The following is a 56973-nucleotide window of genomic DNA, read 5'->3' on the forward strand; positions in this document are numbered from 1 at the left end:
GCACCGTCCGCCCACAGCGAGCGAACGTGGCCCAGGTGGCGGCTGATGCACTCCTGCGCGCCCTCGGAGTCGCGGGCGAGCATGAGGTCGAGCAGTTCGATGTGCTCCTGGGCGGACGCCACCAGTCGACCGGTCTCGTCGAGCCAGTTCAGCCCGTACAGCCGAGAACGTTTCCGTAGGTCGCTCACGACCTCCACCAGATGGCCGTTGCCGGCCAGGGCGAGCAGTCCTAGATGGAAGCGGCGGTCGGCCTCCAGATAACCGATCAGGTCGTGTCCCCGGGCCGTCTCCACGATCTCCAGGGCGAGCGGTCGCAGCGCTTCCAGTTGCTCGGGTGTGGCCACCGCGGTGGCCCGCCCGATGGTGGGGACCTCGATCAGCGCGCGGATCTCGGTGTACTCGTCGAGATCGCGTTCGGTGATCTCGGTGATACGGAAGCCCTTGTTCCGCACCGCCTCGACGAGTCCTTCCTTGGCGAGGTCGAGCATCGCCTCGCGGACCGGGGTGGCCGAGACGCCCAACTCGGCGGCCAGAATGGGCGCGGAATACACCGCACCGGGCCGCAGTTCGCCCGCGATGAGAGCGGCACGCAGAGCGTTGGCCACCTGGTCGCGCAAGTGCTCCCGTACGGGAATGACGCCGCGCGACGACAAATGAGCCATGACCGATCCTCCAGACACACGAACTCCCACCATACAATGTGACGTTGCCCCACAGGGAGGGACCGGGTTCCGGGTCCGGAGTCCCGCCGGGCCGTGAGCCCGGCGGGGACGGGCGTCGCGGCAGCGGTCAGCCGCCGACGGTCCGCCAGAAGCCGCACTGGTGTTCCCGGGCGAGGTCGACGGGCTCCGTCTTCCCCGGTTGCAGGGACTGGACGTGCCGGCCGGTGCCGAAGCGGGGCCAGGGCGCCGTGCCGGGGCCGTTCGGATCGCCCGTGTGGGCGAACTGGGCCCAGTAGCGGATCATCGTGTCGGCGAGTCGGCGCTGGGCGGGGGTGGCCGGACCGGGGAGCTGCTCGTCGGCGAAGAGATACTGCAACTCGCTGCCGTGGAACGCTCCGGTGGGGAAGTCGGGCTTTTTGAGGGTGCTGAACCAGGGTGCCTCGTCGTCGGCGAACTCGTAGGCGTAGGTCGGCACGTGCTGGTCCAGGGCCCGGTCCCGGTCGAGGACGGTGCACCCCCAGGCCCAGTCGGTGACGACGGCGGACAGCGCCTCGCCGGGGGACGTGAAGCGGTCGGCGGGGTAGCGGGCCAGGACGCGGGCCGCGTCGGCCGGGGTGAACAGTGTCCGGATCTGCCGCCGGTAGTCGGCGTCGGTCGTCGTCCGGCCGGTCACGGCCTCGATGGCCGCGGTGAACAGCCGGTGTTCGTCCCGGGTCGTTCCCTGGATGACGGGGACCCGGTTGAAGTGGCCGGTGGCGAACGCCTGTTCCGGGCTCACGGGCAGAACGCCGCCGCCGACCGTCGGCCCTGAACCGACTCCGTCGTCGGACCACTTGAGGAGTTCCTTCACGGGTGCGGCGCGCAGACAGGCCGCCGCTGTCCGGAGGTCGGAGCAGCCGACCTTTGCCGCGACGTCGAGTCCGTGCCCCTCGCGCTCCGCGCGCGGCAGCGGGAACCAGGTGGGCGGGCCCGGTGACCAGTGGCGTCCCGTGCACTCGGCGCTTTGCAGGATCGCCCTCTGGAACAGGCCCGTTGACCCCGGAGCGACGAGATGCGCGCAGACGCTGGTGCCACCGGCCGACTCGCCGAAGAGCGTGACGTTCGCCGGGTCGCCGCCGAATGCCGCCGCGTTGCGCTTCACCCAGCGCAACGCCGCCTGCTGGTCCTCCAGTCCGAAGTTGCCCGACAGGTGCGCGGCCGGGCCGTGGTCGAGGGCGGGATGGTCGAGGAATCCGAAGACACCGAGCCGGTAGTTGACGCTGACCACGACCACCTTGCCCAGACTGGCCAGGCGCTGTGCGTCGTAGAGGCTTCCGGCGCCGTTGATGAAGCCGTTGCCGTGGATCCACACCATCACCGGCAGCTCGCGGGCGCCGCCGCTCGCGGGCGCGGTGACGTTCAGGTAGAGGCAGTCCTCGCTGCTGCTCTGCTCGTCGATGAGCCCCGCCGACTGTGCGCATCGGTTGCCGGGCTCGGTCGCGGTCCGTATGCCGGGCCAGGACGCGGCCGGTTGGGGCGACGCCCAGCGCAACCGCCCGACCGGCGGGGCGGCGTAAGGAATCCCCTGGAACATCCGGGTGTCCGTGCCGAGGCGGCCTTCGACCAGGCCGGTGTCCGTCCTGACCACGGTGGCGGGACCGCCTCGGCCGCCCTCCGCGCGCTGGGCCGGCCGCGCGTGTCCGGCGGCGCAGCCGGTCATGACGCCGCCGATCATGACGGCGCCGACCAGAGCGGTCAGCAGGGCCCGTAGGCGCGGTCGCGCCCTGACCTGTGGCCTGCGACGTCCTGGGGCGCGGTTCTGACCTGGGGGATTCATCGGCGTTCACATCCTCAAACAATTCGTGTGGGGTCCACACTAATATAAAGTGTGAGGCGCCCACAAAGTCAATTCCCCCCGGGGACGAGACATGGAGATGAGCCCGATGACGACCGGTGACGACGAGGCGCTGCCGCCCGGCCTCGCCCAGGCGTGGGGACTGGCCCCCAAGACGGGACGGCTGGGCCGGAAGCCCTCGCAGAGCGTGGAGGGAATCGTCGAAGCGACGGTCGCGCTGGCCGACGCGGAAGGCTTCGCGGCCCTGTCCATGCCGAACATCGCCAGGCGGGTGGGACTCACCGCCAACGCGGTCTACCGGTACGTCAGCTCGCGGGACGAGCTGCTGGTCCTGGTCGCGGAGACCGCGTGGGGCCCGGCGCCGGAACTGGAAACCGGCGCGGACCGGTGGCGAGCGGCTGCCGCCCGTTGGACCAGGGCGATGATCGGCCGTTGCGACACGCACCCGTGGCTGCCCGACCTGCCCATCCGCGGGGCGCCCGCGACCCCGAACCTGCTGCGCTGGACGGAAGTGCTGCTCGAAGCGCTCACCGGGGCCGGGCTGAGCACCGCCGAATCGCTAGGGTGCGCGCTGCTGCTCGACGGCTACGCGCGGCGCATCGCCGCCGCCCGCCGCGACGTGCGCGACAGCACCGCGGCGCCGGTGCAGTCGGCCGCCGTGGCGCGCTTCCTTCAGCCGCTCCTTCACGAGCACGGATATCCCATCCTCGCGGCCATGATGGAGCGCGAGGAATACGACGACGACGTCGCCGACGACGACGTGGACTTCGGCCTGACCCGGATCCTGGACGGAATCGAGGTCCTGATCACCCGGCGGACGACGGCCCGCTGAGAGTCAGCGCGGCTGCGCGCCGGGGGCGCGGGGCGCGAGGGCGGGGCGGGGCGCCGCGGACGGGGCAGCGGCAGCGGCAGCGGCCTCGCGGTCGGCCTGTTCGGGGTGACGGCTGCGCCAGTACGGGTTGTCGTGCGGGAGGCGGCTGCTGACGCGGCCGTACATCCCGAACGTGATGATGAGCAGGCCCATCACGAAGCTGAAGATGACATTGGGCATCCGGAAGTTCAGCACGTTCGCCGACCGGTCCAGGACGGCGAGATTGACGAAGCCGCTCAGGAGGAACAGGGCGCCGACGGTCATGTTCAAGGTGGAGGCGAAGTTACCGCCGACGATGCCGCCGAGGATCAGGGCGGCGCCCACCACCAGGGAGATCACGCTCAGCGCGCCATTGGTGCTCAGACCGGCGACTTTGGACCCGTGGGTGTCGAAGAAGCCCAGCGCGTCAGCGAACCCGAGTGCTCCGAAGACGATCAGCACCAGGCCGCAGAAGGCGGCGCCGAAGCGGTAGACGGTGGCCAGGTGGTGATCGCGCGGGAGTTCGTCCTGCAGCTTCATCGCCGTCTCCTCTGTGGGGCGGGCAGATCCGTATGTCGCGGATGTACTGCTTTCGCACTCCCCAAGGTGGCCCTTTTGTCCGGATCTCTCATCTCGCAGCGTTTTTGCAGCGTGTCGCGTCATGGGCGCTACGGCCTCCGGGCCGCCCCGCATCAGCCGAGCGCGGCGTCCGCCTGGAGGAGCGCCCGCAGTCTGCGCAGCCCGCGGCGCGAATGGCTCTTGACCGTGCCGAGCGGCAGACCGGTGCGCTCGGAGATCTCGGCGTGGGTGAGGTCCCAGTAGAAGGCCATGCACAGCACCTGCTTCTGGGCGGCGGGCAGCTTGGCCAGCTCACGGGTCACGAAGACCCGGTGGAGCGCGGCGTCGGGCTGAGCGTCGGCGTCCGGCTCGGGCGGCAGGGCGGAACCGGCGTTGGCCACGAGTACGGAGCGGCGGGTGCGGGCGGAGAGCGCGTCGGCGATCTTCCGGTGCGCGATGCCGATCAGCCATCCAGCCAGGGACCCGCGGTCCGGCCGGTAGCCGTGCCGGCCGCGCCACGCGGCGAGGAAGACCTGCTGGGTGACGTCCTCGGCCTCGCGTGCGTCGCCGAGCGACCGGCGGGCGAGCGCGTGGATCAGCCCGCCCCAGCGGTGGTAGGCGGCGGCCACGCAGTCCTCGTTGCCCCGCACCAGACCGGCCGCCAGCTCCGAGTCGGCCAGGCCCAGCTCGGCCGGTTCCCACAGCGGCGCGTCGGACCCGCCCCGGCCGTCGGCGGAGCGGGCGGGCGCCGGTACGGCGGGGGGAGCGGGTGCGGCGGCAGCGGACGCGGGCTCGTGCGCGGGTTCCGCGACGGTGCGTACGGTCATGGAGCTGCCCTTCTTCGGTCGGGTTCCTGCCGGGCGGGTCGCGAGCCGCCGGGAAGCCCGGCGCGCGGGGCCGCTTGCCGCCGATGCGGCGGGGTCGGCTCGTCCTAGCGTGCGAATCACCGGCCAGGTGGAGCAACTCGCACCGTTTCTGCGTCGTATAGTGAAGAGATGAGCGAGGAGACGGGTGGGACGCAGGGGGCGTCGGGAGCGCGGGAGCCTGTCGAGGCCGGGATCGCCACGGGTGCGCTGGCGCGGCGGCTCGGGGTGTCCGCCACGACGGTGCGGTCGTGGGACCGGCGGTACGGGATCGGCCCGGCGGTCCGTTCGGACGGTCGGCACCGGCGCTGGGCCCCGCGGGACGTGGCCGTTCTGGAGGAGATGTGCCGGCTCACCGCCTCGGGCGTGCCGCCCGCGGAGGCGGCCCGCGCCGCTCAGGCCGCCGCCGGCACCGCGCCCGCGCCCACGAGCCCGGCGTCGGCCGGGCCGCCCCGGCGCGCCACTCGGCAACCGGCCGCCGGGAGCGGCCTGCCGCTCGGGGATGTCCGGCAGGAGTGCCGCGGGCTCGCGCGGGCCGCGGTGCGGCTGGACGGCCCGGCGGTGGACGCCCTGCTGACCGACCTGGTCGAGCGGCACGGGCTGGTCGTCGCCTGGGAGGAGGTGATGGCGCCGACCCTGCGCGCTGTCGGCCGCAAGTGGCAGACCTCCGGGGAGCGGTACGTGGAGGTCGAGCACCTGCTGTCCTGGCACGTCTCGTCGGCGCTGCGCCGGGTCCGTGCGGCGCCGACCGTCACCGGGGCGGCGCCCGTACTGCTCGCGTGCGTGCCCGGCGACCACCACACGCTTCCGCTGGAGGCGCTCACCGCGGGGCTCGGAGAGCTCGGCCTGTCGACCCGGATGTTCGGCGGGGCGGTGCCGGTCGACGCCCTGGACGAGGCCGTACGCCGGATCGGCCCGGCGGCCGTCGTGCTGTGGTCCCAGTCCCGCTCCACCGCCGACCGCCCGCTCGCCCGGCATGTCGCGGCCACCAGCTGGGGCGTCAAGGGCGCCCGTACCCATCCGATGGTCTTCCTCGCCGGTCCCGGCTGGGCCGGCCCCCTGATGCCCGGCATGCTCAGACCCCAGGGCCTGCGCGACGCCCTGTCCGCCCTGAGCCGCATCGGCTCCCCCACCCCACCACCCACCGCCGCCCCCTGACCCCCTCCGGGGGTACGCCCGGAACAGTCCTCAGCCGACACCGGGCGAAGGCCGGTGTGCCGCTCACCGACAGCCCGGAGGTACGACCTCGCGTCACGTCAGCCCTCAGCCGACACCGCCGCAGGCCGGTGGGCGGCTCGCCGCCAGGCCGAGGAGATACGTCAGCCGCGCGTCGCGGCTCGGGCGTCAGCCGGGGGTTCCGGGCGGGGCGGTGGCCAGGTATTCCTCGACCAAGGCGGCAGCCGTAGAGGTGAGGGTGTAGCCGGAGGTGACCGTGGCGCGGCCCCGCGCGGCGAGGGCGCGGGCGGCGGAGGGCGGCATGTCCAGCATCCGTTCGAGGCCGAGGCCCAGGGCGGGTGCGCTGGAGGTGTCCAGCAGTACGCCGTTGTCGCCGTCGCGCAGATAGTGGCGCACTCCCCCGCGTTCGGGGGCGGCGGTCGGCAGGCCCGCGTCCATGGCTTCGAGCACCGCGATCCCGAACTCCTCCTTGGCGCTCGGGCAGACGTACCAGGCCCGCGCCCCCGACGCCGGGTCGGCCAGCGCCCGCTCCAGGCGGCGTACGCGGGTGTTGGACAGGGCCGTGAGCAGGACGAGCCGGTGGGCCGCGCCGGGGTGCCGGGCGAGCAGGCGGCCGATCCTGGCGCGCATCGCGGTCTCGGCGGCCGACGGACGGTCGGCGGCGCCGCCGATCAGCACGAGGGAGGACCGCCGGTACAGGCCCCGCTCCAGCCAGGCCCGTACCAGCATGTCCTGCTGCTTGACGGGGTGCAGCCGTCCCACGGAGAGCAGCAGCGGCTCCCGCAGGGCGTCCGGGCCGAGCGGCGCCCGCCGCGCGCCGCCGCTACCGCCCCCGCCGAGGACCATGCCCAGCAGATCCGCCCGGTCGGACGCCTCGGACGCGGCCGGTACGTACGGCTGGATGCCCTCCGGTGGTGCGGCCGGGCCCGCGCCGTCCCGTGCGGCGGCCAGTTGGGGGAAGTGGCGGACGAGTTCGGAGGCGTCGCCCTGCTGTCCGGGTATGGCGACCACGCGTGCGGCCCGTTCGACCAGCCGGTCGGCGACGAACACCCGGTGCAGGTCGTCGCGCAGGTCGTCTGAGGCCGCCTGGGCCCGGCCGTGGCGTGCGGTCATCTGCCGGTGCGGATCGGGCGTCGCGGTGAACACCAGCCGGGCTCCGAGGCGTTCCGCGGCCTGGGCCATGGCGAGCGAGCCGTCGTCGGCGTACCGCGCGTGCAGGACGTCCAGCCGTGCGCCGAGGCCGCCGAGCAGCCGTACGGCCCACCAGGCGAGCGCCTCGCGGTGGGCGCCCATCTCGTGCTGGCCGAGGGGGTGTTCCGCGTCCACGGGGAGCCGCAGCACCCAGTGCCCGGCGCCGCGGGCGTGCAACAGGCTGTCGTCGCGCGCCAGTTCGCTGCGGCTGGCGGTGACCACCGTCACGACGGCGGCGACCGCGCCGGTGTCGGCCAGCGCGTCCCCGAGGCCGCTGAGCAGCACGCTCAGGCCGCCGCTCAGCCCCTCCCCCGGGGTGTCGAGGCCGCCCAGCAGCATCGGCTGGGCGACGAGCAGACCCGGCCTGCGCGCCGCCGCGGGCAGCAGCGGGTCCTGGCCGGGGAGCAGCATCAGCCGCTCGTACGGGTCTTCCGCCTCGGCGGAGACCGGCAGCAGGGACGCGCCGCCCGGCACACCGGCGAGGTAGCGCCAGGCCGCGTGGCGGGTCGCGCGGTCACCGGCCGCCGCGAGTTCGGCCGCCTCCTCCGGCTCCAGCGGCCGCAGGCCCCGGGCCGTGGCGACGTCCAGCAGGGCCGCCGTCGCGGCCCCGGCCGGGCGGTGGCGCAGCGCCTCGCGCAGCGCGTCGCGCGCGCTGTCCGCGCCGTGCACCCGCAGCGCGTCCGGCCACGCCTCGGCCGCGGCGGCCCGCAGCCGGTCCGAGCCACCGGCGTGGCCGGTCAGCGTCTCGGGGCTGTGGGCCAGGCCCATCCGGCAGGCGCGGCGGAGTCGCGCCAGTGACAGGTCCTCCGCCTCCCAGGCGATGCCCTCGGGGAACGGCCAGCCGTACTCCGCCTGCGTGAGGTTCAGCAGCGCCCCGGCGCCCGCGCCCGCGGCGGCGGGCCGGATCCGGCCGGTCCAGAAGGTCGAACGGAGGTCGACGAAGACGTCGTCGTCCGGCGCGGGCCCCGTGCGAGCGCCCGGACCGGCGAAGACGTTCCCGGTAACCGTCCCGTCGCCGGCCGCTCCCGTGGCGGAGCCCGCCGCGGGGGCGGTCGGCAGTGCGATGTCTTCCATGGCGGCCTCTCCCGTGCGAATGGGGCTGCGGATCGTGCACAGTCATCGCTTCCGTACGGCCGAGCGGATTGGATGCACTTCGGGCGCCGGTTCTGCCTCACAGCGCGCACGCCCCTGACCTGGCAGGATCTGCCGTCGCAGCCGCGCCGCACGCCGTCGTGGAGTTCCGCGGGGGCCGCGTCGGCGTACGCGGACACCGCTCGACCGAAGGAGTCCCATGGCCCGGATCGTGGTGGTCAGCCCGCCCTTCCAGTCGCACGCCCGGCCGCTGTCGGTCCTGGCGGGAGCCTTGCGGCGGGCGGGCGACGAGGTGCACTTCGCGTGCGCGCCCGCCTTCGAGGAGCTGGCGCGGGAGGCGGACATCGGTTTCGTGCCGCTCACGGTGACGCGGAACGCCAATACGGGGATCGCGGAGACGACCGAGCAGGACACGGCGGAGGCGGCGCGTCTCACCGAGTTCCTGGACGCCACCAGGGCGGGCGCGGTGCCCGCGCTGCTCGCCCAGGCCCGGCACCGAGGCGCCGACATGCTCGCCGACCCGGAGCGGATCCTGGCGGACCTGCGGATTCTGCACGACCGGCTGCGGCCGGACTGGTACCTGGTGGACCAGCTCAATTACCCGGTGACGCTCGCCCTGTACTGCCTCGGTCTGTCGTACGCCTCCTACTGTCCCGGACATCCCGGCTACCTGCCAGCGGGCCCCGACGCCTTCTTCGGCGAACCCTGTGCCTGGCCCGCCGGGATCCGGCCGCGCCCCGCCGAGCGGGCGGCGCTGCGCACCGCGGTACGGGCGAACGACGCGGCCTTCACCTCGCTGTTCGCGGACTTCGCCGCACTCCACGCCCCGCACCGGCCGCCGCCCGGCCGGGCGTTCGCGCTGACCTCACCGCACGCCGTCGTCTACTGCTACCCGCCGCTTCCCGGCCTGCCCGTACCGCCCGAGGGGCGCGAAGCCCTCTACGCCGGTCACTGCACCGCGCAGGACGCGCCGGTTCTCGACCCGTACTGGCGCGGTGCGGCCGACCGGCTGCGCGCGGCGGCGGGGAAGGTCGTCCTGGTCGCCTTCGGCACCTTCCTGTCGGCCAGGGACGACGTGCTGCGGACCGTGGCGCGCGGCGTGCTGGAGCGCTGTCCGGACGCGGCGGTCGTCCTGGCGGCCGGGGACCGTACGGCGGCGCTCGCGGATCTGGCGGGCCCGCGGGTGTGCGTCGCGGCCTCCGTGCCGCAGCGCGCGCTGCTGGCGGAGGTGGACGCGATGGTGCACCACGGCGGCAACAACTCCTTCACCGAGTGCGTCGCCGCGGGCGTCCCGGCGCTCGTCCTGCCGTTCTCCAGCGACCAGTTCGCCGTCGCCCACGACGCCGAGCGGGCCGGGGCGGCCGTCGTCCTGGACCCGGCCGCGGCGACCGGGCGGGAGATCGGGGACGCCGTGGCCTCACTGCTCACCGCGCCGCCGCCCGGACTCGGGCGGCTGTCCGCCCGGGTCCGCGAGCGGGGCCCTGACTGGGCGGCCGTCCGGCTGCGGGCCGTGATGGCCGCCCGCCAGGAGCGGCCGGTCGCACCGTAGCGGTCAGTGGGTGGTGACCGGCCGCGGGCTCGGGGCGGACCTGCCCTGTTCCGCCGCCTTGGCGATGTTGCGTGCCATGCCGCCGAAGACGAACGCGTGGAAGGGCGAGATGCTCCACCAGTACGCGTGGCCGAGGAGCCCGCGCGGGTGGAACAGCGCCCGCTGCCAGTACAGGGTGCGGCCCTGGTCGTCCCGGTCGGCGTGCAGCTCCAGCCAGGCCAGGCCCGGCAGTCGCATCTCGGCGCGCAGCCGGAGCATCCTGCCGCGGTCGATCTCCTCGACCCGCCAGAAGTCCAGGGAGTCCCCGTTCCGCAGATGAACGGCGTCACGGCGTCCGCGGCGCAGCCCGACACCGCCCGCGAGGCGGTCGAGCCAGCCGCGCACCGCCCAGGCCAGGCCGAAGGAGTACCAGCCGTTCGTGCCGCCGATGCCCTCGATCACGCGCCACAGCGCCTCGGGTGAGGCGTCGACCACCTGCTCGCGGCGGTCGGTGTAGAGGCTGCCGCCGGACCAGTCGGGGTCGGTGGGCAGCGGGTCGCTGGGCGCGCCGGGCAGCGAGGCGGAGGACCAGCGGGTCGTGACCTGTGCGTCCTGGACCCGCCGCAGGGCCAGGGCCAGGGCGCGGCGCAGCGGGAAGGGCTGCCCCTCGCCGTCCGGCACGTAGCGGGCGATGTCGTGCTCGGAGCAGACCACCTCGTGCCGCAAGGACTCCGCGAGCGGGCGGGCGATCGACCGGGGCACCGGGGTGACCAGTCCGATCCAGTGGCTGGACAGCCGTGGGGTGAGGACGGGGACCGGGACGATCAGGCGTTTGGGCAGACCGGCGATCGCCGCGTAGCCCTGCATCATCTCCCGGTAGGTGACGACGTCCGGGCCGCCGATGTCGAAGGGGCGGCTGACCTCCGGCGGCATGGCGGCGCTCCCGACGAGGTAGCGGAGCACGTCGCGGACGGCGATGGGCTGGATCCGGGTACGGACCCAGCTCGGGGTGACCATCACCGGCAGCCGTTCCGTGAGGTAGCGCAGCATCTCGAACGACGCGGAGCCCGATCCGATGATCACCGCGGCGCGCAGCGCGGTGGTGGGCACCCCCGAGTCCAGCAGGATGCGGCCGACCTCGGCGCGCGAGCGCAGGTGCGGCGAGAGTTCGGCCTCCGGTACTCCGCCGGGGGTCAGGCCGCCGAGGTAGACGATGCGTCCCACCCCTGCGGCGCGGGCCTGCTCGCCGAAGACCCGGGCCGCCTCCCGGTCGGTCTTCTCGAAGCCGGAGCCGGTGCCCAGCGCGTGCACGAGGTAGTACGCCACGTCCACGTCGCGCATCGCCGCCGCCACCGAGTCGGGATCGGTGACATCGCCCTGGACCACCTCGGTGTCGTGCACCCATGGGTGATCGCGGAGCTTTCCGGGTGAGCGGGCCAGGCACCGGACCCGGTACCCGGCGGCCAGCAGTTCGGGCACCAGGCGTCCGCCGATGTAGCCCGAGGCCCCGGTGACCAGGCACAGCGGCCCGGGTTCGGTGGCATCGCTGATCATGAGCAGCTCCGTTCCGCGCGTTGTGTTCCCCCCACCGTCCCCCTTCACGGTCTCTTCCGCGCGGCCCGGTCGGCCGGATGCGGGCCGGACCACCCGCATGCGGAGATTCGTCGACAGTGACCCGATGTGGCGGCGTGATCACGATGGGTCACTCGTGGTGAGGTGTTTTCGCCCCTCCCGGCAGCAGTGGACGTCCGCTGCATCCGCGGGGGCGTCCCGGACGGAATGACCGAAGACGAAGCCGAACGACGCGAGGAGAGGAAGTCGATGAGGCGCATCGCGGCGGACGAGCACCCCTCCCCCGGTGAGCAGGCGGCCCGGGGCGCCCCGTACGACGCTTCCGCACGCGTCCTTGTCCCCCGCCCGCCGGACCCCGCGGCCGTGGACGCGGACGTCGCGGACCACGTCGGGCGGGTGCTGGCCCATGAGCTCGGCGAGCGGGTGGCGGCAGCGGCGGCGATCGACGCGGTCTTCGCGCGGGACCTCGCCGAGCGGGTCGCCGGGTTCACCCTGGGCGGCGGCAAGCGCACCCGGTCGCAGTTCCTGTGGTGGGGGCTGCGGGCCGCGGGCGGCGGCGGGTCCGCCGAACAGGTGCACGCGGCGCTGCGGATCGCCGCCGCGGTGGAGCTCGTCCAGACCTGCGCGCTGGTGCACGACGACGTGATGGACGGCTCCGCGCTGCGGCGCGGACAGCCCGCGGTCCATCTCGACCTCGACGCGCAGTACCCCTGCGCGCGCCGCTCCGGCCCCGCCGAGCCCTTCGGCCGGGCGGCAGCCGTCCTGGTCGGCGACCTCGCGCTGGCCTGGGCCGACGACACCGTCGCGGCCACCGCGCTGCCCGGCGACACCTCCCGCAGGGTGCGTGTGCTGTGGCAGGCCATGCGCACCGAGATGGTGGCCGGGCAGTACCTGGATCTGCACGGGCAGACCACCGGTGCGCGGTCGGCCGCGCGGGCGCTGCGCACCGCCCGGCTGAAGAGCGCGCTGTACTCCGTCGAGCGCCCGCTGGCGCTCGGGGCCGCTCTGGCCCGCGCGGACGAGGAGACCACCCGGGCGCTGTGCGCGGCGGGCCGACAGGCGGGCATCGCCTTCCAGTTGCGCGACGACCTGCACGGGGTGTTCGGCGACTCCGCGTACACGGGCAAGCCGACGGGCGAGGACATCCGCGACGGGAAGCCCAACTACCTGATCGCGGTGGCCCGCGACCACGCCGAGGCCGCGGACGACCGGCAGGCCCTCGCCCTGCTGGACACGGCCGTCGGCGACCCGCGGTTGTCCGACGGCGATCTGGACCGGGTACGGGACCTGCTCGTCTCGACCGGCGCGCGGGCCGCCGTCGAGCACCGGATCGAGAAACTGGCCGCCGACAGCGCCCGGTTCCTGGCGGGCGCGACGCGCGTCGGACCGGTTGCCAGGGCCCGGCTCCTCGACCTCTTCCAACGCGCCGCGGGCGTATGCCCGGACGGGCGGTCCGTACACCACGCCCCGCACCCGCAGGACCGACCGGCAGCCGCCGGACCGGGCCCGCGGGAAGCCGCTGCCGCAGGAGACCACCGATGAGAACAGTGACGGGACGCACCGACCATGTCGTGGTGGTCGGGGCCGGGCTGTCCGGGCTGTCCGCCGCGCTGCACCTGCTGGGCGCGGGACGCCGGGTGACGGTTGTGGAGCGCGCCGCGCTGCCCGGCGGCCGGGCGGGCAGGATCGAGCGGGGCGGCTACCGGATCGACACGGGTCCGACCGTGCTCACCATGCCCGACCTGGTCGCGGAGGCGTTCGCGGCCGTCGGCGAGACGATGACCGACCGGCTGGACCTGATCGCGCTGCACCCGGCCTACCGGGCCTTGTTCGCCGACGGCAGCCGCCTCGACGTGCACACCGGCGCCGAGGCCATGGAGGCGGAGATCGAACGCTTCGCCGGTCCGGCGGACGCGGCGGGCTACCGGCGGCTGCGCCGCTGGCTGACCGACCTCTACGCGGTCCAGATGCGGCGGTTCATCGACGCCAACTTCGACTCGCCGCTCCAGCTCGTCCACCCGGACCTGGCCCGGCTCGCGGCGCTCGGCGGCTTCGGCCGACTCGACGCCCGCATCGGCGACTTCGTCTCCGACGAGCGGCTGCGCCGGGTCTTCACCTTCCAGGCGCTGTACGCGGGCGTACCGCCGGCCCGCGCGCTCGCCGCCTACGCGGTGATCGCCTACATGGACACCGTCGCGGGCGTCTACTTCCCGCGCGGCGGCATGCACGCGCTGCCGCGGGCGATGGCGGACGCGGCGGCCGACGCGGGGGCCGACTTCCGGTACGGGCAGGACGTCACCCGACTGGAGCGGTCCGGCGACCGGATCACCGCCGTCGTCACGGACCAGGACAGGATCGCCTGCGACGCGGTGGTGCTCACCCCCGATCTGCCGGTCGCCTACCGGCTGCTCGGCCGGACCCCGCGCCGGGCGGTCCCGCTGCGGCACTCGCCCTCCGCGGTGATCCTGCACGCGGGCATCGACCGCACCTGGCCGGAGCTGGCGCACCACACGATCTCCTTCGGCGCCGCGTGGAAGGACACCTTCCACGAACTGACCCGCGCCGGGACCCTGATGTCCGACCCGTCGCTGCTGATCACCCGGCCGACGGCGACCGACCCGCGACTGGCCCCGCCCGGCAAGCATCTGCACTACGTCCTGGCGCCGTGCCCCAACACCGCCATCGGTCCGGACGCGCGCGCGTGGGGAGAGCTCTCGCCGCGCTACCGCGACAGCCTCCTCGCCGAGCTGGAGCGGCGCGGCCTGACCGGGATCGGCGCCGCCATCGAGGAGGAGTCCCTGGTGACGCCCGCAGACTGGACGGCGGACGGGCACGCGGCCGGTACGCCGTTCTCCGCGGCCCACACCTTCGCGCAGACCGGCCCGTTCCGTCCCCGGAACCTGGTGCGAGGCACCGAGAACGCGGTGCTGGCCGGCTGCGGCACCACGCCGGGCGTCGGCGTGCCGACCGTGCTCATCTCCGGCAAGCTCGCCGCGGCCCGCGTCACCGGGCCGCGCCCGCGGCGGCCGTCCCCGCCCGCCCGGACCCGGCTCGCGACGGAAGGCACCCCGGCGTGACCGCGCGCGAGCTCGACGCGGCCGGGATCGACGCGCCCGCGCTGCGCGCCGCGTACGCGCGCTGCCGACAGCTCAACGCCCGGCACGGCAAGACGTACTTCCTCGCCACCCGGCTGCTCCCGGTCGAGCGGCGACCGGCCGTGCACGCGCTGTACGGCTTCGCCCGCTGGGCCGACGACATCGTCGACAGCCTCGACCGGACGCGGACCCTCCAGGAGCGGGCCGCCGCACTGGACGCGCTCCAGGAGGAGCTGGCGGCCGGGCTGCGGCACGGGAACAGCAGGGAGCCGGTGGTGCGGGCACTCGCGCACACGGCCGCCGTGTACGACATCGACCACCGGCACTTCACCGACTTCATGGCGGCGATGCGCAGCGACCTCGAAGTGCGCGACTATCCGACGTACGCCGACCTGCGCGGCTACATGCACGGGTCGGCTGCGGTGATCGGCCTCCAGATGCTGCCGGTGCTGGGCACGGTCGTCCCCCGCGCTGAGGCCGCCCCGCACGCCGCGGCACTCGGTGTCGCCTTCCAGCTCAGCAACTTCCTGCGGGACGTCGGCGAGGACCTGGACCGCGGCCGGGTCTATCTGCCCGCGGACCTGCTCGCCGCGCACGGCGTGGACCGCGGCCTGCTGCTGTGGAGCCGGACGACCGGCGCCCGCGACGCACGGATCACCGAGGCGCTGCGGGCCGCCGCAGAACTGACCCGGGGCGTCTACCGGGAGGCGGCGCCCGGCCTGCCGATGCTCGACCCGGTGGCCAGGCCGTGCATCCGGACCGCTCTCGTGCTCTACGGCGGGATCCTGGACGCGATCGAGGACGACGGGTACGCGGTCCTGCACCGCCGTGCGGTGGTACCGCGCGAGCGGCGCGCGGCGGTGGCGCTCGACGGGCTGGTCCGGCTGGGCGCGGCGCGGCTGCGCGCCCGGGGCGGCGCGACGGCACCGGAGCCGAAGGACCGAGGGCAGGCTTCACGGACGCAGGGGCGGCCACGTCAACCACCGCGTGAACGGCCGTCGTCGGTGGGCCCGTCGTGGTCCCGCTGGGAGAAGGAGAACATGTCGTGACCGACCACCGGCCCGGCCGCTTTCCGCTGCGGCTGCGCCGCGACCCGGCCGACTGGGCGCAGCAGCGGCCGACCTGGCGCGACGCGGCGCCCCGGCTGATCGGCGACGCCCTGAAGCGGGCCCTGGCGCGGCCGTCCGGCAACTGGTTCGTCGTCGGCGGCTCCCGCGCCGTCAAGGACGGCCGCCCGTACGGCAGGACCGTCGGCGGCACCGAGGTGGTGCTGTGGCGGGACGCGGCGGGCACACTGCGCGGCGGCCCCGGCGCCTGCCCGCACCTGGGCGCGCCGCTCAAGGACAGCTCGGTGCGCTGCGGGACGCTGATCTGCCACTGGCACGGCCTCTCCCTCAAGGGCGCGCCGTTCGCGGGCTGGGAGCCGTACCCCGTGCACGACGACGGGCTGCTGGTCTGGGTGCGGCTGGACGGGGTGGGCGGCGAGGAGCCGACGGCCGCCCCGCTGGTTCCGGTCCGGCCGGAGCCCGCGGGCGCCCTGGCGGCGGTCTATACGGGTTTCGGGGTGTGCGAACCGGAGGACGTGGTCGCCAACCGGCTCGACCCGTGGCACGGCGGATGGCTGCACCCGTACTCGTTCGTGGACCTCACGGTGGTCGGCACACCCACTGGCGATGCCGACGCGGCGCACGACGCCTTCGCGGTGGACGTGTCCTTCAAGGTCGCCGGGCGGGCGGTGGTGCCGGTGCGCGCGGTGTTCACGGCGCCGGAGCCCAGGACCGTGGTCATGCACATCACCGAGGGCGAGGGGCGGGGTTCCGTGGTCGAGACGCACGCCACGCCGCTCGGCCCCGACCGGTCGGGGCGTCCGCGGACCGCGGTGGTGGAGGCGGTGGTCGCCGCGTCGGACCGCCGCGGGTTCGCGGTCGCGCGGGCCGTTGCCCCGGTGCTGCGCCCGCTGATGCGCGGGGCCGCCGGGCGGCTGTGGCGCGACGACCTGGCGTACGCGGAGCGGCGGTGGGCGCTGCGCGCCGCCGGCCGCTTCCCGGGCTGACGGCGCGCGGCCCGTCACGTGTCCCCGAGTGCCGCCAGCGCCCGCAGTACGGCTGAGCGACCCCGCTCCGGGACCGTCCAGAGCGTCTGGCCGCGCACGCCCCACCGCTCCAACAGGGCGTTGGCGGCCAGGAAGCCGGTGGTCGCCGCGCGTTCCATGAGGGCGACCGGGAGGTCGGTGCGGACCGCGTCGCCCGCCACCGTGACGGTCGGGTGCGGGGTGCGGACGGTGGGCCGGTCGTGGAAGCCGCCCACCGGGAACAACGGGCAGTCCGCGCGCCATTCGTGCCGCTGGTCGACGATCGAGGCGTGCGCCGTCTCGGGATACACCCGGTGCATCTGCCGCACCAGCCGGTCCTGGGCGGCGGGCAGGTCGTCGGAAGCGTAGGCGTACGCGTGCAGTTCGACCACCGAGCCGCCGGTCCTGGCCGCCCAGCGCGCCGCCTCGCCCTCCCAGCGCTCCAGCACGCTGATGTTGTCGAGCGGGCCGAAGCCGCTGGTGCCGAGGAAACCCGGCCGGTCGGCGGCGACCGGGCGGTCCAGCCAGAGCCGGGAGACGAGGAACGGCGGCGCGGTGCGCAGCCGTTCGGCCCGCTCCCGCCACGGCGCGTCGCACAGGCCGGGCGAGGCGGCGGCCAGGCGGCGCAGGCCGCCGCTGTCCAGGGCGAGGACGAGGGCGTCGAAGCGCCGCGTCCTGCCGTCGGCGGTGACCGTCGGTCCGTCGGGCCCCGACGACCCGGCCGCGCTCACTTCGGTGCCGGTGCGCACGTCCGCGCCGTGGCCTTCCAGGTAGCGGCCGAGCGGCTCCCAGAGCGCCCGGGGGTACGGCTCGTCGGGGACGTCGAAGAGCAGGCCCTCGCTGGAGCCGAGGAAGTAGATGTGGAACATCAGGACCAGCTCCGCGGCCGAGAGTTCACGCGGGTCGGCGAAGAAGCTGCGGGAGAACACCTCGAAGGCGAGGTGCTGCGCGGCGTCGGGGAAGCGGATACGGGCCAGGAAGTCGGCGGCGCTGACCGTGTCGAGGCGTGCGTAGACCTGCGGCACGCGCACGTCCAGCAGGGGCAGGGCGGCGGCCGGGTTCATCCGGAGCAGGTCCCGCCAGCCGAAGGCGGGGCTGAGGGCGACGAAGCCGAGGGCGCTCCATGGCGGGGTGCGCGGGACGCGCGCGAAGCTGTCGTACAGGCCGCTGCTGTGCCGCAGCGGGTAGTCGGGCAGCGCGGTGAGCATGCCGAGGGAAGGGTCGGCGCGGCGGAGCAGGCCGCGCAGGTTGTAGTACTGGCGGAAGAAGGCGTGGAAGCCGCGGCTCATGGTGACCGGTGAGCCGTCGGCCAAGTCGGTGGACCAGCCGGCCAAGCGTCCGCCGAGGCCGCGCTCGCGCTCGTACAAGGTGACCCGGGCGCCACGCTCCGCCAGGCCGGTGGCGGCGGCGAGCCCGGCGATACCGCCTCCGATGACGGCGACCTCGGGGGCGTCGGCGCCGAAGCGGGGGCGGCCGGGCGGCGCGGGAATCGTCCGGGCGCGCCGGTCGCGGCCACGGCGGGGCGCGGCGGGGCGCCCGGTCACCGCGGGTCCCCGTGCTGGTTCCGGAGCTGACGCTGCGGCTGCGGCTGCGGCTGCGGCTGCGGCTGCGGCTGCGGCTGCGGCTGCGGCTGCGGCTGCGGCTGCGGCTGGGCCAGACTTCGGGGCGGGTGGGGTGGCCCCTGTTCCGGCTCGGCGCGCGGCGGGTCCTGGGGTACGCGGCCGAGCACGGTGTGGGTGATGCCGGTCTGCCAGCCGGGCAGCGGCAGGACACGGACGGAGCCGAATCCGGCGCGGCGCACCCGGTCGCCGAGGGCAGCGGCCGTGTCGAACGCGACGACGCTGGTGTAGAGGTGGCGGTAGAGACCGGCGTCGCCGGTGAGCCGTCCTGCGGGCAGCACGACGCCCTTGCACACCCCCGCCCAGACCGCCCGGTGCGCGGCGCTCCCGCCGAGCGCGTACTCGTGCACGGCCAGTCGGCCGCCGGGGCGGAGCCGGTCGCGGACGGCGGTGAGGACGCGGTCAGGGTCGGCGACGTTGCGCACGAGATACGCGGCGAACGCGGCGTCGAACCGCCCGGTGACGAAGCCCCCTTCGGCCAGCTTCTCCACGGGCGCGTGGAGGAAGGAGACGGTGGCGGGCCAGCGTTTGGCGGCTGCCCGCTCCAGCATCCCGGCGGAGGCGTCCACGGCCGTGATCTCGGCGTGCGGAGCGGCGGCGAGCAGCGCGGCGGTCGAGGAGCCGGTGCCGCAGCCGAGGTCGAGCAGGCGCAGCCCGGCCCCGCCGTGCGGCAGCCGCAGGCGCCGGGCGGAGCGGCGCAGGTGCGCGTGGTAGCCGGGGTTCATCGCGGTCAGCCGGTCGTAGCGGGCGGAGCCGTGGTCGAACGCCGACGACAACTCGTCGTCTCGCAGCAGGGGCATGGGGCGGACTTCCTGTTGGGGGGCGGCATCGGGGCGGGCGGCGTCGGGGCGCGGCATCAAGGGGCCGCGCCGGGGCGGGGGCTCACCGGCGCGACGGGGGCGGGTCGGGTCTGCGGGCGCCAGATTCGCCGGGCTCGCGCCTGCGCAGGAAGGGCAGTTCGGCCACGGTCCGCAGCATCGGGGCGACCGGGGTGCTCAGGCCGATCAGGAAGTCCTCCCTCGGTCCTGAGCCGCCGTCGAGGAAGCGCAGCAGACGCTCGGTCGGCACCCGGCGGAACAGCCCGGTGAAGAAGTCCGCGCCGTCCACCCGCCCGGTGTCCAGGGCCCGCAGCATGACGGCGTCCATCGCCCGGGAGCGGCGCGAGTGCGGGGAGGGCGGTACGGGGGCGCGGCGCCGCCGGCCGCCGACCGTGGGGTCGCCGGTCAGGAGGGCGTCGGCGACGGCCCGGGCCTGCCGCTGGACGGCGGCGAAGGTGTAACCGGTCGACGCGCGGGTCGCGCCGCCCGCCGTGCCGATCCGGAACACCGAACGCCCGGCGCGCGGGGTGAACCGCCCGTCGGTCATCGGGATCACGCCCTGCTCCACGCCGGTCACCTCGAACCGGCCGAGCCTCAGCACGTCGTCGGTGTAGTGCCGCAGCGCCGCGTCGTACCGCGCCGTGTCCAGGACCCCGGCGGAGAATTCCGTGTACTCCACGAGCGCCTGCCGTGGCCCGAGCGGCAGCACGTAGCCGAAGGACAGCCCGTGCGCGGGACGCGGTGTGCGGAAGTCCATCAGGTCGGCGACCGAGGGGGCGAAGGCGTCGTCCGCGGTCCGGACGAACCAGCCCCTGAAGTGCTGGAGCAGCGTCGTGCGGGCCGCGGGGAGCCGTGGGAGCGGGCGGGAGTCGAAGACCCAGCGGGCGTTCAGCTCCAGGGGCCGACCTGCCGGGTCGTGCCCGGAGACCCGCGCGCCGGTGGCCGTGTCCTGCACGGACTCGACCGTCGCCTCGATCCGGCGGCAGCCGTCCGGTCCCGACAGGCGCTCGTCCACCAGCCGTTCGAAGGCGCCGGACCGCAGCATCTTGTAGCGGAACGGCGCGGGATCCGCCACGGTGGCCGAGCCGTCGGGTCCCCGGACCCGCAACCGGCCCCAGGAGGCGGCCAGGACCGCGTCGTACGGGCCGCCGGGCGGCTCCCAGAAGCACCAGGTGCGCTCGGGCGGTCGCAGCGGACCGGACGGCGCGTCGACCAGCACCACGGCGGGCCGGTGCCGGGCGGCCGAGGGCGCGCACAGCCGGTGGGCCAGCGAGAGCCCGGCGGCGCCCGCACCCACGATCACGACGTCCGCGTCCCGCACTCGTACTCCTCCCGGCGCGACGAACACCTGGCCGTCCGGGCCCGGCTGCCGCGTTGCAGATCTTTCCGCAGCGAAGGCCCGGTTGGATGCACGCGGGGCGCGCGGCGAGCGGCGATCACGCGAATGGGGACGTCTACGAGGAGCGATCCCCGGTACCGGCCGCCCTGGGAATCGCGCAAGACAGCTGTGGGGGGCGGGTGTTGGGCGCGGCTGCTGGCGGCGGGCCTCACACGGGCCGCGCGATGGAGTCCGCGAGCGACGCCGCCCGGTCGGCCGCTTCACCGGCCGGGACGGCGACAGGTTCGTGGCCGAAGCGCCGACAGCTCTCTTCGTGGATCTCCCCGAAGACCGGCGACTCCCGGCAGGCGATCCGCCGCGCACGTCCTGGGGGTCGCGCGCACCATGCCCGCCGCCTCCCGTCGTTGACGTCCGCGCCCGCTTCGCGCGTTCTCGGGGGGCCAACCGGGGCCCGTCTCCGGCGTGGGCCCGCGCCGCGCCGCACGCCGCCCGGACAGCGGTGTCCCGCGCGGTGGGCAGCCGCCGCGACGATCCGGCTTCCCCCACCGCGCAGGGCAGCTGCGGGCCCGCGCCGGTCGCGGTCGTCTCAGACGGACGGGCTCTGGGCCGCCACGAGGTCGAGCGCGATGTCGACGATCATGTCCTCCTGGCCGCCGACCAGGCGTCGGCTGCCGCACTCCATGAGGATGGTCCGGACGTCCACGTCGTAGCGGGCGGCGGCGGCCTCGGCGTGCCGGAGGAACGAGGAGTACACACCGGCGTATCCGAGGGTCAGGGTCTCCCGGTCCACGCGCACCGGGCGGTCCTGCAAGGGCCTGACGATGTCGTCGGCGGCGTCCTGGAGCCGGAACAGGTCGCAGCGGTGCTGGTATCCGGAGATGTTGGCGACGGCGATGAAGGCTTCGAGCGGGCAGTTGCCCGCTCCCGCGCCGTGGCCCGCAAGCGAGGCGTCCACGCGCCGGACGCCGTTCTCCACCGCGACCACGGAATTGGCGACCGACAGCGACAGATTCTCGTGTGCGTGGATGCCGATCTCGGTGGCGTCGTCGAGCACGTCCCGGTAGGCCCGTACGCGGGCGGCGACATCGGCCATCGTGAGCCGCCCGCCGGAGTCGGTGACGTAGACGCACTGCGCACCGTAGGACTCCATCAACTTGGCCTGCCGCGCGAGCTGTTCGGGCGGGGCCAGGTGCGAGAGCATCAGGAAGCCCGAGACGTCCATGCCGAGTTCGCGCGCAGCGGCGATGTGCTGCGCGGAGATGTCCGCCTCGGTGCAGTGCGTCGCGATGCGCACGGACCGCACACCGAGTTCGTACGCCCGCTTCAGCTCGTGGATCGTTCCGACGCCCGGGAGCAGCAAGGTGGTCAGGCGAGCGTGCCGCAGGACGTCCGCGGCGGCCTCGATCCACTCCCAGTCGGTGTGGGATCCGGGACCGTAGTTCACCGATCCCCCGGCGAGTCCGTCGCCGTGCGCCACCTCGATCGCGTCGACTCCGGCGGCGTCGAGGGCGGTGACGACGCGTCGCACGTCCTCGGGGGTGATGCGGTGGCGTACGGCGTGCATGCCGTCCCGCAGTGTCACGTCCTGTACGAATATCGCAGCCGACATCTCAGACTCCTGCCTTCGCCGCGGCGATCCGCTCGGCGACCCGCAGGGCCGCCGAGGTCATGATGTCGAGATTCCCGGCGTAGGCCGGGAGATAGTGCGCCGCTCCCTCGACCTCCAGGAAGACCGACACCTGGTGGGTGGGGCTGTCGGCCGCGGCGTCCAGGAGACTGTGCACGGGCTGCCCGGCCGGAATGCGGTCGATCTGCACCCGCTGCTTCAAGCGGTAGCCGGGCACGTAGGCGGCGACGTCGGCGACCATCCGCTCCACCGACGCGCTGATCCGTTCCCGGTCCTCGGCGTCGGGCGCCCGGACGAGGGCGAAGACGGTGTCGCGCATCATGAGCGGCGGTTCCGCGGGATTCAGGATGATGATCGCCTTGCCGCGCCGCGCCCCGCCGACCCGCTCGATGGCGGCGGCCGTGGTCTCGGTGAACTCGTCGATGTTCACCCGGGTGCCGGGCCCCGCGGACTTCGAGGAGATCGAGGCGACGATCTCCGCGTACGGCACCGGCACCACCCTGCTGATGGCGGCCACGACCGGGATGGTGGCCTGGCCGCCGCAGGTCACCATGTTCACGTTGGGCGCCGCGAGATGCTCGTCGAGGTTGACCGCCGGGACGACGTACGGCCCGATCGCCGCGGGCGTGAGGTCGATGAGCCGCTTGCCCAGCGGTGCCAGCTTGGCGGAGTTCGCTTCGTGGGCCTTGGCCGACGTGGCGTCGAAGACGATGGCGATGTCCTCGACGCCGGGCAGCCGCAGCAGACCGTCGACGCCTTCGTGGGTGGTCGCGACCCCGAGGCGGGCCGCGCGCGCCAGCCCGTCGGAGGCGGGGTCGATGCCGACCATGGCCGCCATCTCCAGGTGCCGAGCGTTGCGCAGCACCTTGATCATGAGGTCGGTGCCGATGTTGCCCGATCCGATGACGGCGACTTTCGTCCTGGCCGCACCCGCCGTACGCGTCGCGCCTGTTGCCGTCGTGGCGTCCGTCGTACGTGTCGTGCCCGCTGTCTTCGTCGCGTCCGTCGTACGCGTCGCGCCCGCTGTCTTCGTCATGCCCGCTCTCCCTTGCCGAACCGCACTTGCACCGCGCCGAGCCCGGACAGCCGGGCGACGACGACATCGCCTTCGACGACGGGACGCATCGGACCGAGCGCGCCGGACAGCACGAGCTGCCCCGCGCGCAGCGGATCGCCGAGTTCTCGCGCGGTCCGGGCGAGCCAGACGACCGCCGCGACGGGATCGCCCAGGCACGCGGCGCCGGTGCCGGTGGAGACCTCGTCGCCGCCGATCGACATCGACATCCGCTGCTCCACCGGGCTGAACGCGTCGAGCGAGAGCCGCCGCGGGCCGATGACGTACGCCCCGGCCGAGGCGTTGTCGGCGACGGTGTCCGCGAAGCTGATGTCCCAGTCGGCGATCCGGCTCCCGCACACTTCGAGGGCCGCCGAACCCCAGGCGATCGCGCCCCGGACCTGAGCGTGGTCGAGCGGGCCTTCGGTCAGGTCGTCGCCGAGCATGAACGCGATCTCGGCCTCGACCCGCGGCTGCGTCACGCGGTCGATCGGGACGGTGTCACCGCCAAGGAACGCCATGTCGTCGAAGAGGACGCCGAAGTCCGGCTGGTCGACGCCGAGTTGCTCCTGGACCGCCGGTGAGGTGAGGCCGATCTTGCGCCCCACGACGCGGGCGCCGCCCCGCAGGCGGTGCGCGGCGACGGCGGCCTGTACGGCGTAGGCGCTCGGCAGGTCGTCCGCGCCGATCAGGTCGCGGACCGGTGCGCAGGGCACGCCGCGCGCCGCGGCGTCGATGAGCCGGGCCGCCGCGGCGGCGACGGCGGCCTCGTCGGCCGCGGCCGGCCGGCGGGGTGCGCCGGTCCCGTGCGGGCGTGTGGATGATCGGGAAGAAACCATGGTGGTGTGCCACCCAACAGAACAGGGGCCACCGGAGATCCGGTGGCGACGGCCGAATGATTGGCAGAGGTTGTCGTCGGTGCCTTTTCGCCGCGCATCCGACGCGGTGGTGACCGGCCGGGCCGGGCGGCAGCGTCGCCCGGCCCGGCCCCTCCTCAGGAAGTCAGGAAGTCACGAGGTCACGAGGTCAGTTGGTCAGTTGGTCAGTTGGTCGGCCGGTGCGCCGACGGACGGCTGCGCGGACGCGGGCACCCGTCCGCGGCGGGCGGAGTAGCAGATGAAGGCGACCAGGACGTCGCAGCAGCCCGCGACGAGCAGACAGATCCGGAACCGGTCCTCGGCCGGCACTCCGGGGACGGCGGCGACACTCTTCGACTGGAGGATGCTCGAATAGACCGCCGGGCCGAGCGACCCGGAGATCGTCATGATGATGCCGATCATGCCGATCCCCATTCCGGTGAGTTCCGCGCGGACGCTGCTCTGGATGGAGCTGAACAGTCCGACGCCCACCAGGCCGCTGCCGACGCCGTAGACGCACGCGGCGACCAGGAACGACGCCACGGAGGCGCCCCCGGACATGGCCAGGATCAGGGTCAGCGCGGCGGCGCAGTGACAGGTCGCGCCGACCCCCGCCACCAGCAGCGGCCTGGTACGAGCGCCGAGGACGCCCGCGCCGATACCGGCGAGCGCGCCGAGCAGCGAGTAGGGCAGCAGCAACAGCCCGGTGTCCAGGGCGTCGTACCCGAGGCCGTATCCCGCGGCGGAGGGCGTCTGGACGTAGAACGGGATGAGGAAGGTGACCGACTGGATCGCCATGCCGATCGTGAAGCCCGCCACGACCGTCCGCGCGACGGTCCCGGACCTCAGGAGCGCCAGATGGAACACCGGGGTCTTCGACCGCTTCTCCAGCGTCACCCATACGGCCCCGCCCGCGAGACCGGCAGCGGCGAAGCCGATCGCCTTCGCCGACGAGATGCCGTCGGATCCGGCCGTCTTGATGCCGTAGAGCAGCAGGACGATCCAGGCGACCAGGCCGATGACATTCCCGATGCCGAACGCGGCCGTGGCGTCGCGGGAACTCGACGGGATGACGGCCCAGACGCAGATCCCCACCACGACGTACACGACGGTCGCGCCCAGGAAGAAGTCCTGCATCGAGACCCGGCTCAGCGCCAGCCCCCCGGCGACGAGCCCGACTCCGGCCCCGACGGCCTGTGCGACCTGGCTGACGATCACCGCGGTGTGCACCGAGGAGCCCGCCAGGTGGCGGCGCAGGACGCCGACGCCGAGCTGACCGGCCGCGGAGCCGAGTCCCATGACCGCCGCGCCGATCAGCATCGCGGGGAAGGTGTGCGAGATGCCCGGCACGAGCATGCCGGTCGCGAGGAGCGCGGCGCCCAGTGTCGCGGCTCCGCGGTCGCCGAGCACGTCCGCCAGCCGCGGCAGCAGGATCGTGCTGACGCCGCCGCCTATCAGCAGCAAGGTGAGCACCCACGCGACGTCGCCGACCGTCAGGTGGAACTCGCGCTGCACCACGGGAAGCAGCGGGGTCAGCATGAAGGTCACCGCGGACGAGGTGAAGCCGAGCAGCGCGGCCACGGCGATCAGGGGATTCCTCCCGCGGGTACGGACGGGTCTCTCGACGCGCGGTCTTTCCTGGTGGTGTGTTTCGCTGTGCGTCATCGCACTGCCTCTCCTCATGTCATGAACGCCCCTGGGGCCATCCCCGCCGCGGTGTCGGCACCTGCGAGCGGAGGGCGGGCCGCTCGGCGAGCGGCCGGTGACCGGAGTATGTGATTCGGCCAGGTGAGCGGCCAGCAATACGTTCTGCCTGGGGGAACGCGGCCGAAACACGTCACCGCCGGGAGCGGTGGGACGGCGCGCGGGACAGCGTTACGGCGCGGGGTCGGGGCGGCGCGGGGTGCCCACGGCGCTCACGTCGAGGACCGCGCCGGTCACGGTCGCGGACTCCTCGCGCGAGGCGAGCAGGACGTACGGGGCGACGTAGTCCTCGGCGCTGGGGGCCAGGTCGAGGGCGGAGTACCGACGGAGCCGGTCGCCGGTCGGCAGCATGTCGCTGATGGAGGTGTCGCCCAGCGCCATGGCGCGCGGCCCGCGCAGATCGGTCGCCATCCCGCCCGGCGCGACGGCGTTCACCCGCACGCGTGGCGCGAGTTCGTACGCCAACTGCGCGACCAGTCCGACTCCGGCGTGTTTGGACGCGGTGTAGAGCACGCCGCCGCCGCGTGGGTACAGGGCGGCGTTGGACAGGGTGAAGATCATCGATCCCCGCCGCTCGGCGAGCGCCTGGGCCGCCGCCCGGGCGCCGAGCAGGTAGCCCTTGACGTTCACGCCGAACAATTCCTCGTAGCCGTTCTCCAGTTCGGCCATCGACATGTCGAGCGCCGCCCGGCCGAAGTCCCACAGGCCCGCGTTGCCGACGAACGTGTCGAGTCCTCCGAAGGCCGACACGGCCGCTTCGACGGCGGCGGTGTTGTCCTCTCCCGAGGTGACGTCACCGCGTACGCCGCGTACGCGGTCGCCGTGCGCCTCCCGCAGGTTGTCCAGTTTCTCCGGCGACCGTTCGAGCACCGTGGCCGTCGCGCCCTCGGCGACGAAGCGGTCGACGACGGCCCGGCCGAGTCCCGAGCCGCCACCGGTCACCAGCACCGACAGCCCGGCGAGACGCCCCTGTCCGGCGGCCATCAGTGGTGTTCCAGGAAGTGCTTGACCGTGGCGTTGAACTCGGTGGCGTGTTCGAGCTGCGCCCAGTGACCGCAGCGGCCGAACATCAGCAGCCGGGAGTCCGGGATGACCGCGTGCGCGCGCAGGCTGGTCTCGTAGTGCACCGTACGGTCGTCCCGGCCGTGGATGATCAGCGTCGGCACGTCGGACCGCGCCATCTTCTCCCCCGCCTGCGCGAAGCCGGTCGCGCCGACGCCCGCGCGCATCACCTCCAGCCAGTTGCGCAGGTGCTCCGGCCTGCTCGCGGCGGTGCGCGAGCGTTCCTCGGCCAACTCGCGGGTGGCGTGGGCCGGATCGAAGCACATCACCTCGACCAGCTTCTGGAAGTTCTCCGGTGAGGGGTCCTCGTAGGTGTCGAAGATGATCCGGATGCCTTCGGACATGCCGTTCGGCGCCATCACGTTGACGCCCCAGATGCCCGAGCCCATGGTCACCAGGTGCGAGACCCGCTCGGGGTGCTCGGTGGCCATGACCATCCCGATCGCGCCGCCCATGGAGTTCCCGACGAAGGCGGCGCGGTCGATGCCCATGGCGTCCATCAACTGCGTGACGGCCGCGCCCTGGTCGCGTCCGGTCGCCACGCTCTGCGGGTTGGAGTCGCCCCAGCCCGGCATCGTCACGGCGACGCACCGGAAGTCGGCGGCGAGTGCGCGGATGTTGGCCTCGAAGTTCGACCAGCCGGTGGCGCCGGGCCCGGTGCCGTGGATCAGGAACACGGGATCGCCGTCACCGGCTTCGTTGATCTGGATCTGGTAGTCGGCGGTGTCGACCAGCCGGTAGGTGGAGTCGTGGGTGATCTCTGAGGTGACGGTCGTCATTGCGCGCTCTTTCTCACGAGGTGCTGTTTGAGTGTTCCGCGCAGGTCGAGGCCGGGGTCGGACAGCAGTCGGCTGTCGACCGGCACGTTTCCCGCGATGAGCCGCTTCACCACGCCGACCTCGCGGGCGGCGCCCATGCCCGCTGCCGCCGCGATCCGGCCGTGGCGCAGCCAGAAGGCGAGGAACCGGTCGGGTACGGCGCCCTCCCGGAGGACGAAGTCGTCGCTGCGCCGGGGCCGTCCGATGATCTGCAACGTGGTGTCGTACTGGTCCGACCACGCGTAGGGCGGTGCGGTGTACCGCACCGGGCTGCCGGCGATCGTGCTGCCCACCGCCGTACCGTGCCGCTGCGCCGCCTCCCAGTGCTCGAGCCGGCCGCGGGCGGTCAGGTGCGGGTGCGGCTGGCTCGCGACATCGCCGGTCGCGTAGATCCACGCCCGGCTCGTCTGGCCGAACTCGTTGACGGGGATGCCCCAGTCGTCGACGTCGATACGCGCCGTACGGGCCAGTTCCGTCCGCGGGCGTACGCCGATCCCGACGACGACCGTGGCGGCCGGTACGCACTGGCCGTCCGACAGACGCACCGCCTCCACGCCCGCCGGGGAGCCGAGGAATTCCGTGACCGTGACGCCGGTCAGCAGCCGCACCCCGTGGTCGCGGTGCAGCCGCGTCATCAGGTCCGCCACGGCCGGTCCGAGCACGGAGGCCAGCGGATACGGCTGCGCTTCGACCACGGTCACCTCGATGCCGCGCCGACGGGCGACGGCGGCGAGTTCGAGGCCGATGAAGCCCGCGCCGATGATGACCAGCGGGCCGCCGCGGGCCAGCCGCGCGTGGAGCCGTACCGCGTCGGCGGCGTCCCGGAGCGACAGGACGTTGTCGGCGTCGGCGCCGGGCGTGGTGAGGCGGCGCGCCGCGACACCGGTCGCCAGCACCAGTCGCCCGCAGCCGAGGACGTCGCCGCCGCTCAGCCGTACGGTGAGCGCGGCCGGATCGATGCCGACGACGCGTTCGCCGAGCCGCAGCGCGATGTCGAGGTCCTGGTAGACCGACGGGGGCTGGATGGGCACGAGACCGGCCGACTCCCCGTCGAGCAGTCCTTTCGACAACGGCGGCCGTTCGTAGGGGAGGTTGGGGTCCGCGTCGACCAGCGTGACGGTGCCTCGGTAGCCGTGGCCGCGCAGGGCCACGGCCGCGCAGACTCCGGCGGCGCTGGCCCCGACGATGACGCAGCTCTGACCGGGGACGGCCGACGTGCTCAACTCCGCTCCGGTATCTCGACCATGACGTCGTCGCCGTCCAGCTTCACCTGGTAGGTGCACAGCGGGAGGGACGCGGGCGGCGACAGCACGGAACCGGTCCTGAGGTCGAACTTCGCGAAGTGCCAGGCGCATTCGACCTGGTCGCCGTCCACGTATCCGTCGGCCAGCGAGGACTGGCCGTGCGTACAGGTGTCGTTCAGGGCGAAGAATTCGCCGTCCGCCCTGAACACGGCGACGGGCGGCACCGTCGGCATCTGGAGTGCGTCACCGTCGTCGAGTTCGTCGACGGAACAGGCACGGATCCACGGCATTGCTGCACCTTTCGGTAGGCGCGGGACGGCGCGCGGGGCGGGTTGGGGTCAGAAGAAGTTGCTGAGGTTGCCGGACTGGAGCACCGTCTGGTCGAGGTAGACGAACCGCTTGGCGATCGCGAGCCCGTTCTCCGTACGCCGCAGCGTGTCCTCGCGCCGGCCGACCCACTGGTCGGTGTCGCTCTTGAGCCGGGTGCGGTAGAGCAGGAAATTGCTCTGCACCACGAGTTCGTCGCCGCTGTCCCCGGTCACCCGGACGTTGGTGATGAGGTGCCGGGTACGGGACGGCGGGTCCTCGGCCCACGAGGTCCCGGTGGCGAACTTCTTGGCCCGCGTCCGGAGGAACTGCTTGTCCTCGTCGAAGTAGGCCATCTCGCCGGGCTTGGTGAACTCCAGGTGCAACTGCCGCCTGGTCATCGTCCGCCGCAGCGGCATGAAGTAGTGGGTGTCCTCGGTGAAGAGGTCGACCCACTCCTCGTACTGGTGGGCGTCGAGCAGCGCCGACTCGTAGGAGTAGAGCTGCTCCACCTCGTGCTGCCGCAGCAGCGTGTCGAGGTCGACGGCGTGCGCGGCGGGCACGGCACGCGCTGCGGGTACGGCGTGGGTCGTCATCGCGGGCTCCTGGGCCTAGTAGCGGTCGTGGGGAGCCGTGCTCTTGCGCAGCCCCTCCCACGTGGGGTTGCGGAGCCATTCGCGCCAGGAGTGGTAGGTCCACAACTGGGCGTGCTCGTTGATGGGCGCGTCGATGACGGCGAGGCCGTCGTCCTTGACGACCTCGGACGTGCCGAGACCCATCTTCAGAAGCTGGGGGATCTCGCGGCTCTTGGTGCCCTTGGTCTGGAGGGTGGACTGCGCCCAGTTCTCGCCGTCCTCCTGTTCGAGCATTCCTGCCGGCCCGAAGAAGTGGATCTGCGCGTGCAGCGCGGCGGCCTGCTCCTGCGGCGAGGCGTTCTTGTCGCGGAAGGAGTACCACCAGATCTCGGTGACGTCGGGGCTGCGCGGCACCCGCAGGCTGAGCTGCGCGTTCGCCGTGACCCAGGCGGTCGGGAAGATGTGCGGGTGGCCGCCCACCCGGCTTCCGTGCCGCCCGAGCTTGGCCTGGGTCTGCGGTGTGTAGCGCCACTCGAACAGCTCCCGGCCCCCGGCTGTCACCTCCAGCGACTCCTGGTCGGGACCCGAGATCGCGTGCCCGTACTCGCCCACCATCACGACGTTGTGCAAGTCGCTGGGCAGGAAGGGGACTTCGAGGTCGGCGCCGGATTCGGTCCTGGCCCCGCCGTCGACGAACTCGTCCGGCGGGGCCGGGATGAGACCGACGGCGAAGGCCGACATGTGCGTGATCTGCGGGTGGTAGTAGTCGAAGACGTTGTCGACGGTGAACTTCCAGTTGGTCCTGACGGTGAACTTCTGGACGCCGGGAACGGCCTCCATGTCGCCGCGCTCGGCGAGCAGGTCCAGTCCGAGCCGGCCCGTCGCGCCGAGGTACTCCTCCAGGGGCGGCGCGTCCGCGTCCATGGTGGCGAACACGAAGCCGCGGTAGGAGTCGAGTTGGGCCACCTTGCGCAGCGGGTGCTTGGACAGGTCCAGCTTGTCCTTGTAGAAGAGGGACTTGCCGGGCACGCCGATGAGTTCGCCGTCCAGTCCGAAGGTCCACCCGTGGTACGTGCACATGAAATTGCGGACGTTTCCCTCCTCGGCCCGGCACACCGCGTTGCCGCGGTGCGAACAGGTGTTGAGGAAGGCGCGGATCGAGCCGTCCCGCTGCCGGACCACGAGGACGTTGTCCGATCCCATCGGGGCCTCGAAGAAGTCGCCGCGCTTGGGGATCTGCGTCTCGTGGCACAGGAAGAGCCAGGCCCGGCCGAATATCCGCGTCATCTCCAGATCGAAGATCTCCTGGTCGCTGAAGATGCGCCGGTCGATCTCGCCTCTTTCGAGCGAGACCAGGTCATCGAGCTGGTCCACCGCGCGTGGGGAGTCGTTCATGGTGTTCTCCTTGGCGTACACGTCACCGTCAGTGGGTGTGATTGCGGTCGTGGCCCCAGAACTGGGCGGCGTCCCAATTCGTGATCGTCCAGGTCTCGTCGTCGATCAATTTGCCGGCGGTTCCGTACTCCACGCCGATCCCGGACGGCGACTTCATGTAGAACGAGAGCATTTCGTCGTTCGTGTGACGGCCGAGCGTCGCGGTGAGGGAGATCTCCTTCGCGCGCACCCGGTCCAGTGCGCGGCCGACGCCGTCGACGCTGTCGACCTCGAGCATGAAGTGGTCGATGAAGGGCTTCCTGCCGTCCGGCGCGGGACCGAACGCGAGTGAGTGGTGCCGGGGATTGACGTGGGTGAAGGTCAGGACCAGGGGCTTGAAGGTGATGTAGTCGCTCACCTTGAAACCGAGGACGTGGCGGTAGAAGGCGACCATCTCGTCCACGACGGACGAGACGAGCACGATGTGGCCGACCCCGAGGTCGTTGCCCTTGTCGTCGCGCGTCACGAACCGGACGCCGGTCGGCGAGAGGAACGCGGAGGACACGGTGACGGCGCCGTAGAACAGCTCCAACCGGAAACCGGCCGGATCGGCGAACCGCACCAGCCGGCGGACTCCGCGCAGGTCGGCGAGGTGCGGATCCTCCGTGACGGCGACCCCGGCGCTCTCCAGGTCCCGCACCTGGGCGTCGAGGTCTTCCTCGGTCGCCACCTCCCATCCGACGTAGGACAGCGTGTCGTCCCCGGCGCGTACCGCGATGCGGTGGTGCCTGGCGTCCATCCGCAGAAACAGCGTTTCGACGTCGTCGGCGTCCCGTCCGCGGGTGACGTGCAGGCCCAGAATGTCGCCCGCGAAGTCCTCCCACGCGTCGAGGTCCTGCGCACCTATGCCGATGTAACCGAGCGCTTTGACATAACTCACGCGCGATTCCTCCGATTCCCAATGGATGACGCGGAAGCCCTCGGAAAACACACAGGGGAAGGGCCTGCGCATAACTGTATTGAGCGCCCGAAAAGAAGCCAGGATTCTGTTCCGTCAGACGGAAAGCAGTTGTTCCGGCGTGCTCCCCCGGGTCACTTGCGACGCAGCGCGGACGAGAGCTGCTGCGCGGTGTCGACGAGCACCGACTTGTAGCGGGCGGGGGTGCGGCCGAGCACCGGGCAGGAAAGCGAGACCGCGGCGACAGCACGGCTGTGATCAGCGGCCCAGACCGGCGCCGCCAGGCAGGCCACGCCGAGGAACGACTCCTCGTGATCCGTCGCGATACCGGTCTCGCGCACCCGGAGCAGTGAGAGCTTCATCCGCTGGGCGTCGGGAATGGTGTACGCGGTGAACCGCTTGAAGGATCCGTCGAGAACGGTCCTCAGATGCAGGGAGGGAGCGAAGGCGAGCAGCGCCTTCCCGAGCCCTGTGGCATAAGCGGGCCTGCGTCCGCCGATACGCGTGTCCATTCTCGGCGCGCCCAGCCCGGAGACTTTGTCGATGTACAGGATGTCCGCACCGCTGAGAATGGCGAGATGAATGGTCTGCCGGGTGAGGGCGAACAATTCGGCCAGATAGGGAGAGGCCAGTTCGCGCAGGTCCTTCGCGGCGCCGACCTGCACCCGGCTGCCCAGCTCGAAGACGCGCTCGGCGAGCAGATACCGCTCGCCTTCCTTGGCCACATAACCGTGCTCGATCATCGCGCTCAGCAGCCGGTGGACGGTCGACTTGGCCATCCCGGTGCGGGCGGCGATCTCCGAGACGCCCAGCGACTTCCGCGAACCGGACAGGGTGTCGAGCACGGCGAGCGCCTTGCCGACGGATGTGTCGCGCACTTCGCCGGCCGCCGCGGCGGCGTCGTGCACCCGCCGCGGGCTTTCCGGAGCAGGCATCGGGTTCCTCCTCAAGGTACGAGGTCACCAGCCGTTAAATGGGAGTAAACTCTCACTTAGCCGTCACAGTAGGCTGCCCGCAGTCGCATCGCAAGAGTGGGGAGCGGAGATTGCCGGACGAGTCCGCAGCACCGGTACCGGTACGCAAGCGCGCACCTCGCGCCGACTCCCGGCGGAACGTCGATCGCATCCTGGCGGCGGCCCAGACCCTGATCGAACGCGAGGGGCCCGACGTCACCCTCGACGAGATCGCCAAGGAGGCCGGGGTCGCGCCCGCCACCCTCTACCGGCACTTCCCGAGCAGAATGCATCTGTTCGAGGGCGTCTACCGCGGTCGCGTCGCGCGACTGGCCTCCATGGCGACGGAGTTGGCGCAGCGCGACGAGCCGACGGCGGCACTCCTGAACTGGCTGCGCCAGTTCGTCGATCTGGGAGTCGAGGCGCAGGGAGTCCTCGCCGGACTGCTCGCGCAGGGGCTCCGTGAGACCGATCCCGTCGCCAACACCGAGTGGGGTCAGTCGCTGCTGGTGTCGGCGGCGGATCTGCTGCTGCGGCCCGCCCAGGAGCTCGGCGCGATCCGCGACGACCTCACCGCCGGCCAGCTCGTGGCGCTGCTCACCGGCATCACCCTGGCCGTCCACACGCTCGGCGGCTCCGCGTCCGCGTCCGCTGCCCGGGCCCTGGACGCGCACCACGCGCTGAATCTGCTGCTCGAAGGTCTCACGCCGCGGCCGTGACCGCCGCCTTCACAGCCGGGGGCCCGCGGCGGCGCGCACCGGGCCGACGACGTGCCGCAGGCGTCAGCCCGTCAGCGTGTCGGCGGTCTTCGACGCTCCCGTCCCGTCCCGTTCGACATCGGTCGGCGCCCGCGTGCGCAGCATCACGGCCGGGACGATCGCGAGCACCGACAGGGCGACAGCCAGCCAGAACAACCCGCCGAAGGCGTCGGCCAGTTCGGGTGCCAGGCGCTGTCGTGCGGTGTCGCTCAGCGCGGCCAGGGACTGGACCCCGCCGCCGTCGGTGAAGCCGCTGAGCCGACGTTGGAGCAGAACCGCCGCCACAGCGGTGCCCATGGCCCCGGCGACGTACTGCACGATGCTCATCAGCGTCGACGCGCCGGGGATCTCGCGGCCGCGCAAACCGGCGTATCCGGCGGCGGTCAGCGGCGTGGCCGTGGCGCCGACCCCGACGCCGCGGACGAACCAGCACACCGACAGCCATACGTCGCTGGTGTCGGGCCCGATCATGGTGAGCGGAAGCACTCCGGCGGTCACCATGAGCAGGCCGAAGACGATCACCGCCCGGGGACCGCGCTTGTCCATCACCCGGCCGGCCGTCGTCAGCACCAGCATCGCGCCGAAGGCCGACGGCGCCACCAGCAGGCCCGCCTTGATGGCGCTGTCCCCCCGCGCGAACTGGTAGTAGAGCTGCACCAGGAACAGCACCGCGTTGGTACCGGCGAGGTAGAGGAACATCGCGGTCTGGGCCGATCTGAGGGCCGCGTACTTCCACAGCCGCAGGTCGAGCAGCGGATGAGCGGCCCGCAGCGCGTGCACGACGAACGCGGCGGTCAGGGCGATTCCCAGACCTCCGGTGAGCGCGACGGACGGGGACACGCGCCCGGCATCGCCGAAGTCGGAGATGCCGTAGACAAGCAGCGCGAGTCCCGGCGGCAGCAGGGCCAGTCCGATGAGATCGAGCTTCCGGGGCACGCCCAGTTCGCCGCGGTCGAGGACGACCCAGGCCAAGCCGATCCCGAGAGCGCCCAGCGGCAGATTGACGAAGAAGATCCACCGCCAGGACAGGCTGGAGAGGATCAGTCCGCCGAAGATCGGCCCCAACAGGGGCCCCAGCATGGACGGAATCCCCACCACGGCCATGACGCGTCCGAGGCGGCCGGGGCCCGCCTCCCTGGCGAGGATCGTCTGCCCGGTGGGCAGCAGCATCCCGCCGCCGATCCCTTGCACCGCGCGCGCGACGATGAGCAGCGCCATCGAGTTGGCGAGTCCGCACAGCAGCGAGCCGAACAGGAACATGGCCATGGACGCGATCCACACCCGTCTGGAGCCGAATCGGTCGTTGGCCCAGCCGGTGAGCGGCACCACCGTGGCGAGGGCGAGAAGGTAGACCGTGCTGACCCACTGGACGGTGGCGAGCGAGGTGTCGAAACTCCTCACCAACGACGGCACGGCCACCTGGACGATCGTCGTGTCGAAGATGGATATCAGGGAGCCGAGAATCGTGACCGTCGCGACCAGAGTCATGCGTCGGTCGAAGACCTTCACCTTTTGAGAGCCGACGTCGTTCAACGAGTCTCCGATCGCACCGCACACTTCTCGCGGCGCGTGTCATCCGAAAAGGCGCGGCCGCACCGCCTTCGGAGAGTGTCCGCTCTCCGATCCCGATGCGGTGCCGCGTCGTTCCGTCAGACAGAACCGGGCTGCCCGTGGTCCGACCGGGGACGTACGGGTGCCGGGTGGTGCGGGCTCGGCCGGTGGTGCCGGGTCAGACCGTGCGGATCTCGTTCACGAGCGTGCCGATCGCCTCGCACTCGATCGTTCGCGTCGCGCCGATCCGGTGTTGGTAGTCGATCTCCCGCAGCGTGTGCGTCCCCGTGATGTCGGTGCCCACGTGGATGATGTCGCCGGGGAACAGGGTGTGGTGGTCGCTGGCGTGCGCGATGACTTCCGCCACCGAATAGATCAGACGCTCGGTCCGGCATTCGATCCGTACGTCGTCGCCGGTCGCCAGGGTGATGCCGAGCCGGTCGGGGTCGGGGATCTCGTCCCTGGTCACGATCCACGGTCCGCACGGCTTGAAGCTGTCGGTGCCCTTGGCCCGCAGGTGGTAGGTGACCCTCATGTCCCCGTGCTCGAAGCCGGACGCGGCCCGGGGCCGGCCGCTGTGCCGCCGGTCCAGCTCCCCCGCCATGGAGCCGGGTACCACCACCGTGTCACCGGCCCGCAGCCCGGGCGCGGACACGTCGTCGATCAGGGTGTACCCGAAGACGTGGTCCAGTGCCTCGGCCGGGTCGATCCGCGTGCCCTGCCGTCCGATCACCACGGCCAGCTCCGGCTCGGGATGGACGAGTCCGAACGACGGGCGCAGCCGGATCGGCTGCCGGTGTCCGACCAGCGCGGAACCGGGTGAGGAGAAGAACGGCGGATGGTCGGGGACGCTCGACGCGAACGCGGCGAACACCGGGCTGTTGAAGCCGACGCCCAGGATCTTCCCCGGCCGCGGGACCGGCGGCAGCCAGGCGCCGAGCCGGTCGATCTCGGCCACGCTGGTGGCGGCCGGGGACCGGTCCGTCCCGAGCGCGCGGGCCAGGCGCGGGCGCAGGTCGTCCCAGCGTTCGATGAGCGTCAGCACGCCGTAGAGGCCGGGGCCCCCGACGAGGTCGCCGACCGGGACCGCCCGGCCGGCCGGATCGAACACGACCGGCTCGGGCCGTCCGTCGATCACGCATGTCCCTATCCGCACGGCAGCGCCTCTCCGTGGAGCGGCGCCGCCGCGTTCGGCACGGTCTCGGTTCCCCTCACCACGACAGCAGTCCGCCGTCCACCACGATCGCCTGACCGGTCACGTAACCGGCCGCCGGGGAGAGCAGGAAGTCGATCATCGCGGCCACCTCGTCGGGCTCGCCCTGGCGGCCGAGCGGGATCTTCGCCTCCAGCTCGCCGACCGCCGCGTCGCGGTCGGAGGAGTGCTTCCAGTGCTCGTCGTTGAACGGCGTGTCGATCCAGCCGGGGCACACGCAGTTGACGCAGACCTTCAGCGCGCCCCACTCGACCGCCATCGCCCGCGTCATGCTGACGAGGGCCCCCTTGGACGCGGCGTACGCGAAGGACCCGAAGCCGCCCCGGAACGCGGAGGTCGAGCCGGTGAAGACGATCCGCGGCGCGGCGGACCGGCTCAGCGGCCCGATCGCGGCCTGGGCCAGCAGGAACGCGGCGCGGACGTTCAGGTCCATCGTCGCGGTCCAGTCCTCCAGGGGGTACCGGGCGACGGGCGCCTCGCGCAGCAGCGCGGTGGTGATGAGGAGTCCGTCCAGGCCGCCGAACCGCGCGCAGGCCGCGTCGACCATGGCCCGGGCGGCGTCCACGTCGAACAGGTCGTGCTCGCCGATGACGAGGCGGCCGGGTGCTTCCTCGGCGGCCAGTTCACCGGCGGCCGCCATGTTGATGTCCGCGAGGTACACGTCGACACCACGGTTACGCAGGCGGCGTACGCAGGCGCGTCCGATTCCCGTGGCGCCTCCGGCGACAATGACGGCGGGCATGGTGATCTCCTCGGTGGAACGGGCTCGGGCTGATGGGCCTGGTGCCGCGAGCGGGGCAGACATGGCCGCTCGCGGCACCAGGGGCTGTGGCTGGTCGTCCTCGCGCGGGCGTCAGTCGTCTTCGCGCGAGTGCGTCACTATCTGGCCGGGGCTGACGAAACGCAGTGCGACGAACAGCAGGACCAGGCAGGTGAGCATGTAGATGACCGACATCGCGTCGATCGACTGCTGCGGGCGGAAGCCCGGCGTCCACAGGGCCGAGTACAGGGCGACGACGAGCGTCTCGCTGCCCGGCCCCGAGTTGAAGAAGGTCAGCTCGAAACTGCCCGCGGTGTGGATCAGCGTGAGCAGGCCCGACGCCAGGATTCCGGGCAGCAGCAGCGGCGCGAGCACCCGCCGGACCGTCTGAAGACCGTTCGCCCCGCAGGAGCGCGCGGCCCGTTCCAGGTTGGTGTCGAGCTGCTGGATGTACGGGATCATCAGCAGGACCACCAGGGGCACCGATGGCACCAGGTTGGCCACGATCACCCCGGACAGATGGCCGCCGAGGCCGAGCCGGTACAGCAGCGTCGCCAGCGGCAGACCGTAGGTGACCGGCGGCAGCATCAGCGGCAGCAGGAAGGCCAGGATCAGCAGCTTCTTGCCCGGGAAGTTCCCCCTTGCCAGCACATACGCCGCCGGAGCGCCGATGATCACGGCGAGCGCGGCCACGACCACCGCGACGGTGACCGTGATCACCATGACGTGGGAGAGGTCGTACTCGTTCCACGACGACCGGTAGTAGTCCGTCGTGTACCCCTTCGGGAGCCACCCGGTGAACCACTGGCGGCCGAAGGAGCTGACCGTCACGGAGGCGACGAGCCCGGCGATGTTGACGAGGAAGACGGCGACCAGCAGGCGGTAGAACCACCGGGGAAGGACACCGGCCCAGGTGCGATGCATCCGGCTCCGCAGTGCGGTAGGAGACGACTCGGACACCGCGATCACCCTTTCTGACCGGAACTCGGGCCCGTGTACAGGCGGGAACGCAGGAGCAGGATCGCGCCCACGATGAGGATCTGGACCAGGGCGGAGATGACCACCATCGCCATGGACATCGAGTAGTCCAGGGTCCGGTACGCCTGGAAGTAGGCCTCGACCGAGATGACGTGGGTGGAGCCGGCGGGATCGCCCACGAGGGTCGCGCTGGCGAACACGGAGAACCCCAGGACGAAGGTCAGACAGAGGACCACGGTCACACCCGGGGCCCACAAAGGGAGCAGGATCCGCCGGAACCGGGTCCACCGGTCCGCGCCGAGTGACGCGGCGGCCCGCTCGTAGAGGGTGTCGATGGACGCGAGATGGCTCATGGTCAGCAGGAACGCCAGCGGCAGACCCGTGATGACCATCGAGATCACGACGGCGGTGTAGTTGTGCAGCAGCATCAGGGGCTCGTCGATCACCCCGATCTTCATCAGGGTCCGGTTGAGCCAGCCCCGCGGGGACATGTAGGCGATCATCCCGTTGGAGACGAGCACGTTGCCGAGGGTCATCGGGATCAGGAAGGCCGTCGAGAGGTACTTCTTCCGCCGTCCGGCCCCGCGCAGCGGGTAGGCGAAGATCATCGCCGCCACCGTGTTGATCACGGCGACGACCACCGCGATCCGCAGGGTCTTCCAGATCGTCTCGCGGAGATACGGATCCTCGAAGAACCGCTGGTAGCTGCTGAAGGTCCCGCCCTTGTCGGGGGTCACCGACAGGCCGATGCCGTAGGCGATCGGGTAGAGGAACAGCACCCCGATCAGCGCCACCGCGGGCAGCATGGCCAGCAGCCCCCAGTGGAGTCCGTGACGTCGCAGCCACGCCCGTCGGCGGTCGCCCGAGTCGGGCGGGCCTCCCGGCGCCCGGTCGGCGCGGGCCGGTGTGGTGTCCACGGTCGCCGTCATGACAGCGCGCTCGGTTCGAGAGCCGTGGACTCGCCGTCGTCGGAGCCCTCCGCCGGGGCGGCGGAAGGCTCTCCCGCGGCGAAGGCCCGGACGCTCGCCACCGGGATCGACAGCTTCAGCACCGTGCCCGTTTCGGGCCGCACCGGTGTCCGTACGGACAGGGTCGCGCCGTCCGGCAGTTCGGCCTGCACGGTGAAGTCGCGGCCGTGGTACTGCGTGGAGCGCGCCACCGCCTCGAACGTGTTCACCGCGGAGGCGGAGTCCGTGACGCTCACCTCCTCCGGCCGGATCCGCACGGTCACGGACTGTCCGGGCCGCAGGTCGGTGCTCGACGTGGCGCGCAGCGTGATGCCGTGCCCCTCGACGACGGGCTCGCGGCCGGTCCCCCCGACCACGTGCGCCTGGAGCCGGTTGCGGTAGCCGACGAAGTCGGCGACGTAATCCGCCTCCGGTTCGCTGTAGATCTGCTGGGGCGTACCGTCCTGCACGGTCTTTCCCTTGCGCAGGACGATGATCCGGTCGGCGATCGAGAGGGCTTCCTCCTGGTCGTGCGTGACGTAGACGGTGGTCAGCCCCAGCTCGTCGTGGAGTTGCCGGATCTCGGAGCGCATTTCGAAGCGGAGCTTGGCGTCGAGGTTGGACAGCGGCTCGTCCATCAGCATGATCGACGGGCGCGGTGCGAGGGCCCGCGCGATGGCGACCCGCTGCTGCTGGCCGCCGGAGAGGCGGCCGGGCAGATTGTCGGCGTAGTCGGGGAGTTGGACCAGGTCCAGCGCCCACTTCACCCGCTCGCGCACCTCAGGCTTGGGCATGCGGCGTACTTCGAGTCCGAACGCGACGTTCTTGGCGACGGACAGGTGCGGAAAGAGCGCGTAGTTCTGGAACACCATGCCGAAGCCGCGCTTCTCCGCGGGCCGCTGGTCGATCCGCTCGTCGTCCACCCAGAGCCGGCCCTCGGTGGCCGTGACATGTCCGGCCAGACAGCCGAGGAGGGTGGATTTTCCACAGCCAGAAGGACCCAGCAGCGCGGTGAACTCTCCGGCCTTGATCGTCGCAGTCATGGAGTCCAGTGCGACCACGCTCCCGTTGTAGACACAGGTCAGACCTTCGAGCCGAAGCTCGCTGAACTCACCGCGTCGCTGGGTTGCTCTCACGTCACTTACCACCAATGATTCGGTTCCATTTGTCGTACGCGGCGACGAGGACGTCCGCGGGCAGCGGGTCCGCGCCCGGATACTTGGCGATGTAGTCGTCGTAGTCGGCGACGCCGTACTTCTTGTTGAGTTCGGCCATCTCCGGCGGTGCCATGTCGACCGTGACGTCCTTGATCGCCGGGCCCGGATAGACGTAACCGTGGTCGAAGGTCATGGCCTGCTGCTCGGGCTGGAGCATGAATCCGAGCAGCCGCAGCGACACCGCGAGGTGGTCGGCCGAGACGCCCTTCGGGATGGCCACCGATCCGCCGGACAGGATGAACTTCGTGTTCTCCAGGACCGTGAAGGTGGCGGACTCGGGAATCAGGTTGTCCGCACGGGGCTGGACGTGCCATCCGAAGGTGGACGGTACCAGCTTCACTGTTCCATTAGTGAGGTTGGCGTAGGTTTCGCTGGTTTTGGCCGGGTAGTTGTCGATGTACTTGCCGAGCTCCTTGAGGTAGGCCCAGGTCTTGTCCCAGCCCTTCTCCGGGTCTCTCGGGTCGGAGTCGCCGAGCTGGTACGGCAGGCCCTGGAGGAACGCCGAGCCCGGTCCGGAGTTCGCGACGGACGCGTACTGGAACTTGCCGGGATTCCGCTTCGCCCACTCCAGCAGTTCCTGCGCGGTCTTCGGCGGGTCGGACAGCTTGTCCGGCAGGTACTCGAGCAGCGGGCCGAACGTGCCGGTGTCGTAGATCAGCGCCTGGCCGTGCGCGTTCTTCCAGAGCTTCTTCGCGTTGTCGAGGTAGGTGTTCTCCAGATCGGGCAGGCCGTCCTTGTACTCGGGCCAGATCTTGGTGAACAGGTTCTGACTCACGCCCGCGGCGAGGCTGTCCGGCCCCAGCAGGACGATGTCCACACCTACCCGGCCGGCGTTCTGCTGGGCCTTGAGCTTGCCGGGCATCTCCGGCGAGGTCGTCGTGGTGTAGTTGATCTTGCTGACCAGTTCGGGGTGCTTCTTCCCGAACTCCTCGATCAGCGGCTTGGCGACGGACAGTCCGCCGGCCGAGTCCATGATCGTGAGCGTGACGGGCTTCTTGGGGGCCGCGGGGAACTTGCCGTCCGCGGCGGCCGGGGTCTCTTCGACACTCTTGGAACCTGGGCTGCCGCATCCCGCGACGCCGATGACACTGATGACGGTGAGTCCGGCGAGGGCGACTCGCCACCGGGAAGAACGTCTCAACGTGACCTCCTGGGTCGGTACTTCGGTCGTTGATGTGGTGGCCGGAATACTCGACGGCCGTGCCTATAGGTCGTTTAGGGCGGTTACGTCCAACCTTCTCCGCCTCTACGCTATGTCTGACAGCCTTACATCGCACCAGTGCGGCGACGGACGTTATGCACCTGAGACGGTGCGCTGCCGCCAATGGGTCGAGCAGGGGTTGCCGGCGCCGTACTGAAGGACGCCGCGGTCGGGTTCGATGATGAATCCGGCGATGGTGCAGGTCCGTTCCTCGATCGCGATCGAGGGATCGGGGTGCTGGCAGATGCTGCCGGGCCAGTCGTGGTGGTCGGACAGGGCCTCCTTGACCTCGTGGATCGTGCGTACGCGAGGGTCGCGCAGGCGCAGTTCGATGTTGCGGTGCCGGTCGAGCGTGTGCGGCTTCCGCCTGGCGTAGTCGTCCGTCGTGGTGAGCCCGGCGGACAGGAAGTGGTTGGTGTGCGTCAACACCCCGTCGCGCGGGGTGATCCGCTCCGGCGCCCCGTCGCTGGCGGGCGTCTCCAGGTTCTGACAGAAGCCGGTGCCGTCGCTGATCAGGTAGTTCGCGGACATCGCCCGGTCGGCGGTCGCTATCCGCTCCGCGCTCTCCGCCCCCGATCCGGCGTCGAGGACCGACCGCAGCAGGATGTGGTACGGGACGCCGGCTCCGTCGGTGCGGACGTCGCCGATCAGGGTGTTGGTGCACAGGGCGACGCCGGCCGAATTCAGTCCGACCTTGGCCAACTGCCCGGCCTCGACGACGGTCACGAAGTTGGGCGCGTCGGTCCGCCGGACGTCGAGGACGACCGTGGTCCGTCGCGCGTGGGTCAGCCAGTCCCAGTTCTGCCCGGTGACGATGCCCTGGCCCGTGCGTTCCGGCATGAGCGCGAAGGACGTGCACTCCGCCGGCATCGACCGGGCGCGGGCCGGGGCGGCGGCGAACATGATCTCGCTCCGCGCGTTGAGCGCGAGGATGTCGCTCAACTCGACCCCCGCACCTGCGGCGATGCCCGCGATCTCCTCACCGATGGCGGGAGAGAAGTCGCCGATCGGCCGTTCGTACCGCAGGGCGAACTTCCGCACCTGCTGCCAGTCCCAGCCGACCATGTGCCGGAAGACCCTGGTGTAGCGGTGGATTGACTCTTTGATCTCCGGTGCGGCGGCGCGGCCGTATGACTCCCCGCGTCTCCGCGGGTCGCCCTCCACACAGATCGTGCGAAATGCGGCAATATGTCCGGGTTCGTAGTTCACCGAGTCCACGTCTCTCTGACATTTCAAAAGTCGTCTGGCTGCCTGGCAGGTAACGATGAGTCCGTCCGCCGGGCCTGTCAAGAGCCAGGTCGCACTTGTTTCACCTGGACTTCCACTGGGGCTCAATCGGACGAACCGTGACCGCAAGGTGATTGCAAGCCAAGCTCAGCCCATGGCACTATGGCACTGCTGTCTGACAGCCAGGCAGGACGCGAGGCGCGGTCACGCGGTGCCTCCGCGCACGACGTGTTCTGGGTTCGCCGGCAGTTCGCACGGAACCGCCGCAAGCAGAAAGAAGTGACATGACAGAGACCGACCAAGGCAAACAGCCTCGCCTCGTGCCCTACCGGGACGCACTGCGACTGGTGTGGGGCGACGACGAGTCAGGGAAGCTGCCGGACTGGTTCCTGGCGAGCGACGAGAAGATGAGCGTCAACATCGTGGCCATCCCGGTCGGCGGTGCCGTCATCCACTCGGACGAGAACCGGTCGATCTTCGGATCCGACGAGTTCTTCTACGTTCTCGACGGGACGATGGTCCAGTCGAACCCGACCACCGGTGAAGTCCTCGTCATCGAGGCGGGCGACGCGGCCTGGTTCCGCAAGGACACCTGGCACCACCAGTGGAACTACAGCGACACCGAGCTGCGGTTCGTGGAGTTCTTCCACCCCTCGCCCAAGACCGGCACGGGCCAGCCGTACGCGCAGACCCACGAGAACATCACCACCTACAAGCACAAGCAGGACGAGTACATCGGCCGCTGGCCGATGGCGCGTGCCGAGGCCGACGCCGCGAAGACCATGTGGGCGGCCAGGGACGAGGACATCCTGTGGCGCCTGGAGGGGCACAAGCGCGGCCGGGAGCTGCTCACCGGCATCATGCTGAGCACGGAGCACGTGACCATCGGGAAGCAGCGCTTCCTGCCGGGCCAGCGCAGCGACGTGTTCACCCACCAGGGCGACAAGCTGTTCTTCGTCGAAGAAGGCACCGTCCATGTCGAGTTCCCGGAGACGCGGGTCTTCTTCGAGCTCGGCCCGCGCGACTCGTGCCAGATCCCGGAAGGTACGCCGCACTCGTTCTACAACGTGGCGGCCAAGGGGGCCCGCGCGGTGTTCTGCGTCGCCCCGGACTACCTGCCGGCCACCGGCTGACCCCAGGCCGACCGCCGGCGCAGCGGCAGGACATGAGCGACCGCCGACTACCCTCGGGTAGGCGGCGGTCGCCGTTCGCGTTCTTGGGCGGAGAAAAACGTCAGACGTTCACGGGGGCGTCCCGCGCCACCCGGCGGCCTCGCTTGAACACCGCGACGACCCGGTCGAGGTCGCCGATCGACTCGGTGGGGTTTCCCGCGACGACCAGGAGGTCGGCGTACGCGCCGGGCGCGATCGTGCCCACCTCACCGGCGCGGCCGAGGGCATGGGCGCCTCCGGAGGTCAGCGCCGCGAGCGCCTCCGCCGGTCGCCATCCGGCGAACGCGACCATCGCGCGCGCCCTGACCGTCAGGTCGCGGCAGTCGGGGAACTGCCCGTAGATCGAGTCCGATCCCAGGGCCACCGGCACGCCCGCGCGGACGAGCGTCCGTCCGTTCCGCCAGATCCGCAGCCGCCGCTCCAGGCCGGGCGCCATCGGTGAATCCGCGCCGGACGGCACTGGTGTGTCCAGCAGATCGGCGATCGCCGGCTCGATCGGACCGGCGAGAACGACCGACTGCTTCCGGTCGCACAGGGCGCGCAGCAGCTCAGGTGGCGGCGCCTGAATCCGGCCGCGCGCATCGAGCCAGGTGCAGTGCTCGATCGTGTCGACCCCGGCGGCGAGCGCGATCTCGATCCCCTCGGTGCCGTGCGCGTGGGCGGCGACCCGCATCCCGCGGGCGTGCGCGGCGGCCACGATCGCGGCCATCTCGGACCGCCCCAGATACGCCCTGCTCATATCGGTGCCAGGGGTCAGCGAACCGCCGGTCACCGCGATCTTGACGAGGTCGGCTCCCTCGTCGTGCAGCAGCCGCACCGCCCCGGCCGCCTCGGCGGCCCCCTCGACGGTGATGCCGAACGAGCGGAAGTGGCCGTCGGGCGAGGTGATCGGGCGGCCCGCGGCCACGACGGTGGGACCGTCCGCGGGCCGCGCGCCGATCGCGTCCCGCAGGGCCTGGCCGTCGGTCCCGGGTGAGCCGAGATCGCGGACGGTGGTGACACCCCTGCCCAGCAGACGGGCGGCGACGGCGCGCGCGGCGGCCGTCGCGGCGGCGGAACCGCTGTCCACCCGCGTCAGATCCCGGCCGTACGGCAGAAGGAGGTGGGTGTGCGCGTCGATCAGGCCGGGAAGTACCGTCGCCGCCTCGAACGTCAGCTCGGGACCGCCGGTGTGCGGAACATCGGCGTCGGGACCGACCGCGGCGATCCTGTCGCCGCGGACCAGGATCGCCGCGCCCCGTCGCGCGACGCCCGCTCCCCCGTACAGCCACCGCGCCCGGATACGCGTGGCCGGGCTCGCCTCCCGGTCCTCGGCCGTACCCGTCACGACTGGCGCAGCCGGTCGGCGAGCGCTTCAAGCGCCGACCGGGGACTGGCCAGTACGGGAATCCGCGGGGCTTCGTCGAGTTCCGCGACGATGCGGCTCATCGACGCCTGAGCGAGCACGATGACGTCGCACCGGGGAATCAGCTCGCCCAGCGCGTCACGGACCAGCGCGTCGTGGGCGGAGGGGTCGCCGGCCGCCTGTGCCTCGAAGGCGCCCACGCACAGCGTCTCGACCAGTTCGATCGGCGCCTCGGCCTGTTCGGCCGCCCGGCGGATCAGATTCGCGGTCGGGGCCAGCGTCGTGCCGAGGGTCGCGATCACCCCGATCCGCGGACCGCTCCGTACGGCTTCCTCGGCCATCCGCTCGTCGATCCGCAGCACCGGGACCGTGCTGAAGGGCCTGGTCAGCTCCACCGCCTCGCCGAGCGACGAGCAGGTGACCAGTACGAAGTCGGCGCCCGCGTCGGCCGCCGACCAGACATGCCCGAGCAGGCGCCGGGCGGTTCCGGCGCGTACTCCTCCCTCCGCGCGGGTCACCGAGAGGAGGCTGTCGTCCACGATGTGGCGCAGCTCGATCTCGTGAGGGAGCGACTCGGCGGCCAGGGCGGTGAAGACCGGGGGCAGCGTGGTCACGGTGTGGATCATGGTGATGACAGGACGGTCGGACATGGGTCACCTGTTCGGGTCGGCCGGACGCAGGGCACCGATCTGGTCGCTGGTCAGAGTGGATATGTCATGGGACCGGACGGCCAGCCACAATCTGGCGGTCGCCTCGATCTCCTCGGCCGCCTCCGCCGCGTCGGCGAGCGTGCCGCCTCCGGCGAGCGTGCCGTGGTGGGCCAGCAGCAGGCAGTGGGACCGCGTGAGCAGCGGGCCGACCGCCTCGGCCATGGCCGGGTCCCCGGGCCGGAAGTACGGCGCGACCGGGAGGGAGCCGACCCGCATCACGTAATAGGGGGTGAGCGGAGGAATCGCGTCGGACGGATCGGTGTCCCGCAGCAGCGAGACCGCGACGGCGCAGGGGGAATGGAGGTGGACGACGGCGCGCAGTTCGGGGCGGGCGCGGTACACCGCCAGGTGCAGCAGGAGTTCCTTGGTCGGCGGCGGGCCGGACAACCGGGCGCCCCGCTCGTCGACGTGCGCGAGGCCGTCCTCGGTCAGTGAGCCGAGCGCCGAGCCGGTCGGGGTGACCAGCACGCCGTCCGCCGTGCGCACGCTCAGGTTTCCGGTACGGCCGTGCGCGAGCCCGCGGTCGGACAGGAGCTTGGCGTACGCGACCAGGTCGCCCGCGGCTGTCGGCGTCATCGGGCCACGGCCTTGAGGAAGAAGTCCGGTCCGCCGAAGTTGCCGGACTTCAACGCGAGTGCCAGCTCGGTCGGGCCGAGCGAACGCATCCAGGGCACGCCCGGATCGATGGGGCCGCCCAGTTGGAGGGCCCGTACGCCGAGCCGTTGCAGCACCGCGCCGGAGGTCTCGCCTCCGGCGACGACCAGACGCCGTATCCCGCCGTCGACCGCTCCGGCGGCCAGTTCGGCGAGGAAGGTCTCGATGGCGGAGCCCAGGTCGGTCGATCCGGCCCCGGTTCCGGCCCCGATTCCAGCCCCGGCTTCGGCCTCGGCTTCTTCGGTCGGCTGGCGGGCGTCCGCCGCGCTGTGGACCAGCACCGCAGGCGAGTCCGACAGCAAGGTCAGCGCACGCGCGACGACTTCGGCCGCGTACCCCGCGTCGTCCCGTACCCGCGCGAGGTCGAGGGCGATGGCCGGGCCGCTTTCGCGGAAGGCGGCGATCTGGCCGCGAGTGGCGTCCGAGCAGCTGCCCGCGACGATGAAGGTGGGTCCCGCGAGGGTGTCCGCGAAGTCGCCGGGGCCGGGGCCGACCGCGTCGGCCGGGACCGTGCCGTGCGAGGTCGCGCTGTCCTGAGCCGCCGCCCCGGCCGCCGCGTGCAGACCGTTCGCCCCGATCCAGAAGGCCGCGTCACCGATGGCGTCCGCGAGGACGAGCAGGTCGTCACGGCAGATCGCGTCCGCGACCGCGAAACGCACACCGGCCGCGCGCAGGTCCGCCAGCCGGGCGCGTACGGCCGGGGCCCCGGACCGTACGAGGGAGTGATCCACGAGACCGACCGCGGCGGTGGTCTGGGCGGTCAGCAGCCGTACGAGGTTGGAGTCGGTCATCGGATTGAGGGGGTGCCGGGCCAGCGAGGACTCCGCCAGCGGCAGGTCGTGGACGAACAGGTTTCCCTGGTAGACGGTCCTGCCGTTGGCCGGTGCGGCCGGGCAGACCAGCGTGATCCCGCTGTCCAGCGCGTCCGCGAGGGCGAGTCCGACGGGTCCGATGTTGCCGCGAGGCGTGGAGTCGAACGTCGAGCAGATCTTGAAGCCGATCCGGCGCGCCCCGAGGTCCCGCAGCCGGCGCAGTGCCGCCAGCGATTCGGCGACCGCTTCTTCCGGCGGCACGCTGCGTGTTTTGAGCGAGACGACGACGGCGTCATGCGGCGGCAGTTCGAGGTCGGGGCCGGGCACGCCCACCACCTGGACCGTCCGTCTGCCCGCCGCGCTGAGCGCCGCGGCCACGTCCGACCCGCCGGTGATGTCGTCCGCGATGATCCCGATCACTTCCGAGTCACCCACATTTCCCCCAAAGGTCAGGCAGTCTGACAGGTTGAAATGTAGCACGGCGACGCGGCGGGGAGCAGGCGCGTCACAGGTCGCGGCGGTGCGCGCGCCGACGCGTACCCGGACACGGGGCAACGGGCACACGGGGCATGGGGCATGGGTCATGGGACGCATGCCGGAGGGCGGCGCGGCGGCGCGCACCAACGCGCGGCTCGGCGCGGCTCGGCTCGGCGACAGACGGCGAGCCGGGTCCCGTGACGGCGTTCGGGCGACCTGTCAGACAGCTAGGACGTGGAGTGCGAGCCGGTCGTACGCCCCTTCGGGGCGTTCCGGCCCTCACGACCGTGACGACGCCGCTCTCGTGGCGCCGCGGTCACCTCAGGTCGACGACAGCGGAGTATCCGGTCGTTGCAGCATGCTGACCGCGTCCTCGACGGCGCGCAGGTGGGCGACCATCGCCTCGGAGGCGCGGTCCGGGTCGCGGTCGCGGATCGCCCGGCAGATGGCGAAGTGCTCCTCCGTCGAGTGCCGCCAGCGCTCGGCGGACACGGAGAGCGCCAGGGACTGCTCCTCGAGGATCGACCGGATGTCCTTGATCAGCCGAGGGAAGAGGGGATTGCCCGTCGCGGACGCGATCCCGATGTGCAGTTCGCTGTCAAGCCGGACCCTGATCTCCGGGTCCGCCTCCACCGCGTACGCCTCGCAGGCCTCCACGATGACCGCGAGTTCTTCCTCGGACCGGCGGGTCGCGGCCAGCTTGGCCGTCGGCACCTCCAGGTGGCGGCGCACCTCGTTGAGATCGGTCGAGGAGTACTGGCTCAACGTCAGTGAGCTGGAAGCCCGGTTGGAGACCACCATCGAACCCCGGCCGGTCTGGGACTCGATGTAGCCGAACGCCCGCAGGCTGCCCAGGGCTTCGCGCAGGGCGGGCCGGCTGACCCCGAACGCGCGCGACATCTCCGCCTCTGAGGGCAGCCAGTCCCCCACGGGAATCTCGCCGCGCTCGATGAGCTCGACGAGCTGATTGCGTACGACATCGACAGCGCTGTGCCGTGCCACCCGCTTCATCGCCACGAGCTTGCGCGACTGCCGCTCCCGGACCGGTATTGACAGACTGTCTGGCTGCTCTTCCACGGACCCTAGTCTGCGCCAGTCAGGGGGTCGAGCGCAATCACCAGCCCGCCGGATACCCCGCGGACACTCCCCCACCTCGGGTCACAAACCTTGCGGAACCTTGAACATATCCCGCATACTCAACCTGTAAGACAACCAGCCAGGTTCATTTGCCGTGTGCAACCCGAAGGAAAGTCGTATGCCCCAGTCCCGGACAGTCGTCGTCTTGTCGTTCCCCGGGTACCAGGAGGTCGAGTTCTGGTATCCGGTGTTCCGCGCGCGGGAGGCCGGCGCCGACCTGCACCTGGTCACGTCGGACCCGGAGGGTTGCGAGAGCCACCTCGGCTACCCCGTCGTTCCGACCTCGACCGTCGACCACCTGGCGGGGCTGACCATCGACGCCCTGGTGGTGCCGGGCGGCGTGGGCGCGGTACCGGTCGCCTCGGCCGGTCAGCGCGCCCTGATCGGCGACTTCTCCGTCCGGCACGGCCACCTGGTCTCCAGCGGAACCGGCACCGACCTCGTGCGTTCGCTGCTGGGCCCCGGCTTCACCAGCCCGAACTGGCTGACCGCGCCGGACGCCGACGGCATGCCCGAGCTGTACCGGGAGCTGTTCAGCCGCTGGTCCCAGAAGTGACGACGACCGCATTCGAGAGCAGGAGGCAGAAACGTTGAAGATTCTACGAACAGTCCTCGGTGACGTGCCCGCGGAGAACTCGGGCAAGATCCTCAGCCACGAGCACCTGCTCTACGGCTACCCCGGAGCGGAGCTGGACCACCGCACCGTGCTGGACTACAGCGCCGCGGTCGACTTCGTCGCGGGCCAGGTCCAGCGCGGGATGGACGGGTACGGCTACGGGACCATCGTCGACATGACCCCGCCCGAGGTCGGCCGCCACCCGCAGTTCATGGTCGACGTGGCCAAGCAGACGGGCATGAACGTCGTCGCCATCACGGGCTTCTTCCCCGAGCGGATGGGGGTGCCGTACTACTGGCGGCGCCAGACCGTCGAGGAGCTGACCGAGTTCTTCGTCAAGGACCTCACCGAGGGAATGGTCTTCGCCTGGCAGCAGACCCCCTACCGGGCCGGTGCCATCAAGATCGCGACCGGCCAGGAGAGCGTCACGCCGAAGCCGAGCCCGCTCGGCCCGAACGGCCGGCACATCCACGAGGTGGAGGACCGGGTGATCCGCGCCGCGGCGCGGGCGGCGACGCAGGTGGGCTGTGCGATCAACACCCACATCGACCCCATGGACTTCGAGGTGACCAACCCCGGCCGCGAGCAACTGGAGATCCTCGCGGAGGAGGGCATGGACCTGGCGAAGGTCATCATCGGCCACGCCTTCGTCCCCCCGCAGGTCGAGATGATGCGCGAGATCCTCGCCATGGGCGCCAATGTCCAGCTCGACCACGTCGGCATCCCCTGGCGCGTCGGCAGCGCCGAGGAACTGGACGAAGCCATGGCGAACGCCCTGGTGACGCTCATCGACGAGGGATACCTGGACAACGTGGTCATCTCGTTCGACCGCTGGTTCTTCAATCCGCGCGCCGGGGTGACCGAGTCCGACCCCCAGTTGCTCAACGAGAAGGTCGACCTCGGCTACATGTTCACCAGCTTCGTCCCGCGCCTGAAGTCCAAGGGCGTCACCGACGAGCAGCTCGACGCGCTCATGATCCACAACCCGCGGCGGATCTTCGCGATCGACGTCTGAGCCGCCCCGCAATCGATCCGTCGCCCAAGAGGGAAGCACATGAGAATTCAAGACGCCCGAGTCGTCGTCCTTGTCGAGAACCTCTACCAGGAACTCGAGTTGTGGTACCCGGTGCTCCGGCTCCGCGAGGCGGGTGCCCAGGTCGTCATCGCGGGACCTGCCACGGACGCGGTCTACGCGAGCAAGATCGGCTATCCGGCCCGAGCCGAGGTCAACGTCGCGGACCTGGTGGCCGAGGACATCGACGCGCTCGTCGTCCCCGGCGGGTTCTCGCCCGAATACCTGCGACGCGACAAGAACATCGTCGCGCTCGTCCGTGAAGTGGACCGGCAGGGAAGGATCGTCGCGGCGATCTGCCACGCGGGATGGCTGCTCGCCTCCGCCGAAATCGTCTCGGGCCGCCGCGTCACCTCGGTCGCGCCGATCCGTGACGACCTGATCCACGCCGGGGCCGACTACGTCGTCGAGCCGATCGTGGTCGACGGGAATCTCATCACGTCACCGCTGCCGGACGACCTGCCGGTGTTCGTCTCCACGATCATCACGGCGCTCGAGGCCGCGGAGCAGCTCACCCCCGACCGGCCGCCCGTCTCGGCCCCCCACTCGTCCGCGACCTATCAGCGGTCCGCCACCTTGAAGAACCGCGCCGCAGGCCCCGGCTCCGCGAACTACCGCGCCTACGCGGTGGGTTAGCACGCTCGCACATGTCCGGTGACCGGGCCGATCGATCCGGCGCGGGGCCGGGCGGGGCGTCGTCACGGCTCTGTGAGTGGTGCGGCGCCGAAGCTGCCGGGGGCTGTCTCGCGGGCGGGAATGCGGGGTGCGACGGGGTGCGGGGTGAGACAGTGTCCGTATGTCCTCACGCTGGCCGACAGGGTCACACAACTCGCTGCTGTCCATCGGGTGCACGGATTCGGTGCTGTCCATCGCCTCGGCCGGGTCGGTCCTGTCGATCGGTTCGGTGGCGTCGGTCCTGTCCATCGGGTCGCTCGGATCGGTGATGTCCGCGACGTCCATCGGCTCGTTCCAGTCGGCCGGCTCGCTGCTGTCGGGCCAGTCGAATCGCTCCGCGCTGAGCTGGCAGTCCAACGGCGCCGTGCTGGCCTACCGTAAGGCCAGCCGGCCGGGACGGTTCCTGCCGCACGCGGCCCTCGCCGTGACCGCCGCCGCCCTGGCGGGAGCGGCCTGGTACACACTCCGCCGGCCCTCCGACGCGTAGCCACGGCGGACGCGGTGACCGGGGCGGGGCGCGTGTGGAGGTGATCTCGGCGCGACGGCTGGCGGAGTTGTCGGCCAGGCGGGACGAGGCGCGGGCTGCCTGGCGGGAGCTGGGCGAACTCGTCAGCAGCCCCGTCCCGGAGCGACCGGCTTCACCGCTCCCGGTCAGCTCGGCGTCGGCGGAGCTGCGGGCGCTGGAGCGGGCGCCGGGTGACCTGCGACGCGCGCAGGCGCTCAGCGTCGCACTCGCGGAGCGCGCCGCCGTCGATCCGGACTTCCGCGCGGGGCTGGACGATTGGCCGCGCGGGAGCCGGGACGAGCCCAATGACCCCGCCTCCGCCCCCGGTTCGGCGAGCGACGTCGCCAACCACGTGCACGGCGGTACGTTCTTCAGCGCCGTGTTCCAGGGCCGGGACATCACCGTGCAGGTGCCGCGCGAGACTCCCCTGGCCGGGTCAGGACTGCCGGTCCGCGCCGCGAACTTCACCGGCCGGGACGAGCAACTCGCCGAGCTGCTGGACCTGTTGCGGCCACGGACCGAGCGGCACGACGGACCCGTCGCCGCCGTGGTCACCGGGCTGGCGGGCGTCGGCAAGACGGAGCTCGTCCTCCAGGCCGCCGCGCAGGCGACCGCAGAACCCGGCTGGTTCCCCGGCGGTGTCCTCTTCGCCGATCTCCTCGGCTACGACCGGGACCTGCGTCTGCTCCCCGAACGTGTCCTCGGCCCATGGCTGAGCGCTCTCGGCATCGCCGACGCGGACATTCCCGCCGATCCGCGGGCCCGCGTCGCGCTGTACCGGTCGGTGCTGGCCGCCTGCGCGGAACACGGCCGCCGGGTCCTGGTCGTCATCGACAACGCCTCGAGCGCCGACGAGGTGCTCCCGTTGCTTCCCGGCGACGGCCGCAACGCGGCCCTGGTCACCTCACGCCACACCCTCGACGTCGGCGCCCGCCTGTGCGAACTCGACGTTCTCGCCGCCGACGCCTCGGTGGACCTGATCCGCAGTGTCCTGCGGCAGGCCCGCGGCCCGCACGACACCCGCGTCGCCGACGAACCCGACGACGCCCTGCGCATCGCCGAATACTGCGGGCGATTACCTCTCGCCCTGCGGATCTGCTCGGCGCTCCTCGCCGACACCCCCGGCCGCCCGCTCGCGTCCCTCGCCCAGGCACTGGCCGACGCCCAGCGCCGCCTGGACCACCTCACCCGCGAGGACCGGGCGGTACGGGCCGCGTTCGACCTCTCCCACCAGCACCTCGAACAGGTCTCCCCCGCGTGCGCCAGGCTCTTCCGGCTGCTCCCCCTCAACAGCGGCCCCGACATCGGCACCAGCGCGGCGGCCCACCTGTGCGGCGCCGACGAGACGACCTCGGAGGTCATGCTGCGCGACCTCGCCCGCGCCCACCTCATCGAACCCGCGCGCACCTGGGGCCGCTGGCGCATGCACGGTCTCGTACGCCTCTACGCGGACGAACGCGGCGCGGCGCGCGCCGACGCGGATCAGGCGCAGGCGGCGCTGGCCCGGCTGATGGACTACTACGTACGGACCGCGGTCGCGGCCGACGCGCACCTCAAGGGCCCCGTACCGTCGCCCACGCCCCTGGTCCGGGATCGCGCGCAGGCACTGTCCTGGCTGGAGGACGAATTCGCCAACCTGATCTGTACCGCCGCCTTCGCCACGGGACTCGGCCACCCCGCCGTGCCCGTCGCCCTCTCGTACTGCCTCGCCGAATTCTGCTCCCTGCGCCTCCACTTCGAGGAGATGACCCTTCTGGCGGCCGTCGCCCTGCCGGTCTGCCGATGGACCGGTGACCGGGCGGCGGAGGGCTGGGCACAGCATCTTCTGGGGCTGTCCGTGCTGCTGCCGGGGCGGGAGCAGGAGGCCGTCGAACCGTTCCGGACGGCCGCCTCGCTCTTCCGGGAGGCCGGCGCCGATGACAACGAGGCGTCGGCGCTGACGTATCTGGCGCTCGCCCTGGCCCATACGGGGCGCGCGGCGGAAGCGGAGGAGGCGAACCAGCGGGCGCTGGCCACCCACCGGAGGACCGGCGACCGCGCCGCCGAGGGCAGAGCCGTCGTCGTTGACAGCGCGTGTCTGACCCGGACGGGACAGGACGACGAGGCCGTCGCGGCCCTCCGCAAGGGCCTGCTCATCTGCCGGGAGAGCGGCGACCGCTTCGGGGAGGGGAGGCTGCTGGGCTTCCTCGGTCTCGTCCACGGCCGGAACGGACGGGAGGAGCAGGGCATCGAGGCCCTGGAGCAGGCGGTCTCGATCTTCCGCGACATCGGCGACCGCCGCGTCGAAGGCGAGATCCAGGGGGACATCGGCGAGGCCCTGGTGCGCGTGGGCCGGTTCGCGCAGGCCCTACGGGCGCTGGAGGAAGCCGCCGCCTGCGCCGAGGAGAGCGGCAGCGCCTCGAACGAACGCCGACGGCTCGCCGCGCACGGCGCGGCCCTCCACTGGCTCGGCCGGTACGACGAAGCCGAGAAGACCCTCCGCCGGGCGCTCGCCGTACGGCGCAAAGAGGACGACGAACCGAATCAGGCCGTCCTCCTGGACAGCCTCGGCGCGACACTGCTCGCGGCGCGGCGCTACGAAGAGGCGGCCGACCACCTCCGGCAGGCCATCGCGCTCAGCCGGAAAGCCGGTGCGCGCGCGGGCGAAGCGGAATCGCAGAACCGCCTGGGCCTGGCCCTGTCCAAGACCGGTCAGGAGGCGGACGCCACAGCGGCCTTTCGCCGGGCGCTCGCCGTCTTCCGTGAACACGGCGACAGCGAGCGCGAGGCGATCGTCCTGACCAACCTCGGCTCACACCTCCTGGCCTCCGGACACCCCGCGGAAGCCGACCTCGCGCTGCGACAGGCGATGACCCTCTGCCAGAAGCTCGGCGACATCCCCGTGAAGTCCGTGGCCGCGACGCTTCTGCTCGCGAGTCGCCTCGGCGGGTCGTCCGGGGCGTAGCGGGGAATCGGCGCGCGGCTGCCGCTCGTCGCCGGGAGCCGGCGCCGATTCCATGCCCTACGGGCGTCCCGCCCGGGCGATGACGGGCGCTTCCGGCTGGCGGGCGTCGTCACCGTCCGCCGGATCGACGGGCTCGGGTGCTATCAGGTCGAGGAGTTCCTCGGTGCCGCCGTGCGCGAGGGCGGCGCGCTGGCGTGCGGCGCCGGTGCCCTTGTCGAGGAGTCGTCGCACGCCGGAGGTCACCCGGTCGAGGTCGTCGAGTTCCTTCAGGGCTGGGGTGACGCAGTCCAGGAGGGCGCCGAGCACGTCGGCGGCCTGGGACGGCTCATTGGTGCGGGGGTCGACCAGGTTGGCGGTCAGGCCGTGGCGGGCGGAGTGCCAGCCCGCGGCCTGGAGGACGCTGGCCGGCGGGTCGAGGGGACGGCCGCCGACGCTGCCCTCGCGCAGTGCGGTGACCACCAGGCCGCGGGCGAGCCCGGCGAGGGTGATCGCGCTGTCGACGTCGAGCTGGACGTCGGGGGCGCGGACCTCCAGCGTCGGGTACTCGTCGGAGAGCCGGGCGTGCCAGTAGAGCTGGTGCCGGTCGGCGATCACCCCGGTGCCCAGCAGGGCGTCGACCCGCTCCTCGTAATGGGAGGCGCCGGAGAAGAACGGCGGCGATCCGCTGACCGGCCAGCGGCCGAAGATCACGGTGCGCCAGCTGGCGAAGCCGGTGTCCCGCCCGTCCCAGAACGGGGAGTTGGCTCCCAGCGCGACCAGAAGCGGCAGCCAGGGACGGATCCGGCCCAGCGCGGCGGCCCCGGCCTGGCGGTCGGGCACGGCGACATGGATGTGCATACCGCAGATCAACTGCTCGTCGACCAGTCGCGCCGCGTCCACCCGCATGTCCCGGTACCGCTGCTCACCGGTCACCGGCACCGACGCCTCGGCCATGAGGGGTGCGCCGCCCGTCGCCGCCAGGCGGCAGTCCACGCTGCGCGCCGCGGCGCTCAGCGACTTCCGGAACCGTGTGAGATGCGCGGCGACCTCGTCCAGGTCGGAGCAGACCGGGGTCGCGACCTCCACCTGGGACTGCAGAAGCTCGGTGTCGACCTCCTCGCTCCCCAGGTCGGGCTCGCGCTCCGCCGCGATCCGGAGCTGGCCGACGCGTGGCGCCGGCAGTGCGGTCCTGCGGTCGAGCAGCAGGAATTCCTCTTCGACCCCAATGGTCACGCCTGTCGTCATAGCCGTCTGCTACCCCAGAACGGCCTCGTCACGGAGCAGACCTGGCATCGATCGGCGTCTCGGGCCGCGCTCCCCTGCGAGCCCTCTCCCCCTCGCGGCGAAACGGGTTCAGCCGAGACCGCGATGGGCGGCCCACAGCGCCCCGGCCCGGCCGGCGGCGGCGTCGACCAGGGCGGCGAGTTCGGGTCTGTCGGGGACGGGGAAGGAGACGTAGGCGCCCCTGCCGCCGCCGACCGGCCGGCCGTAGGCCTTGGCGGCGAGTCGACCGTCCGGGAGCAGCCGGACGTTGAGTGTGGTCAGCGTGAACTCCTCGCCGCGTCGGGTGTCCGTCCAGCGGAGCTCCCGCGGGATCGTCACGTTGATCGCCAGAGCGCTCACTTCCAGGTCGCTGCTCATGGACCGATGATCCCACGCGGGTCGCGCGCCCCCGGGTCGTGAGGCCCGTACGTCGGCCGCGGTCCGGTCCGCGCCCCCGTCATCCCTGTGGCGCCTGCGCCAGCCGCCCTCGCGCGGCGGCCTGGATCTGGGAGGGCCCGAGCCCCCATTCGATGGTGCGGCCCACGGCCGTCGCGAGGGGCCGGTCCCAGCCGGTGCGGACGGCGGCCGGGCGGTGAACGCCCAATTCGGTACGGGCCCAGCCGGGGAGGAGTCCGACCGAGGCGTTCATGAGCCGGCCGACGACCAGCCGCTCCCGTCGTGTGCGTCCGAAGCGGCGCAGGAACCGTACCGAGTCCAACGCGGCTGCGGTGGCGTGGAGTTGGGGGCGCATGCGGGCCAGGTAGCGCTCGGCTTCGAGGGATGTGCGCGGTATGTTCCGCGCGCCCAACGCCTCGGCCACGGGGGCGGCTTGGCGGTAGTAGGCGTCGCACTCGGCGGGAGTCAGCCGCAGCGGCCGGGGCGCGTAGGTCTGGTGGCCGGCGAGGAAGCTGCGTACCTCGGCGGTGTGCACCCAGGTGAGCAGATCGGGGTCGTCCGCGC

General features: G+C 72.1%; 51 protein-coding genes (2 of these 51 running past the window's edge). 14 read left to right on the top strand and 37 right to left on the bottom strand.

Features of this window, described 5'->3' with window-relative positions; all coding sequences use genetic code 11:
• Together ACIOC1_RS15610 and ACIOC1_RS15615 are read right to left on the bottom strand one after the other, a co-directional pair.
• Positions 1-662 carry the 5' portion of a GntR family transcriptional regulator gene (locus ACIOC1_RS15610; protein ID WP_355335293.1) on the bottom strand. It extends 49 nt beyond the left edge of the window, so 662 of the gene's 711 nt are visible here — the first part of the coding sequence; the start codon lies at positions 660-662; the stop codon falls past the left edge of the window.
• A gap of 127 nt (positions 663-789) precedes the next feature.
• A complete protein-coding gene (locus ACIOC1_RS15615; RefSeq protein WP_401854634.1) occupies positions 790-2478 on the bottom strand; it encodes a carboxylesterase/lipase family protein in 1689 nt (562 codons plus the stop codon).
• 106 nt (positions 2479-2584) lie between these two features.
• On the opposite strand from ACIOC1_RS15615, the gene ACIOC1_RS15620 reads away from it, so the two are divergent.
• Positions 2585-3328: a TetR/AcrR family transcriptional regulator gene (locus tag ACIOC1_RS15620; RefSeq protein ID WP_401854636.1), complete on the top strand. Its 744-nt coding sequence runs from the start codon at positions 2585-2587 to the stop codon at positions 3326-3328.
• A 3-nt stretch (positions 3329-3331) separates the two neighbouring features.
• On the opposite strand, the gene ACIOC1_RS15625 is transcribed toward ACIOC1_RS15620, so the two are convergent.
• A complete protein-coding gene (locus ACIOC1_RS15625) occupies positions 3332-3886 on the bottom strand; it encodes a DUF4383 domain-containing protein (RefSeq protein ID WP_391048112.1) in 555 nt (184 codons plus the stop codon).
• Positions 3887-4038: 152 nt separating this feature from the next.
• Complete coding sequence (locus ACIOC1_RS15630) at positions 4039-4731, bottom strand: sigma-70 family RNA polymerase sigma factor (RefSeq protein ID WP_355335304.1); 693 nt, start codon at positions 4729-4731, stop codon at positions 4039-4041.
• A 168-nt stretch (positions 4732-4899) separates the two neighbouring features.
• On the opposite strand from ACIOC1_RS15630, the gene ACIOC1_RS15635 reads away from it, so the two are divergent.
• On the top strand, positions 4900-5925 hold the full coding sequence (locus ACIOC1_RS15635; protein ID WP_401854640.1) for a MerR family transcriptional regulator: 1026 nt from the start codon (positions 4900-4902) through the stop codon (positions 5923-5925).
• 186 nt (positions 5926-6111) lie between these two features.
• Here ACIOC1_RS15635 and ACIOC1_RS15640 read toward each other — a convergent pair whose 3' ends face one another.
• Complete coding sequence (locus ACIOC1_RS15640; protein ID WP_401854642.1) at positions 6112-8208, bottom strand: glycosyltransferase; 2097 nt, start codon at positions 8206-8208, stop codon at positions 6112-6114.
• 217 nt (positions 8209-8425) lie between these two features.
• On the opposite strand from ACIOC1_RS15640, the gene ACIOC1_RS15645 reads away from it, so the two are divergent.
• Entirely contained in the window at positions 8426-9775 is a 1350-nt protein-coding gene (locus tag ACIOC1_RS15645) for a glycosyltransferase (protein WP_401854644.1), read from the top strand.
• Between the two features lie 3 nt (positions 9776-9778).
• On the opposite strand, the gene ACIOC1_RS15650 is transcribed toward ACIOC1_RS15645, so the two are convergent.
• Complete coding sequence (locus ACIOC1_RS15650; protein ID WP_391048129.1) at positions 9779-11308, bottom strand: SDR family NAD(P)-dependent oxidoreductase; 1530 nt, start codon at positions 11306-11308, stop codon at positions 9779-9781.
• 267 nt (positions 11309-11575) lie between these two features.
• Here ACIOC1_RS15650 and ACIOC1_RS15655 point away from each other — a divergent pair, with 267 nt between their 5' ends.
• The 4 genes from ACIOC1_RS15655 to ACIOC1_RS15670 are packed head-to-tail and all read left to right on the top strand — an operon-like array spanning position 11576 to position 16474.
• The gene (locus ACIOC1_RS15655; protein WP_401307811.1) at positions 11576-12868 is read left to right on the top strand and encodes a polyprenyl synthetase family protein; all 1293 of its coding nucleotides are present in this window, start codon (positions 11576-11578) and stop codon (positions 12866-12868) included.
• Positions 12865-14403, top strand: a complete 1539-nt coding sequence (locus ACIOC1_RS15660) for a phytoene desaturase (protein WP_401854648.1) — start codon at positions 12865-12867, stop codon at positions 14401-14403. The genes ACIOC1_RS15655 and ACIOC1_RS15660 overlap by 4 nt, the downstream gene beginning before the upstream one ends.
• Complete coding sequence (locus tag ACIOC1_RS15665; RefSeq protein ID WP_391048134.1) at positions 14400-15470, top strand: squalene/phytoene synthase family protein; 1071 nt, start codon at positions 14400-14402, stop codon at positions 15468-15470. Before ACIOC1_RS15660 ends, ACIOC1_RS15665 begins: the two co-directional genes overlap by 4 nt.
• Positions 15467-16474 (top strand): DUF5914 domain-containing protein, encoded by a 1008-nt coding sequence (locus ACIOC1_RS15670; RefSeq protein WP_401854651.1) that lies wholly within the window; start codon positions 15467-15469, stop codon positions 16472-16474. Before ACIOC1_RS15665 ends, ACIOC1_RS15670 begins: the two co-directional genes overlap by 4 nt.
• A 14-nt stretch (positions 16475-16488) precedes the next feature.
• On the opposite strand, the gene ACIOC1_RS15675 is transcribed toward ACIOC1_RS15670, so the two are convergent.
• The 15 genes from ACIOC1_RS15675 to ACIOC1_RS15745 all read right to left on the bottom strand — a co-directional run bounded on the left by ACIOC1_RS15675 (position 16489) and on the right by ACIOC1_RS15745 (position 32782).
• Positions 16489-18036: an FAD-dependent oxidoreductase gene (locus tag ACIOC1_RS15675; protein WP_401854653.1), complete on the bottom strand. Its 1548-nt coding sequence runs from the start codon at positions 18034-18036 to the stop codon at positions 16489-16491.
• Positions 18033-18911, bottom strand: a complete 879-nt coding sequence (locus ACIOC1_RS15680; RefSeq protein WP_401854655.1) for a class I SAM-dependent methyltransferase — start codon at positions 18909-18911, stop codon at positions 18033-18035. Before ACIOC1_RS15680 ends, ACIOC1_RS15675 begins: the two co-directional genes overlap by 4 nt.
• A gap of 82 nt (positions 18912-18993) precedes the next feature.
• Entirely contained in the window at positions 18994-20250 is a 1257-nt protein-coding gene (locus tag ACIOC1_RS15685; protein ID WP_401854658.1) for a lycopene cyclase family protein, read from the bottom strand.
• Between the two features lie 604 nt (positions 20251-20854).
• Positions 20855-21877, bottom strand: a complete 1023-nt coding sequence (gene dmpG, locus ACIOC1_RS15690) for a 4-hydroxy-2-oxovalerate aldolase (RefSeq protein WP_401720066.1) — start codon at positions 21875-21877, stop codon at positions 20855-20857.
• A gap of 1 nt (position 21878) precedes the next feature.
• Positions 21879-22931, bottom strand: a complete 1053-nt coding sequence (locus tag ACIOC1_RS15695; protein WP_401854661.1) for an acetaldehyde dehydrogenase (acetylating) — start codon at positions 22929-22931, stop codon at positions 21879-21881.
• Positions 22928-23788: a 2-keto-4-pentenoate hydratase gene (locus ACIOC1_RS15700; RefSeq protein WP_401854663.1), complete on the bottom strand. Its 861-nt coding sequence runs from the start codon at positions 23786-23788 to the stop codon at positions 22928-22930. The genes ACIOC1_RS15695 and ACIOC1_RS15700 overlap by 4 nt, the downstream gene beginning before the upstream one ends.
• 195 nt (positions 23789-23983) lie before the next feature.
• Entirely contained in the window at positions 23984-25471 is a 1488-nt protein-coding gene (locus ACIOC1_RS15705) for an MFS transporter (RefSeq protein WP_391048148.1), read from the bottom strand.
• Positions 25472-25681: 210 nt separating this feature from the next.
• A complete protein-coding gene (hcaB, locus tag ACIOC1_RS15710; RefSeq protein ID WP_391162832.1) occupies positions 25682-26494 on the bottom strand; it encodes a 3-(cis-5,6-dihydroxycyclohexa-1,3-dien-1-yl)propanoate dehydrogenase in 813 nt (270 codons plus the stop codon).
• Positions 26494-27351: an alpha/beta fold hydrolase gene (locus ACIOC1_RS15715; RefSeq protein WP_401854665.1), complete on the bottom strand. Its 858-nt coding sequence runs from the start codon at positions 27349-27351 to the stop codon at positions 26494-26496. The genes hcaB and ACIOC1_RS15715 overlap by 1 nt, the downstream gene beginning before the upstream one ends.
• A complete protein-coding gene (locus ACIOC1_RS15720) occupies positions 27348-28613 on the bottom strand; it encodes an NAD(P)/FAD-dependent oxidoreductase (protein WP_401854667.1) in 1266 nt (421 codons plus the stop codon). Before ACIOC1_RS15720 ends, ACIOC1_RS15715 begins: the two co-directional genes overlap by 4 nt.
• Positions 28610-28924, bottom strand: a complete 315-nt coding sequence (locus tag ACIOC1_RS15725) for a bifunctional 3-phenylpropionate/cinnamic acid dioxygenase ferredoxin subunit (protein WP_355335349.1) — start codon at positions 28922-28924, stop codon at positions 28610-28612. The genes ACIOC1_RS15720 and ACIOC1_RS15725 overlap by 4 nt, the downstream gene beginning before the upstream one ends.
• Before the next feature lie 48 nt (positions 28925-28972).
• A complete protein-coding gene (locus ACIOC1_RS15730) occupies positions 28973-29536 on the bottom strand; it encodes an aromatic-ring-hydroxylating dioxygenase subunit beta (protein ID WP_401854669.1) in 564 nt (187 codons plus the stop codon).
• A 15-nt stretch (positions 29537-29551) separates the two neighbouring features.
• Positions 29552-30910 (bottom strand): Rieske 2Fe-2S domain-containing protein, encoded by a 1359-nt coding sequence (locus tag ACIOC1_RS15735; RefSeq protein WP_355335354.1) that lies wholly within the window; start codon positions 30908-30910, stop codon positions 29552-29554.
• A gap of 28 nt (positions 30911-30938) precedes the next feature.
• On the bottom strand, positions 30939-31829 hold the full coding sequence (locus ACIOC1_RS15740) for a VOC family protein (protein WP_401854672.1): 891 nt from the start codon (positions 31827-31829) through the stop codon (positions 30939-30941).
• A gap of 152 nt (positions 31830-31981) precedes the next feature.
• On the bottom strand, positions 31982-32782 hold the full coding sequence (locus ACIOC1_RS15745; protein ID WP_355335360.1) for an IclR family transcriptional regulator: 801 nt from the start codon (positions 32780-32782) through the stop codon (positions 31982-31984).
• Between the two features lie 110 nt (positions 32783-32892).
• On the opposite strand from ACIOC1_RS15745, the gene ACIOC1_RS15750 reads away from it, so the two are divergent.
• Positions 32893-33519, top strand: a complete 627-nt coding sequence (locus tag ACIOC1_RS15750) for a TetR/AcrR family transcriptional regulator (RefSeq protein ID WP_401307858.1) — start codon at positions 32893-32895, stop codon at positions 33517-33519.
• Positions 33520-33582: 63 nt separating this feature from the next.
• On the opposite strand, the gene ACIOC1_RS15755 is transcribed toward ACIOC1_RS15750, so the two are convergent.
• The 8 genes from ACIOC1_RS15755 to ACIOC1_RS15790 all read right to left on the bottom strand — a co-directional run bounded on the left by ACIOC1_RS15755 (position 33583) and on the right by ACIOC1_RS15790 (position 42643).
• Positions 33583-35046: an MDR family MFS transporter gene (locus ACIOC1_RS15755; RefSeq protein WP_401854674.1), complete on the bottom strand. Its 1464-nt coding sequence runs from the start codon at positions 35044-35046 to the stop codon at positions 33583-33585.
• A 241-nt stretch (positions 35047-35287) separates the two neighbouring features.
• Positions 35288-36265 carry a fumarylacetoacetate hydrolase family protein gene (locus ACIOC1_RS15760; protein WP_401854677.1) on the bottom strand — a complete coding sequence of 326 codons (978 nt, stop codon included), beginning with the start codon at positions 36263-36265 and terminating at the stop codon, positions 35288-35290.
• A 55-nt stretch (positions 36266-36320) separates the two neighbouring features.
• Positions 36321-37064, bottom strand: a complete 744-nt coding sequence (locus tag ACIOC1_RS15765; protein ID WP_401307864.1) for an SDR family NAD(P)-dependent oxidoreductase — start codon at positions 37062-37064, stop codon at positions 36321-36323.
• 111 nt (positions 37065-37175) lie between these two features.
• The gene (locus ACIOC1_RS15770) at positions 37176-38006 is read right to left on the bottom strand and encodes an ABC transporter permease subunit (RefSeq protein ID WP_391048170.1); all 831 of its coding nucleotides are present in this window, start codon (positions 38004-38006) and stop codon (positions 37176-37178) included.
• A 41-nt stretch (positions 38007-38047) separates the two neighbouring features.
• Positions 38048-38989, bottom strand: a complete 942-nt coding sequence (locus ACIOC1_RS15775; protein ID WP_355335372.1) for an ABC transporter permease — start codon at positions 38987-38989, stop codon at positions 38048-38050.
• Positions 38986-40050, bottom strand: a complete 1065-nt coding sequence (locus ACIOC1_RS15780; RefSeq protein WP_401854681.1) for an ABC transporter ATP-binding protein — start codon at positions 40048-40050, stop codon at positions 38986-38988. The genes ACIOC1_RS15775 and ACIOC1_RS15780 overlap by 4 nt, the downstream gene beginning before the upstream one ends.
• 94 nt (positions 40051-40144) lie before the next feature.
• The gene (locus tag ACIOC1_RS15785; RefSeq protein WP_355335377.1) at positions 40145-41365 is read right to left on the bottom strand and encodes an extracellular solute-binding protein; all 1221 of its coding nucleotides are present in this window, start codon (positions 41363-41365) and stop codon (positions 40145-40147) included.
• Between the two features lie 153 nt (positions 41366-41518).
• Positions 41519-42643: a C45 family autoproteolytic acyltransferase/hydolase gene (locus ACIOC1_RS15790; protein WP_401854684.1), complete on the bottom strand. Its 1125-nt coding sequence runs from the start codon at positions 42641-42643 to the stop codon at positions 41519-41521.
• Between the two features lie 293 nt (positions 42644-42936).
• Between ACIOC1_RS15790 and ACIOC1_RS15795 the strand changes: the two genes are divergently transcribed.
• Positions 42937-43785 (top strand): cupin domain-containing protein, encoded by an 849-nt coding sequence (locus ACIOC1_RS15795; protein WP_355335383.1) that lies wholly within the window; start codon positions 42937-42939, stop codon positions 43783-43785.
• 100 nt (positions 43786-43885) lie between these two features.
• On the opposite strand, the gene ACIOC1_RS15800 is transcribed toward ACIOC1_RS15795, so the two are convergent.
• From ACIOC1_RS15800 to ACIOC1_RS15820, 5 genes are all read right to left on the bottom strand, one after another.
• On the bottom strand, positions 43886-45151 hold the full coding sequence (locus ACIOC1_RS15800; RefSeq protein ID WP_401854687.1) for an amidohydrolase family protein: 1266 nt from the start codon (positions 45149-45151) through the stop codon (positions 43886-43888).
• Positions 45148-45819, bottom strand: coding sequence for an aspartate/glutamate racemase family protein (locus ACIOC1_RS15805; protein ID WP_401854690.1), 672 nt, complete (start codon positions 45817-45819; stop codon positions 45148-45150). The genes ACIOC1_RS15800 and ACIOC1_RS15805 overlap by 4 nt, the downstream gene beginning before the upstream one ends.
• Before the next feature lie 3 nt (positions 45820-45822).
• On the bottom strand, positions 45823-46455 hold the full coding sequence (locus tag ACIOC1_RS15810; protein ID WP_401854693.1) for a class II aldolase/adducin family protein: 633 nt from the start codon (positions 46453-46455) through the stop codon (positions 45823-45825).
• Positions 46452-47780, bottom strand: coding sequence for a 3-oxo-tetronate kinase (gene otnK, locus ACIOC1_RS15815; protein ID WP_401854695.1), 1329 nt, complete (start codon positions 47778-47780; stop codon positions 46452-46454). Before otnK ends, ACIOC1_RS15810 begins: the two co-directional genes overlap by 4 nt.
• A 363-nt stretch (positions 47781-48143) precedes the next feature.
• A complete protein-coding gene (locus ACIOC1_RS15820) occupies positions 48144-48899 on the bottom strand; it encodes a FadR/GntR family transcriptional regulator (protein ID WP_401854698.1) in 756 nt (251 codons plus the stop codon).
• A gap of 205 nt (positions 48900-49104) precedes the next feature.
• Between ACIOC1_RS15820 and ACIOC1_RS15825 the strand changes: the two genes are divergently transcribed.
• From ACIOC1_RS15825 to ACIOC1_RS15845, 5 genes are all read left to right on the top strand, one after another.
• Positions 49105-49515, top strand: a complete 411-nt coding sequence (locus tag ACIOC1_RS15825; protein WP_401854701.1) for a DJ-1/PfpI family protein — start codon at positions 49105-49107, stop codon at positions 49513-49515.
• Between the two features lie 34 nt (positions 49516-49549).
• Entirely contained in the window at positions 49550-50590 is a 1041-nt protein-coding gene (locus tag ACIOC1_RS15830; RefSeq protein ID WP_355335400.1) for a hypothetical protein, read from the top strand.
• A 39-nt stretch (positions 50591-50629) separates the two neighbouring features.
• Entirely contained in the window at positions 50630-51283 is a 654-nt protein-coding gene (locus tag ACIOC1_RS15835) for a type 1 glutamine amidotransferase domain-containing protein (protein ID WP_355335403.1), read from the top strand.
• A gap of 160 nt (positions 51284-51443) precedes the next feature.
• Positions 51444-51809, top strand: coding sequence for a hypothetical protein (locus ACIOC1_RS15840; protein WP_355335405.1), 366 nt, complete (start codon positions 51444-51446; stop codon positions 51807-51809).
• Between the two features lie 34 nt (positions 51810-51843).
• The gene (locus tag ACIOC1_RS15845; protein ID WP_401854704.1) at positions 51844-54771 is read left to right on the top strand and encodes a tetratricopeptide repeat protein; all 2928 of its coding nucleotides are present in this window, start codon (positions 51844-51846) and stop codon (positions 54769-54771) included.
• A gap of 57 nt (positions 54772-54828) precedes the next feature.
• Here ACIOC1_RS15845 and ACIOC1_RS15850 read toward each other — a convergent pair whose 3' ends face one another.
• From ACIOC1_RS15850 to ACIOC1_RS15860, 3 genes are all read right to left on the bottom strand, one after another.
• On the bottom strand, positions 54829-55983 hold the full coding sequence (locus tag ACIOC1_RS15850; RefSeq protein WP_391048190.1) for a glutamate--cysteine ligase: 1155 nt from the start codon (positions 55981-55983) through the stop codon (positions 54829-54831).
• A gap of 120 nt (positions 55984-56103) precedes the next feature.
• On the bottom strand, positions 56104-56391 hold the full coding sequence (locus ACIOC1_RS15855) for a hypothetical protein (RefSeq protein WP_355335413.1): 288 nt from the start codon (positions 56389-56391) through the stop codon (positions 56104-56106).
• A gap of 79 nt (positions 56392-56470) precedes the next feature.
• Positions 56471-56973 carry the 3' portion of an oxygenase MpaB family protein gene (locus ACIOC1_RS15860; RefSeq protein WP_401307900.1) on the bottom strand. Its footprint extends 391 nt past the window's final position, so the window shows 503 of its 894 coding nt (coding positions 392-894); its start codon lies beyond the right edge, outside the window; it ends in the stop codon at positions 56471-56473.

Origin of the sequence: Streptomyces sp. NPDC088197 (genome assembly GCF_044741185.1) — a bacterium.
GTDB lineage: Bacteria > Actinomycetota > Actinomycetes > Streptomycetales > Streptomycetaceae > Actinacidiphila.

Coding starts and splice junctions, on each gene's coding strand:
- ACIOC1_RS15735 (WP_355335354.1), bottom strand. CDS start 30,910: ATGAACGACTCCCCACGCGCGGTGGACCAGCTCGATGACCTGGTCTCG.
- ACIOC1_RS15805 (WP_401854690.1), bottom strand. CDS start 45,819: ATGTCCGACCGTCCTGTCATCACCATGATCCACACCGTGACCACGCTG.
- ACIOC1_RS15715 (WP_401854665.1), bottom strand. CDS start 27,351: ATGACGACCGTCACCTCAGAGATCACCCACGACTCCACCTACCGGCTG.
- ACIOC1_RS15840 (WP_355335405.1), top strand. CDS start 51,444: ATGTCCTCACGCTGGCCGACAGGGTCACACAACTCGCTGCTGTCCATC.
- ACIOC1_RS15635 (WP_401854640.1), top strand. CDS start 4,900: ATGAGCGAGGAGACGGGTGGGACGCAGGGGGCGTCGGGAGCGCGGGAG.
- ACIOC1_RS15645 (WP_401854644.1), top strand. CDS start 8,426: ATGGCCCGGATCGTGGTGGTCAGCCCGCCCTTCCAGTCGCACGCCCGG.
- ACIOC1_RS15730 (WP_401854669.1), bottom strand. CDS start 29,536: ATGACGACCCACGCCGTACCCGCAGCGCGTGCCGTGCCCGCCGCGCAC.
- ACIOC1_RS15780 (WP_401854681.1), bottom strand. CDS start 40,050: ATGACTGCGACGATCAAGGCCGGAGAGTTCACCGCGCTGCTGGGTCCT.
- ACIOC1_RS15640 (WP_401854642.1), bottom strand. CDS start 8,208: ATGGAAGACATCGCACTGCCGACCGCCCCCGCGGCGGGCTCCGCCACG.
- ACIOC1_RS15630 (WP_355335304.1), bottom strand. CDS start 4,731: ATGACCGTACGCACCGTCGCGGAACCCGCGCACGAGCCCGCGTCCGCT.
- ACIOC1_RS15705 (WP_391048148.1), bottom strand. CDS start 25,471: ATGACGCACAGCGAAACACACCACCAGGAAAGACCGCGCGTCGAGAGA.
- ACIOC1_RS15855 (WP_355335413.1), bottom strand. CDS start 56,391: ATGAGCAGCGACCTGGAAGTGAGCGCTCTGGCGATCAACGTGACGATC.
- ACIOC1_RS15745 (WP_355335360.1), bottom strand. CDS start 32,782: ATGCCTGCTCCGGAAAGCCCGCGGCGGGTGCACGACGCCGCCGCGGCG.
- hcaB (WP_391162832.1), bottom strand. CDS start 26,494: ATGGCCGCCGGACAGGGGCGTCTCGCCGGGCTGTCGGTGCTGGTGACC.
- ACIOC1_RS15770 (WP_391048170.1), bottom strand. CDS start 38,006: ATGCATCGCACCTGGGCCGGTGTCCTTCCCCGGTGGTTCTACCGCCTG.
- ACIOC1_RS15650 (WP_391048129.1), bottom strand. CDS start 11,308: ATGATCAGCGATGCCACCGAACCCGGGCCGCTGTGCCTGGTCACCGGG.
- ACIOC1_RS15625 (WP_391048112.1), bottom strand. CDS start 3,886: ATGAAGCTGCAGGACGAACTCCCGCGCGATCACCACCTGGCCACCGTC.
- ACIOC1_RS15700 (WP_401854663.1), bottom strand. CDS start 23,788: ATGGTTTCTTCCCGATCATCCACACGCCCGCACGGGACCGGCGCACCC.
- ACIOC1_RS15655 (WP_401307811.1), top strand. CDS start 11,576: ATGAGGCGCATCGCGGCGGACGAGCACCCCTCCCCCGGTGAGCAGGCG.
- ACIOC1_RS15810 (WP_401854693.1), bottom strand. CDS start 46,455: ATGACGCCGACAGCCGCGGGCGACCTGGTCGCGTACGCCAAGCTCCTG.
- ACIOC1_RS15795 (WP_355335383.1), top strand. CDS start 42,937: ATGACAGAGACCGACCAAGGCAAACAGCCTCGCCTCGTGCCCTACCGG.
- ACIOC1_RS15755 (WP_401854674.1), bottom strand. CDS start 35,046: ATGACTCTGGTCGCGACGGTCACGATTCTCGGCTCCCTGATATCCATC.
- ACIOC1_RS15765 (WP_401307864.1), bottom strand. CDS start 37,064: ATGCCCGCCGTCATTGTCGCCGGAGGCGCCACGGGAATCGGACGCGCC.
- ACIOC1_RS15620 (WP_401854636.1), top strand. CDS start 2,585: ATGACGACCGGTGACGACGAGGCGCTGCCGCCCGGCCTCGCCCAGGCG.
- ACIOC1_RS15725 (WP_355335349.1), bottom strand. CDS start 28,924: ATGCCGTGGATCCGTGCCTGTTCCGTCGACGAACTCGACGACGGTGAC.
- ACIOC1_RS15680 (WP_401854655.1), bottom strand. CDS start 18,911: ATGCCCCTGCTGCGAGACGACGAGTTGTCGTCGGCGTTCGACCACGGC.
- ACIOC1_RS15660 (WP_401854648.1), top strand. CDS start 12,865: ATGAGAACAGTGACGGGACGCACCGACCATGTCGTGGTGGTCGGGGCC.
- dmpG (WP_401720066.1), bottom strand. CDS start 21,877: ATGTCGGCTGCGATATTCGTACAGGACGTGACACTGCGGGACGGCATG.
- ACIOC1_RS15775 (WP_355335372.1), bottom strand. CDS start 38,989: ATGACGGCGACCGTGGACACCACACCGGCCCGCGCCGACCGGGCGCCG.
- ACIOC1_RS15695 (WP_401854661.1), bottom strand. CDS start 22,931: ATGACGAAGACAGCGGGCGCGACGCGTACGACGGACGCGACGAAGACA.
- ACIOC1_RS15835 (WP_355335403.1), top strand. CDS start 50,630: ATGAGAATTCAAGACGCCCGAGTCGTCGTCCTTGTCGAGAACCTCTAC.
- ACIOC1_RS15615 (WP_401854634.1), bottom strand. CDS start 2,478: ATGAATCCCCCAGGTCAGAACCGCGCCCCAGGACGTCGCAGGCCACAG.